43 protein-coding genes and 3 pseudogenes (1 of these 46 cut by a window edge) are annotated in these 54,825 nt (G+C 70.0%); 23 read left to right on the top strand and 23 right to left on the bottom strand.

Annotated elements, in window-relative coordinates; all coding sequences use genetic code 11:
* From IE275_RS33900 to IE275_RS33910, 3 genes and pseudogenes are all read left to right on the top strand, one after another.
* Nucleotides 1-29 (top strand): annotated as a pseudogene (locus tag IE275_RS33900) (ATP-grasp domain-containing protein) (its annotated part extends 925 nt beyond the left edge of the window); the annotation flags it as partial.
* Nucleotides 30-56: 27 nt separating this feature from the next.
* Nucleotides 57-1,316, top strand: coding sequence for a pyridoxal-phosphate dependent enzyme (locus tag IE275_RS33905; RefSeq protein ID WP_373299343.1), 1,260 nt, complete (start codon nucleotides 57-59; stop codon nucleotides 1,314-1,316).
* Nucleotides 1,313-2,587 carry an ATP-grasp domain-containing protein gene (locus IE275_RS33910; protein WP_189716322.1) on the top strand — a complete coding sequence of 425 codons (1,275 nt, stop codon included), beginning with the start codon at nucleotides 1,313-1,315 and terminating at the stop codon, nucleotides 2,585-2,587. Before IE275_RS33905 ends, IE275_RS33910 begins: the two co-directional genes overlap by 4 nt.
* Nucleotides 2,588-2,600: 13 nt before the next feature.
* Here the strand turns inward: IE275_RS33910 and IE275_RS33915 are convergent, their stop codons facing one another.
* Complete coding sequence (locus IE275_RS33915; RefSeq protein ID WP_189716324.1) at nucleotides 2,601-3,809, bottom strand: RNA-guided endonuclease InsQ/TnpB family protein; 1,209 nt, start codon at nucleotides 3,807-3,809, stop codon at nucleotides 2,601-2,603.
* A gap of 243 nt (nucleotides 3,810-4,052) precedes the next feature.
* On the opposite strand from IE275_RS33915, the gene IE275_RS33920 reads away from it, so the two are divergent.
* The 3 genes from IE275_RS33920 to IE275_RS33930 all read left to right on the top strand — a co-directional run bounded on the left by IE275_RS33920 (nucleotide 4,053) and on the right by IE275_RS33930 (nucleotide 7,099).
* Nucleotides 4,053-5,309 carry an ATP-grasp domain-containing protein gene (locus IE275_RS33920; RefSeq protein WP_189716326.1) on the top strand — a complete coding sequence of 419 codons (1,257 nt, stop codon included), beginning with the start codon at nucleotides 4,053-4,055 and terminating at the stop codon, nucleotides 5,307-5,309.
* Between the two features lie 49 nt (nucleotides 5,310-5,358).
* Nucleotides 5,359-6,582 carry an MFS transporter gene (locus IE275_RS33925; protein ID WP_189716328.1) on the top strand — a complete coding sequence of 408 codons (1,224 nt, stop codon included), beginning with the start codon at nucleotides 5,359-5,361 and terminating at the stop codon, nucleotides 6,580-6,582.
* Nucleotides 6,583-6,646: 64 nt separating this feature from the next.
* The gene (locus tag IE275_RS33930) at nucleotides 6,647-7,099 is read left to right on the top strand and encodes a cupin domain-containing protein (protein ID WP_189716330.1); all 453 of its coding nucleotides are present in this window, start codon (nucleotides 6,647-6,649) and stop codon (nucleotides 7,097-7,099) included.
* Between the two features lie 79 nt (nucleotides 7,100-7,178).
* On the opposite strand, the gene IE275_RS33935 is transcribed toward IE275_RS33930, so the two are convergent.
* The 4 genes from IE275_RS33935 to IE275_RS33950 all read right to left on the bottom strand — a co-directional run bounded on the left by IE275_RS33935 (nucleotide 7,179) and on the right by IE275_RS33950 (nucleotide 11,273).
* On the bottom strand, nucleotides 7,179-7,658 hold the full coding sequence (locus IE275_RS33935; RefSeq protein ID WP_229870874.1) for a nucleoside deaminase: 480 nt from the start codon (nucleotides 7,656-7,658) through the stop codon (nucleotides 7,179-7,181).
* Between the two features lie 146 nt (nucleotides 7,659-7,804).
* Complete coding sequence (locus tag IE275_RS33940; protein WP_189716334.1) at nucleotides 7,805-8,644, bottom strand: LLM class flavin-dependent oxidoreductase; 840 nt, start codon at nucleotides 8,642-8,644, stop codon at nucleotides 7,805-7,807.
* Nucleotides 8,645-8,742: 98 nt separating this feature from the next.
* Nucleotides 8,743-9,900: an MFS transporter gene (locus IE275_RS33945; protein WP_189716336.1), complete on the bottom strand. Its 1,158-nt coding sequence runs from the start codon at nucleotides 9,898-9,900 to the stop codon at nucleotides 8,743-8,745.
* Between the two features lie 347 nt (nucleotides 9,901-10,247).
* Complete coding sequence (locus IE275_RS33950; RefSeq protein ID WP_189716338.1) at nucleotides 10,248-11,273, bottom strand: transporter substrate-binding domain-containing protein; 1,026 nt, start codon at nucleotides 11,271-11,273, stop codon at nucleotides 10,248-10,250.
* Between the two features lie 613 nt (nucleotides 11,274-11,886).
* Here IE275_RS33950 and IE275_RS33955 point away from each other — a divergent pair.
* The gene (locus IE275_RS33955) at nucleotides 11,887-12,225 is read left to right on the top strand and encodes a CU044_2847 family protein (protein WP_189716340.1); all 339 of its coding nucleotides are present in this window, start codon (nucleotides 11,887-11,889) and stop codon (nucleotides 12,223-12,225) included.
* Nucleotides 12,226-12,241: 16 nt separating this feature from the next.
* Nucleotides 12,242-16,444 (top strand): nSTAND1 domain-containing NTPase, encoded by a 4,203-nt coding sequence (locus IE275_RS33960; protein ID WP_189716341.1) that lies wholly within the window; start codon nucleotides 12,242-12,244, stop codon nucleotides 16,442-16,444.
* A gap of 17 nt (nucleotides 16,445-16,461) precedes the next feature.
* On the opposite strand, the gene IE275_RS33965 is transcribed toward IE275_RS33960, so the two are convergent.
* Complete coding sequence (locus IE275_RS33965) at nucleotides 16,462-17,454, bottom strand: LacI family DNA-binding transcriptional regulator (protein WP_189716342.1); 993 nt, start codon at nucleotides 17,452-17,454, stop codon at nucleotides 16,462-16,464.
* Between the two features lie 500 nt (nucleotides 17,455-17,954).
* Between IE275_RS33965 and IE275_RS33970 the strand changes: the two genes are divergently transcribed.
* Both IE275_RS33970 and IE275_RS33975 read left to right on the top strand, forming a co-directional pair.
* A complete protein-coding gene (locus IE275_RS33970) occupies nucleotides 17,955-19,325 on the top strand; it encodes a DUF1996 domain-containing protein (RefSeq protein WP_189716343.1) in 1,371 nt (456 codons plus the stop codon).
* A 26-nt stretch (nucleotides 19,326-19,351) separates the two neighbouring features.
* Nucleotides 19,352-19,903 carry a DUF305 domain-containing protein gene (locus IE275_RS33975; protein ID WP_189716344.1) on the top strand — a complete coding sequence of 184 codons (552 nt, stop codon included), beginning with the start codon at nucleotides 19,352-19,354 and terminating at the stop codon, nucleotides 19,901-19,903.
* 468 nt (nucleotides 19,904-20,371) lie between these two features.
* On the opposite strand, the gene IE275_RS33980 is transcribed toward IE275_RS33975, so the two are convergent.
* Together IE275_RS33980 and IE275_RS33985 are read right to left on the bottom strand one after the other, a co-directional pair.
* Nucleotides 20,372-20,833 (bottom strand): ALF repeat-containing protein, encoded by a 462-nt coding sequence (locus IE275_RS33980; protein WP_189716345.1) that lies wholly within the window; start codon nucleotides 20,831-20,833, stop codon nucleotides 20,372-20,374.
* Nucleotides 20,834-21,107: 274 nt separating this feature from the next.
* Nucleotides 21,108-21,974, bottom strand: coding sequence for a helix-turn-helix transcriptional regulator (locus IE275_RS33985; protein WP_189716346.1), 867 nt, complete (start codon nucleotides 21,972-21,974; stop codon nucleotides 21,108-21,110).
* Nucleotides 21,975-22,238: 264 nt separating this feature from the next.
* Between IE275_RS33985 and IE275_RS33990 the strand changes: the two genes are divergently transcribed.
* Complete coding sequence (locus IE275_RS33990; RefSeq protein WP_189716348.1) at nucleotides 22,239-23,255, top strand: zinc-dependent alcohol dehydrogenase family protein; 1,017 nt, start codon at nucleotides 22,239-22,241, stop codon at nucleotides 23,253-23,255.
* Nucleotides 23,256-23,413: 158 nt separating this feature from the next.
* Here the strand turns inward: IE275_RS33990 and IE275_RS33995 are convergent, their stop codons facing one another.
* Nucleotides 23,414-23,794, bottom strand: a complete 381-nt coding sequence (locus IE275_RS33995) for an antibiotic biosynthesis monooxygenase family protein (protein WP_189716350.1) — start codon at nucleotides 23,792-23,794, stop codon at nucleotides 23,414-23,416.
* A 544-nt stretch (nucleotides 23,795-24,338) separates the two neighbouring features.
* On the opposite strand from IE275_RS33995, the gene IE275_RS34000 reads away from it, so the two are divergent.
* On the top strand, nucleotides 24,339-25,079 hold the full coding sequence (locus IE275_RS34000) for a class I SAM-dependent DNA methyltransferase (RefSeq protein ID WP_189716352.1): 741 nt from the start codon (nucleotides 24,339-24,341) through the stop codon (nucleotides 25,077-25,079).
* A gap of 61 nt (nucleotides 25,080-25,140) precedes the next feature.
* On the opposite strand, the gene IE275_RS34005 is transcribed toward IE275_RS34000, so the two are convergent.
* From IE275_RS34005 to IE275_RS34025, 6 genes and pseudogenes are all read right to left on the bottom strand, one after another.
* Entirely contained in the window at nucleotides 25,141-27,123 is a 1,983-nt protein-coding gene (locus IE275_RS34005) for an AMP-dependent synthetase/ligase (RefSeq protein ID WP_189716354.1), read from the bottom strand.
* Between the two features lie 198 nt (nucleotides 27,124-27,321).
* Nucleotides 27,322-29,499: a 3-hydroxyacyl-CoA dehydrogenase NAD-binding domain-containing protein gene (locus IE275_RS34010; RefSeq protein ID WP_189716356.1), complete on the bottom strand. Its 2,178-nt coding sequence runs from the start codon at nucleotides 29,497-29,499 to the stop codon at nucleotides 27,322-27,324.
* A 36-nt stretch (nucleotides 29,500-29,535) separates the two neighbouring features.
* On the bottom strand, nucleotides 29,536-30,750 hold the full coding sequence (locus tag IE275_RS34015) for an acetyl-CoA C-acetyltransferase (protein ID WP_189716359.1): 1,215 nt from the start codon (nucleotides 30,748-30,750) through the stop codon (nucleotides 29,536-29,538).
* A gap of 41 nt (nucleotides 30,751-30,791) precedes the next feature.
* Nucleotides 30,792-31,934, bottom strand: coding sequence for an acyl-CoA dehydrogenase family protein (locus tag IE275_RS34020; RefSeq protein ID WP_189716361.1), 1,143 nt, complete (start codon nucleotides 31,932-31,934; stop codon nucleotides 30,792-30,794).
* A 243-nt stretch (nucleotides 31,935-32,177) separates the two neighbouring features.
* Nucleotides 32,178-32,310: pseudogene (locus IE275_RS47125) on the bottom strand (CoA transferase); the annotation flags it as partial.
* Between the two features lie 61 nt (nucleotides 32,311-32,371).
* Complete coding sequence (locus IE275_RS34025) at nucleotides 32,372-33,184, bottom strand: SDR family oxidoreductase (RefSeq protein WP_189716363.1); 813 nt, start codon at nucleotides 33,182-33,184, stop codon at nucleotides 32,372-32,374.
* A 474-nt stretch (nucleotides 33,185-33,658) separates the two neighbouring features.
* Between IE275_RS34025 and IE275_RS34030 the strand changes: the two genes are divergently transcribed.
* Together IE275_RS34030 and IE275_RS34035 are read left to right on the top strand one after the other, a co-directional pair.
* On the top strand, nucleotides 33,659-34,309 hold the full coding sequence (locus tag IE275_RS34030; protein ID WP_229870859.1) for an NAD(P)H-dependent flavin oxidoreductase: 651 nt from the start codon (nucleotides 33,659-33,661) through the stop codon (nucleotides 34,307-34,309).
* Nucleotides 34,310-34,488: 179 nt separating this feature from the next.
* Nucleotides 34,489-34,632 (top strand): hypothetical protein, encoded by a 144-nt coding sequence (locus IE275_RS34035; RefSeq protein WP_189716365.1) that lies wholly within the window; start codon nucleotides 34,489-34,491, stop codon nucleotides 34,630-34,632.
* An 87-nt stretch (nucleotides 34,633-34,719) separates the two neighbouring features.
* On the opposite strand, the gene IE275_RS34040 is transcribed toward IE275_RS34035, so the two are convergent.
* On the bottom strand, nucleotides 34,720-35,403 hold the full coding sequence (locus IE275_RS34040; protein WP_189716367.1) for a TetR/AcrR family transcriptional regulator: 684 nt from the start codon (nucleotides 35,401-35,403) through the stop codon (nucleotides 34,720-34,722).
* A 346-nt stretch (nucleotides 35,404-35,749) separates the two neighbouring features.
* Here IE275_RS34040 and IE275_RS34045 point away from each other — a divergent pair, with 346 nt between their 5' ends.
* The 6 genes from IE275_RS34045 to IE275_RS34075 all read left to right on the top strand — a co-directional run bounded on the left by IE275_RS34045 (nucleotide 35,750) and on the right by IE275_RS34075 (nucleotide 44,124).
* Entirely contained in the window at nucleotides 35,750-36,214 is a 465-nt protein-coding gene (locus IE275_RS34045; RefSeq protein WP_308435728.1) for a hypothetical protein, read from the top strand.
* A gap of 501 nt (nucleotides 36,215-36,715) precedes the next feature.
* Complete coding sequence (locus tag IE275_RS34050; protein WP_189716371.1) at nucleotides 36,716-36,883, top strand: hypothetical protein; 168 nt, start codon at nucleotides 36,716-36,718, stop codon at nucleotides 36,881-36,883.
* 975 nt (nucleotides 36,884-37,858) lie between these two features.
* Nucleotides 37,859-38,221, top strand: a complete 363-nt coding sequence (locus IE275_RS34055) for a hypothetical protein (protein ID WP_229870862.1) — start codon at nucleotides 37,859-37,861, stop codon at nucleotides 38,219-38,221.
* 210 nt (nucleotides 38,222-38,431) lie between these two features.
* A complete protein-coding gene (locus tag IE275_RS34060) occupies nucleotides 38,432-38,761 on the top strand; it encodes a hypothetical protein (protein ID WP_189716373.1) in 330 nt (109 codons plus the stop codon).
* An 87-nt stretch (nucleotides 38,762-38,848) separates the two neighbouring features.
* Nucleotides 38,849-41,497 (top strand): tetratricopeptide repeat protein, encoded by a 2,649-nt coding sequence (locus tag IE275_RS34065; protein ID WP_189716375.1) that lies wholly within the window; start codon nucleotides 38,849-38,851, stop codon nucleotides 41,495-41,497.
* Between the two features lie 2,165 nt (nucleotides 41,498-43,662).
* Nucleotides 43,663-44,124 (top strand): pyridoxamine 5'-phosphate oxidase family protein, encoded by a 462-nt coding sequence (locus IE275_RS34075; RefSeq protein ID WP_189716377.1) that lies wholly within the window; start codon nucleotides 43,663-43,665, stop codon nucleotides 44,122-44,124.
* 108 nt (nucleotides 44,125-44,232) lie between these two features.
* Here IE275_RS34075 and IE275_RS34080 read toward each other — a convergent pair whose 3' ends face one another.
* The 3 genes from IE275_RS34080 to IE275_RS34090 form a co-directional block, all read right to left on the bottom strand.
* On the bottom strand, nucleotides 44,233-45,069 hold the full coding sequence (locus IE275_RS34080; protein WP_189716379.1) for a maleylpyruvate isomerase family mycothiol-dependent enzyme: 837 nt from the start codon (nucleotides 45,067-45,069) through the stop codon (nucleotides 44,233-44,235).
* A 191-nt stretch (nucleotides 45,070-45,260) separates the two neighbouring features.
* Nucleotides 45,261-48,074, bottom strand: a complete 2,814-nt coding sequence (locus tag IE275_RS34085) for an FtsX-like permease family protein (RefSeq protein ID WP_189716381.1) — start codon at nucleotides 48,072-48,074, stop codon at nucleotides 45,261-45,263.
* 5 nt (nucleotides 48,075-48,079) lie between these two features.
* Entirely contained in the window at nucleotides 48,080-48,757 is a 678-nt protein-coding gene (locus IE275_RS34090) for an ABC transporter ATP-binding protein (protein WP_229870865.1), read from the bottom strand.
* 85 nt (nucleotides 48,758-48,842) lie between these two features.
* Here IE275_RS34090 and IE275_RS34095 point away from each other — a divergent pair, with 85 nt between their 5' ends.
* The gene (locus tag IE275_RS34095; protein WP_189716418.1) at nucleotides 48,843-49,451 is read left to right on the top strand and encodes a PadR family transcriptional regulator; all 609 of its coding nucleotides are present in this window, start codon (nucleotides 48,843-48,845) and stop codon (nucleotides 49,449-49,451) included.
* Nucleotides 49,452-49,610: 159 nt separating this feature from the next.
* Here the strand turns inward: IE275_RS34095 and IE275_RS34100 are convergent, their stop codons facing one another.
* Entirely contained in the window at nucleotides 49,611-50,417 is an 807-nt protein-coding gene (locus IE275_RS34100; RefSeq protein WP_189716386.1) for an SDR family NAD(P)-dependent oxidoreductase, read from the bottom strand.
* A gap of 262 nt (nucleotides 50,418-50,679) precedes the next feature.
* Nucleotides 50,680-51,528 carry a helix-turn-helix domain-containing protein gene (locus IE275_RS34105; protein ID WP_189716388.1) on the bottom strand — a complete coding sequence of 283 codons (849 nt, stop codon included), beginning with the start codon at nucleotides 51,526-51,528 and terminating at the stop codon, nucleotides 50,680-50,682.
* A 152-nt stretch (nucleotides 51,529-51,680) separates the two neighbouring features.
* Here IE275_RS34105 and IE275_RS34110 point away from each other — a divergent pair, with 152 nt between their 5' ends.
* A complete protein-coding gene (locus IE275_RS34110; RefSeq protein WP_189716390.1) occupies nucleotides 51,681-52,286 on the top strand; it encodes an NADPH-dependent FMN reductase in 606 nt (201 codons plus the stop codon).
* Nucleotides 52,287-52,413: 127 nt separating this feature from the next.
* Here IE275_RS34110 and IE275_RS34115 read toward each other — a convergent pair whose 3' ends face one another.
* A complete protein-coding gene (locus IE275_RS34115) occupies nucleotides 52,414-52,803 on the bottom strand; it encodes a hypothetical protein (protein ID WP_229870867.1) in 390 nt (129 codons plus the stop codon).
* Nucleotides 52,804-53,111: 308 nt separating this feature from the next.
* Entirely contained in the window at nucleotides 53,112-54,119 is a 1,008-nt protein-coding gene (locus IE275_RS34120) for an endonuclease/exonuclease/phosphatase family protein (RefSeq protein ID WP_189716392.1), read from the bottom strand.
* Nucleotides 54,120-54,667: 548 nt separating this feature from the next.
* Here IE275_RS34120 and IE275_RS34125 point away from each other — a divergent pair.
* Nucleotides 54,668-54,825 (top strand): annotated as a pseudogene (locus tag IE275_RS34125) (lytic transglycosylase domain-containing protein); the annotation flags it as partial.

Below are 54,825 nucleotides of genomic sequence, written 5' to 3' on the forward strand. Positions count from 1 at the left end.
TCCGGTCCCTGGAGCTGGTGGCCCGGCAGTATCTCGGGCAGCCGCTGCCGGCCCGGGTGCTGCCCGAGCGCCCGGTCGGCGGTGCGGCCATCCGCTATCTGACCGCGCGGCCCGGGCGAGTCGTGTCGGTCAGCGGCCGGCAGCGCGCTGCCGCCCTGCCCGGCGTCGAGGAGGTCGTCGTCAAGCCCAAACCGGGTTCCGTGGTACGGGAGTTGCGCCGCAACGGCGACCGCGCCGGTCATGTACTCGTGGTGGCCGAGACCGCCGAGCTGGCGGCGCGCACCGCGGAGGCCGCCGCGCAGGAGATCGGCATCCGTACCGAGCCGGTCGTCCGTCGCCCGGTCGCGGAGTCCCTGGTCGACCTGATCGGCGGTACGCCGCTGCTCCGACTGCCGGTTCACCGCATCGTGGACGGAGTCCCGGGCGATGCCGAGGTGCTGGCGAAGCTGGAGCTGTTCAACCCCTGGTCCAGCAGCAAGGACCGGGCCGCGCTGTCGATGCTGCGCGGCGCCGAGGAGCGGGGGCTGCTCACCCCGGGCGACGGCACCGTGATCGAGGCGACCTCGGGCAACACCGGTATCTCGCTGGCCGCGCTGGCGGCGGCACGCGGGTACCGCTGCGTCATCGTGCTGCCGGACAACGCCACCCAGGAGCGGGTGGCCATGCTCCGCTCGCTCGGCGCCGAGGTCGTACGGACCCCGCACACGGGCGGCTACCAGGCGGCGGTCGACAAGGCCGGGGAACTCCACCGGCAGACCCCCGGGTCGTGGTTCTGCTGCCAGCACGACAACCCGGACAACACACGGGCGCACTACGAGACGACCGGCCCGGAGATCTGGAGCGACGCCGACGGACGGATCGACGTGTTCGTCTGCGGAGTGGGCACCGGTGGCACGCTCAGCGGCGCGGGGCGGTACCTGCGCGAGAGTCATCCCGCGGTCCGGATCGTCGCGGTGGAACCGGCGGGCTCGCCGCTGCTGTCCGGCGGCGAACCCGGCACGCACACCATTCCGGGCTTCAACGGCGGTTTCATCGCGCCCACCACGGAACGCAACCTCATCGACGAGGTCATCGCGGTGTCCGACGTGGACGCCCTGGAGACCACCCGGCGGCTCGCGCTGCGCGCCGGCCTGATGGTCGGTGTCTCGGCCGGCGCCGTCGTCCACGCGTCCGGTGTCCTGGCCGCCCGTCCGGAGTACCGGGGCCGGCGCATCGTGACCCTGCTGCCCGACACCGGCGAGCGGTATCTGAGCCTGCTCGGTAGCGAGGCCGAGTCGGTTCCGGCCGGGCCTGCCCTCAGCGGCGGTGCCCGGTGACGGCGCCCGGACCCACCGACGACCGGCCCCGCCTGCTGATGGTGATGCCCTACCGCCAGTTCGTGCGGAAAGCACGGGCCGAGGGGTTCTGGGTCGGTGCGATCTGGGACCCCCGGCTGGAGTCGCCGGAATACCTCGACGACGTGCGCGCACTGGCGGACCTGTTCGTGTCGGTCGACTTCCAGGACCCGGAGCTGCTGCGCCGCACCCTTCGCGAGGTGGCCCGCGAGCACCGCGCGACGGTGATCTACCACATCGGCAGGGAGGAGACGATGGTCACCGCCCACGAGGTGGCCGAGGAGCTGCACGCCGAGCTGAACCCGGCCGCGGCGATCCGCTTCCTCGCCGACAAGCACGCGATGCGGGACCTGCTCGCCCGGCGCGGGATCTCCCCGGTGTCCTTCGAGGCCACACCGACGCGGCGGGAGGTGCCGGAGGCGGTCGAGCGGATCGGCTACCCGGCCGTGGTCAAGCCGACCGCGCTCGCCGGCAGCCGAGGCGTGTTCCTGTGGCAGGACGCGCGGGACCGGACGGCCTGGACCGCACTCGTCGACCAGTACGGCTACGACGGCCCGTTCCTCGTCGAGGAGTACCTGCGGGGTCCCGAATACAGCGTGGAGACGCTGAGCAGAGACGGCCGGCACCAAGTCGTCGGCATCACCGAGAAGCTGCTGGGCCCCCCGCCGCTGTTCGTGGAGGTGGGGCACGTCCATCCGGCGCCGCTGCCCCAGGACCGCCGGCGGGCCGTCGAGGAACTCACCACGGAGTTCCTCACGGCATGCGGGTACCGGTTCGGCCCCGCGCACACCGAGGTGATCTGGACAGCGCGCGGCCCGCGCGTCGTCGAGTCGCAGGCCCGGCTCGGCGGTGACCGCATACCGCGACTCGTCGAGTTGGCCACCGGACTCGACATCGAGCGGGCGATCTTCGCCGCCCTGGCGGACAGGCCGGCCGAGCCCGTCGAGCCGACGGCGACCGCGATCGTGCGGTTCTTCACCTTCCCGCCCGGCCGTGTCGGCGAGATCCATGGCCTGGAGAGGGCCGCTCGGCTCGGACACGTCGACGAGCTGAGCCTCCGGCTGCGCCCGGGCGACACCGTGCCCGAGGTCCGGGACTCCAAGAGCCGCCACGGGCACGTCATCGTCCTCGGCTCCTCTCCCAAGGAGGCCCAGGCCCGGTGTGCGGAGGTGCTCGCCGCCATCGAGGTCGTCATCGACGACAGGCCCGTACGAGCGGACGGTCGCGCCGAGGCGCTCGGGACGCCCGTTTGACTTCCTCCCCCGCCTAAAGGCGGTGGATTCCAGCGGTCACCCGCTGGGCTTCCTGCTTCACCGACGACCGCCCCGTCCGGGAGGACTCCCGTTGAGGTCTTACACCGTCTCCACAGGCAGACGCCGCCAGCCCGGCGGCCAGGATGTTGCGTGCCGCGTTCACGTCACGGTCATGCACACTGCCGCAGTCACACGTCCACTCACGGACGTTCAGCGGCAGCTTCCCGCAGATCGTGCCGCACGCCCCGCACAGCTTCGAGCTGGCAAACCAGCGGTCGACCACCACGAGTTCGCGCCCGTACCAGGCGCACTTGTACTCCAGCATGGAGCGCAGTTCCGTCCAGGCCGCGTCGGAGATGGCACGCGCCAGGGTGTGGTTCTTGATCAGGTTGCGGACGGTGAGATCCTCGATCACGACCGTTTGGTTCTCACGGACGAGCCGAGTGGTGAGTTTGTGCAGAAAGTCACGGCGGCGGTCGGCGATCCGAGCGTGGACCCTGGCGACCTTCCGGCGTGCCCTTTCCCGGTTGTTAGAGCCCTTGGCCTTGCGGGACAGCTCCCGCTGAGCCTTCGCCATCCGGCCCCGGTCGCGGCGCTCGTGCCGGGGGTTGGTGATCTTCTCTCCGGTGGACAGGGTCACCAGCGAGGTGATCCCGGCGTCGATGCCGACGGCTGTGCCCGTGGCCGGGGCAGGAGCGATGGTGTCTTCGCACAGCAGGGACACGAACCAGCGCCCCGCGCTGTCGCGGGAGACGGTCACCGTGGTCGGCTCCGCCCCCTCCGGGAGTGGGCGCGACCAGCAAATCTCCAGCGGCGTCGTCATCTTCGCCAGCGTCAGGCGTCCATCACGCCACGTGAAAGCGGAGCGGGTGTACTCCGCGCTCGCGCGGGACTTCTTCCGGCTCTTGTACCGCGGATACTTGGACCGCTTGGCGAAGAAGCTCCCGAACGCCGTCTGAAGGTGGCGCAGTGCCTGCTGCAGCGGGACGGAGGACACCTCGGCGAGGAAGGCGAGTTCTTCGGTCTTCTTCCACTCGGTCAGCGCGGCGGAGGACTGGAGGTAGGAGACACGGCGCTGCTCGCCGTACCAGGCATGGGTGCGCTCCTCCAGGGCCAGGTTGTAGACCAGGCGAACACAGCCGAACGTACGCGACAGCGCCGCTGCCTGCTCGTCCGTCGGATAGAAGCGGTACTTGAACGCCCGCTTCACGTGCTGCGCCATACCTCACATCCTCTCACTTCCTGTGCAAGCGCAGGGGTACGACCGCCGGTCGACAAACGCCGAACCGCCCTGCTGGCGACTCGGCCTTCCCTGCCCTGCTCCGCAGGAGTCCGTTCCCGCCTCGGCCCGAAGGCCGGGGTATCCACGGAGGAATTCCGATGAGCGCCGTCGGTCACCAGTCCCCCCACCCCGAAGAAAGGCAGTGACCATGCAGTGGTCCAACCCGACGACCAGGAGGTCGCCATGACCACCTACGCCAGCGACGCACAGGTGGTGTTCGTCGGCTACAACGCGGCCTACCTGCGCGCGATCGACGGGAGCGTCCCCGGCGGGTCGGTCGTGGTGATCGAGGAACCCGACATCATCCGCAAGCGGGAACTGCGGGACGCGGCGGCACGCTTCGACTGCCTGGACCGGATCGTCCCGGCGAGCTACCAGCAGTCGGCCGAGGCCCTCGACCTGGCGGCCGAACTGACAGCCGCGCGCCCGGTGGCCGCCGTCGTCCCGGGTCTGGAGTACGCGGTGCCGGCCACGGCCGCGCTGGCCGAGAAGCTCGGGCTGCCGGGCGCGACCGAAACGGCCGCGCGGGCGCTGCGGGACAAGGTCCGGCTGCGCGAGGTCTCCGGCGCGGGCGGCGTCCGCAATCCGCGGTGGCGCGAGGTGCACGGCCCCGCGGACATCCTCGCGTTCGCCGGCGACGGTCCGGTGGTGGTGAAGCCGGCGAACCGGCAGGCGAGTGTCGGCGTGCAGCTGCTGGACTCGGTCGACGCCACCACCGCGGCGCGGGCGTGGGAGCGGACGTCGTCGGCGGCCGAGTACGAGCAGGTGCCCGACCGGCAGCTGGCGTGGCGCTTCCTCGCCGAGGAACGCCTGCGAGGTCCCGAGTACAGCGTGGAGGCGCTGGTACGGGAGGGCGAGATCGTCTTCGAGAACGTCACGGCCAAGACGGTCGTCCCGGGGCCGTATCCCGTCGAACTCGGTCATCTGCTGCCCGCTCCGCTCGACCGGGACACGCAGACCGCGTTCGCGACGGCCATGCGGGCGCTGGTCGCCGCGATCGGCTTCGGGACGGGCATCCTGCACGCGGAGTGGATCCTGACCGAGTCGGGCCCGACGCTGGTCGAATGCGCCGGCCGCTGCCCCGGTGACTACCTGATCGATCTCATCGACCTGGCCTACGACACACGGATCAGGCTGACTCTCATCGACCTGTTGGCCGGCCGTCCGGTCACGCTGCCCCCGTCCGCGCGGCAGACCTCGGCGATCCGGTTCCTGGCCGCCGAGCCGGGCACCGTGACAGGGGTGGCCGGGGTGGACACAGCACAGGGGTTGCCCGGCGTGCAGGTCGCGGAGGTGGATGTCGAGCCAGGCCAGGAGGTCAGGCCGTGGGCGTCCTCCTGGGACCGCGCCGGGCATGTCATCGCGACCGGGCCGGACGCGGACACCACCCGTCAACGCGTCCTGGACGCGGACGCCGCCATCCGCATCGCTACCGATTGAGGAGAACATGTCTGTTCTGTGGCAACGCGTCCGCGGATGGCGCGGGTCCATGCCCGGAGGGTCGGTCGGAGTACGGCTGGCCGTGATGGCGATGATCGACGCGGTGGGCACCGGTGCCTTCCTGGCCGTCTCCGTGCCGTTCATCACCAGGTCGGTCCACCTGTCGGAGGGCGACCTCGGTCTCGGCCTGGCCCTGTCCGCCGCCATCGCCCTGGGCACGGCCATCCCGATCGGCGTCCTGGCCGACCGGATCGGCCCGAAGAAGGTGCTGGTCGGGGTGAGCCTGTGGCGCTGCGCCTGCTTCGTCGTCTACCCGCTCGTGCAGAACCTGTGGCAGTTCCTGACCGTGGTGTGCCTGCTCGGCCTGGTCGACAAGGCCGCGGCACCGATGGAACAGGCCCTGGTCGGGCAGGCCACGGCGACCGACGACCGGGTCAGGGTGGTCGCGATCCTCCGGTCGCTGCGCAACGTCGGCTTCACCGTCGGCGCCCTCCTGGGCGCCATCGGGCTGCTGATCGACACCCGCGCGGGGTACAGCGCGATTCTGCTGGTCAACGCCGCCTCCTTCGCCGTGCTCGCGAGTCTGGCCTCCCGGCTGCCGGTGCTCAGTGCGCCGGCGAAGAGCCTGCGCCGGCGTTTCTCGGTCAGTGTGCTGCGCGACGGATCGTTCCTGTCGTTCACCGGCATCAACGCCGTGCTCACCATGCACATGACCCTGCTGAGCATCGGCATCCCGCTCTGGATCGTCGGACACACCGACGTCTCCGCAGCGCTGATCTCGCCCCTGGTGGCGGTCAACACCGTGCTCGCCGTCGCCCTGCAAGTGCGGGCCAGCCGGGGAACCGACACCATCGCCGGCGCAGCCCGGGCCCTGGTACGGGCCGGCATCTCCCTCGCGGTCTGCTGCCTGCTGCTTGTCGCGGCGCCGAAGCTGCCGGTCGTCCTGGCCGTCGGCGTGCTGCTGCTGGCCATGGTCGCGCTGACCGGCGGCGAGTTGTTCCAGTCCGCCGGTGGCTGGGGCGGCTCCTATCTGCTCGCGGTGCCCGGCCAGGAGGGCGTCTACCTCTCGGTCTTCTGGCTCGGCGTGGCCGTCCAGCAGATCGCGGCACCGGTCCTGGTCAGCCTGGTCGTCACATCCGGCACCACGGGATGGGTCGTGCTGGCGGCGCTGTTCGCCGTCTGCGGCTTCGCCGCGCCCGTCATCGGCCGATGGGCACAGGCGCAGGCGGACAGCAGACCTCGACCGGACCCGAGCCTGGCCGTGGCCCCGTAACCACCCATGCATGCCGGCCCTGTGGCCGTGTTTCGGCACAGTTGAACAACAACCAAGGAGAGACATGTCCGTTCCGCTGTATGTTCCGTCCGGCGAAGGCGAGTTCGTCAACATACGGGACACCAAGAGGACGTACCTCAAGCTCACCACGGCGGACTCCGACGGCGAGTTCGGCTTCTTCGAGCACCACATGGCTCCGGAGGCGAGCGGCGCCAGCCCGCACATCCACAAGAACTCCACCGAGATGTTCTACGTGGTGAAGGGCGAGATCGAGTTCACCATCGGCGACCGCAAGGTCGTGGGTGAGCCCGGCGCGTTCGCGTACATCCCCAAGGGCGAGCCGCACGGCTTCACGAACCGGGGCAACGAGGACGCCACTCTGCTGATCATGTTCTACCCGATCTACAACCGCGAGGACTACTTCCGCGGCCTGGGGCGTCTCACGGCCAACGGGCGCAACCCCAGCCTGGAGGAGCTGCAGGAGCACATGGCGAAGTACGACCAGTTCATGGTCTGACCCGCGCACCCGCGCACCCGCGCCGACGAACGGGGCCTGGCAGCGATTCCGCCGCCAGGCCCCGTTGCTCGTACCGTCGTCAGTCGCTCGCGCTGTCCCTGTTGCGGAAGCGCCACTGCAACTCCCGCACCTGAGCCGCGAGTTCCGGCACGGGACCCGCCACCGCGAGACCCGGGACGACGTCCTGGACGGAGAGCGGACTCAGGGGCGAGGTGACGGGCACGCCCCACTCGGCCTTCCAGTCCCGAGCCTGCTGGGACGAGCTCGCGTAGACGATGCGGCCCAGTCCGGCCCACCCGTGCGCGGCCGCACACATCGGGCAGTGCTCACCCGAGGTGTACACGGTCGCCGTCGCCCGCTCCTCGGGGCTCAGGTGGGTCGCGGCCCAGCGGGCGAGCTCGAATTCGGGGTGGCGGGTCGGGTCGCCCGTGGTGGACTCGCGGTTGCGGTCCTCGGCAAGGATCTTGCCGTCCGCGTCGACGAGTACGGATCCGAACGGCCAGTCGCCGGCCTCCACCGCCTCGGCCGCCAGCTCGATGCAGCGGCGCAGATAGGGCAGTTCGGCCTCGGCGACGGTGGTGGAGCGGTCGGTGCCGCGGGCGGTGGCGGGGTCGGTGCCGCGGGTGGTGCCGCGGGTGGTGCCGTTCTCGGGAAGGTCGTGGTCGTTGAGGGCCACTGTGACTCCGTCTCTCGGGGAAGTGTCGGCTACGGCCGGTGCGCGGCGACGGTCGCCAGTGCCTGCCACGCCGCCTCGGGCCGCAAGGTCTCGTTCGGATCGCCGTGGTAGGGATCGAGCAGCACGGTTTCGGCACCGGCTCGGCGCAACTCCTCGATGTCCTCGAGAACCTGCTCGAGGGTGCCCTCGCCGGCCCGGCGATCCGGGCCGGGCTCGACCGGCTTTTCCGTGAGCCGGAGAAAGATACGCGGCGCCAACTCCGGCACCGGCCGATCGAGCTCGGCGGAAATGTCCTTCAGCCGCTCCACGGCCTCCCTGAACCAGGGCATCGTGAACCGCAGTGGATGCCATGGAGAACCAAGACGCACGGCCCGCCGTTTTGCGGCATCGCTGTTGCCGCCGACCCAGATCGGAATCTGTCCGCAGCGATAGTCGGCGTCGTTCTCCCAAGCAGTGCGGATGATCCGCAGGTGTTCGTCGGTCAGAGCACCGCGCCGTTCGAACGGGATGCCCAGCGCCTCGAACTCTTCTCGGGCCCAGCCGACCCCGACGCCGAGGATCAGTCGCCCGCCGCTGAGTTGCTGGAGGTTGGCCGCCATGCGGGCGACCAGCAGGGGGTGCCGGTACGGCGCGATGAGAACCGTCGTACCCAGGCCGATCCTGGTCGTGATTCCGGCCAGCCAGGAGAGAGTTGTGACAGGTTCATAAAATGGAGCGGGATATTGTTTGGCGACATCCGAGGTGATCGCCACATGGTCGGAGAGCATCAACAGGTCGAAACCGAGGCCCTCCAGGGTTTTGGCCCATCGGGCCAGGTTATCCGGGTTCGCGCCCGGACCGAAGTTGGGGACATTCACACCGATCCGCATGACCCCCACACTAGCAACTACGCATCAACTGGGTGCAGTTGTCGTGCGGTTGTCGGCGAAGCTTCCGGTGAAACGAATGCACGCGAAGTGGCGGCAATTCACTTGTCCTGCACTGCACCGCAATTCCGGGAATCCGGCCGGCGTGCTGTGCGGAGGTCCAGGAGGAGAAATGCGGCCAGGACGGCCGCCGTCGCCGGGTAGAGGGCGGACGGGCCTCCGAGGGCGAGCAGGGGACCGCCCGCGAGCGAGCCGATTCCGGTACCGCCGTCGAAGGCGACGTTCCACGCGACCCCCGCCACGCCGAGACCGCCGGGGCGATCGCCGACCGCCTGCATGGCGAGCACCAGGGTGGCGCTCTGGACCGCGCCGAAGCCCGCTCCGAACAAGGCGGTACCGGACAGCAGGAGAGCCGGCTCGTGATCGGCCGCGCACGCGGCAGTGCCGAGCGTCGTGACCAGAACGGCGGGTACCAGCACCTGGCGGCCTCCGTACCGGTCGATGAGCCACCCGGCGCCGAGCCGGGAGAGCACGGTGGAAGCCTGCGTGGCGAGCAGCGCCTCGGGTGCCGCCGAGGCGGTCAGCGGCAGAAAGGTGAAGACGACGCCGTAGGCGGTGGTGGAGGCGGTCTCCACCAAAAGCGGGCCGGTCATGGGGCGCAGCGACCGCCATGTTCCGTGCAGGGTCCGCGGCCGGCCGGAGCGAGGTCCGGCCGGGCGGGCGGGCGCTCCGGCACGGGGGAAGCCGAACGAGCCGACCAGGACCAGAGCGGCCGTGCCCGCCGCCAGGGCGAAGGCGAGCGTGTACGCCTCCCGCCGGGCCAGGGCGATGCCCAGCGGAGCCCCGAGGACGCCGGCGACACCGACCACCGCGCCGTACCAGCCGATGGCTCGCCCCCGGTTGCCCGACGGGAACAGCTCGGCGGTGAAGGTGACACCGGCGACGACGAACAGGCCGAAGCCCAGCCCGCGTACCACCGCGAGGGCGGACAGGGTGGGCAGCGTGGAGGCAGCCGGCAGCGCCAGGCACGGCAGCCCGAGCAGCGCACCGCTCAGGGCGAGTGAATGCCTCCGTCCGAGGCGGGCGAAGAGCCACGGCGTGAAGGGCTGGACGACCAGGGTGGCCGCCATCAGGGTGGCGGTGAGCGCTCCGGCACCCGACGGCCCGGCGCCGGAGCGGACGGCGTACGCGGGCATGGCGGAGAGCATCAGGTTGAAGCCGGCGAAGCCACCGAACGCGGCGAGCAGTGCGCCGGCCATCGCTGCCCGCCTCCGCCCGGCGGCGGGTGCCGGGCAGCGATCGGTCGACGGTGACGACTCTGCCGGCGTGATCATCGCAGCCCGGCTGTGCGAAGGAGCCTGGTGCGCATCGAGGGCCGGTACGGGTTACGGAAGCCGTACCGCACGTCCAGGCGTGGCGGGACAGGCACGTCGCCGATGTCGTACAACCCGCCCTCCTCCCTCTTGCAGGATCGCGACGCCACGATGGGCGATGCCGCCGGACACGGGGGTTCGGCGTCTCCGTGGCGAGGACAGGGCCAGGTTCGGCCGAACTCGCTCCGGGGCCCCGGCAGGTGGCATCGGCAGGGCCCGGAGACGGCAGCGGATCAGGAGTTGTCGAGCGGCAGCCCGGGCGGGTTGACCTCGGACTTGGCGACGGCCTCGTTGGAGAGGTTCCAGGCGGCCAGCCACTTGGCGTACTGACCGTTCTCGATCAGGTGGTTGATCGCGTCGGCGACCGGCTTGGCGAGGCCGCTGTCCTTCTTGGAGGTGGCCGCGATCAGGCCCTGGAGGGAAGCGCCGGCGCCGGAGAAGGTGCCCGCGTTGGCCGTGGGCTTGTTCGTCTTCGCGGTCTGGGTGATGTGGTACGAGATACTCGGGTTGGGGCCGAAGTGGGCGTCGATTCGACCGCTGTTGAGCGCCAGGTAGACGCCGTTGTTGTCCGGGAAGTGCTTGATGGTGAGCTTCTTGCCCTCACTCTGCAGCTTTCTCTGCCATTCGATGAGGATGCGCTCCTGGTTGGTGCCCGAGCCGACCGAGACGGTCTTGCCGGCAAGGTTCTCGTAGTCGCCGTCGAACTTCCAGTTGCTGGACTTCAGCACCTCGAAGGCGAGGTTGTCCTGCCGGTAGGAGGCGAACTCGTACTTCTGCTTGCGCTCCTCGGTGTCGGTGACGTTCGAGAAGGCGACGTCCACCTTGCCGCTGTCGATGCCGATGAAGAGGTTCTCCCAGGTGAAGTTCTTGCTCTCCGGTTCGAGGCCCAGGACGGCGGCGACGAGGCGGCCGATGTCGGTCTCCGAGCCGGTGAGGGTCTTCTGGTCGTCCCCCACGTAGTCGAGCGGGGCGGAGCCGGACGGCAGTGCGCCGTGCCCGATCACCAGCTTGCCGCTCTTCCTGATGGCATCGGGCAGCTCGGCGCTGATGGACTTGACCTCGGACACCTTGAGGGTGGTCTCCTTGGCGGCACCGTTCGAGAACTGACCGATGGTCACACTCCCGGAGGCGGCGCTGTCCGTCTTGGTGACGGCGTCACTGTCACCACCGCAGGCGACGAGCCCCGTGGCGAGGGTGGCGACGGCAGTCGCCGCGGTGATGCCGCGTATCAGGCTGCGCCGGGTGAAGTGGGTAGACATGGCCGTTCCTTGTCGCTCGGGAGAAGGTGGTGGCGTGGGGGGAAATTCGTGGCTGCGCCGTGGGGTCGCAGTGGAAGGGCATGGGTCGGACGACCTTGTTCAGGACGACCTTGCACAGGACGCCGCTGATGGCGCCGGTCGAGTGCGGGTGACGCGAAGTCCTCGATGACGGCGAGGACCTCACCGTCCCTGGTCAGGCCATGGGCTGCCGCACCGGCTCCACGCCGATGACCTTGCGGTAGGCGCGGTCGCCGTAGTCGTAGTCGTCCACGGCATGGTGTCAGGTCGCCCGGCTGTCCCGGAGGGCGAAGTCACCCGTCGCCGGGGTCGCCTCCTGCCGGGCAGGTGAGGGCGACGTCAGACAGGGCGACACGTCGATGTGTCGACGCGCGCCAGGTCCACGTACAACCTGCGGTACAGCAGCACTGGGATGCTCACCCGTCATGTCTACCAGGCAAGTTCGAGGCGGATCATTGCAGGGACATGAATCTTCCGGGCCGATGGATGGAGTTGTGACGGTTCTGGGCGGAGCACCGGTGGTGGGGGTGGGCGTGAGGGGAGGAAGTGATATGACTGCATGAGCTGTTAACTTACGTGCATTTAGGGGGAGTTGATGGTGAGCGTGGGGCATATTCCGCTGGAGGGCGGCGGGAGGATCCTGTTCGAGGCGGAGTCGCTGCCGGAGGCTGCGGGGCCTGTGAAGGCCGGGCGGGTGGCGGATGCGGTGCGGGAGTTGCCTGGGACGCTTCAGGATTCCCTGGCACCTGTGCGGGAGCTGGCGCAGGCGGTGGTGGCGCAATTGCGCGAAGCCGGTCCGGCCGAGGTCGAGGTGGAGTTCGGCGTGAGTCTCTCCGCGCAGGCGGGTGCCGTCATCAGCAAGGGGGAGGCAGCGGCTCATCTGAAGGTCCGGGTGCTGTGGCAGCGCGGGACGGACTCGGGCGACGCGGCGTGAGCGGGGGAATGTGACGATGGGGGGCGGACTTCCCTCAGGGCGTGGCGCGCGCCCGGGTCGCGGCGAAGGTCCCGCAGTCGACGGTCATGCTCCGGGCTCCTGGGTGCCCTTGGCGGTTGTGCAGGTCCTGGCCGGGGACGGTCGGGTGGTCGGGGCCGGGTTCCTGGCCGGTGACGGCGTCGTCGTCACCTGTGCGCACGTCGTGCGCGCCGCCGACGGTGGTCCGGGTGGCCGTGTGGAGGTGCGTTTTCCCCATCTGCCGCAGGCGCCCGTGGCGGCGGGCACGGTGCTGACCGCCGGAGCGTGGCGGGCCCCGGAGGCGGAGGACGTGGCAGCCGTGCGGCTGGAGAGCGTGCCGTTGCCGGCTCGTCCCGCACCGTTGGGCTCGGCAGCGGGTTGCCGGGGGCACCGGGTGTTCTCGTTCGGATTTCCCGCCCAGGCCCCGGAGCGGGGGCATTTCGGCTACGGCGCCGCCGGTGATCTGCTGCCCGCGGACGGGGCGGGCACGATGTTGCAGCTGACGCAGGCCAACGACCTGACGACGGGCTTCAGCGGCGGACCGGTGGTGGACGAGGTGACCGGCCTGGTGGTGGGCATGGTCACCGCGATCACCGCCCCGGACGCGCACCACAGAGGGCTGGGCATTGCCTACGCAACTCCGGCCGAGGTGCTGCGCGAGGTGGTGCCGGGACTGGCCGAGCAGCAGGTGTTCCCGTATCGGGGTCTGGAGCCGTTCAGTGTGCGGGATGCCGCCTGGTTCCACGGCCGCGGCGCGGCGGTGGACAGTGTTCTGGAGGCGCTGCGCCGTCACCGGCTGGTGCTGCTGCTGGGCCCCTCCGGTGCGGGTAAGTCCTCCCTGGTCCAGGCCGGGGTGCTGCCCGCGTTGACCGACGGCCGGCTGCCGGGCAGCGATCGCTGGCTGCCTCTGGTGGCCCGCCCGGGCCAGGACCTGCCGGCCGGACTGGAGCACGCCGGCCTGCTCGACGCCGGGGCCGACGGCATCGGGCCGGCGGTGGAGCGCCGTCTGGCCGCCGAGCCTGACCGTGATCGTCTGGTGGTGGTCATCGACCAGTTCGAGGAGCTGCTCACCCGGCCGCCCGCCCCTGACGGCCGGCCCGACCCGCGCCCTGACGCCGTGCGCCAGCTGACGGAAGTGGCCGCACAGGCCCCGGTCAGCGTGGTCATGGTCATGCGCGACGACTTCTACCCCCGCCTGGCCGCCCTCTTCCCCCAGCTGCTGGAGGCGGCCACACCCGGACTGGTCAACATTCCCGCCGCCCTCGGTGTCGGCGAGTTGCACGACATCATCACCCGCCCGGCCCAGGATGCCGGTGCGCGTATCGAGGACGGGCTGCCCGAGCGTGTCATCGAAGACCTCCGCGCCGCGGACCCCGACCGCAACGCCCCGGCCACCCTTCTTCCTCCCCTCCAACTGGCGCTGCACCAACTGTGGGAGCGTCGAGTCGACGGCCGCCTCACTCATCAGGCCTACCAGCAGATCGGCGAGGTCACCGGCATCCTGGCCGCCTGGTGCAACAACGCCCTCGACCGACTGCCCGCCGAGCACCGGCCGACCGCACGACGCCTCCTCACCGCCCTGGTCCGTCCGGCCGACGAGGCCCACGCCATCCCGGCGACCCGCCAGCAAGTCCCTCTCGACCGGCTGCGCGCACTCGCCGCAGACCCTCAGCTCGCCGGCCACTCGGCCGACGCGGCGTTCACCGGCGTCCTGGCGGCCCTGACCCGCGACCGCATCATCATCACCGGCACCGCGTCGCGGCCGGACAGACCGGGTGAACCCATGGCGGAGCTCATCCACGACGCGCTGCTCCGCGACTGGGGAGACCTGCGGGAGTGGATCGCCCGTGACCACCGCTTTCAGACCTGGCTGCACCGCGTCACCGATCAGAACGTTCGCCACATCGCCAGCGGACTGCCCGCGGACCTGCTGGCCGGAACCGACCTCGCCGAAGGACTGGAGTGGGCCCGACAACGCCCGCTCCCCACCGACATCGCCGCGTTCCTGACCGCGAGCAGCAAGCGGGAGCAGGCCACCGTCCGCCGTACGCGGCGCCTGAACGCGGTCCTCGCCGGCATGCTCGCTCTCGCCCTGGTCGCCGCGGGCCTGGCACTCTGGCAACGTGGTCAGGCCATCGACGCCCGAGAAGCCGCTGTGGTGACACAACATCAGGCGGAATCCCGGCAGTTGGCCGCCCAGTCCCGGGCGCTGCTCAAGACCGACCCGGATCTCGCCTCGTTGCTGGCCGTGCAGGCTTACCGAATCAGCCACACCGACGAGGCTGCCGTCAGCCTCTTCGACGCCGGCGCCACCGGCCTCAAGGGCCTCTTCACCGGCGTTGCCGGCGTGGGGAAACGGGTGGCGTTCGCACCGGACGGCCGCACCCTGGCGATCGTCGCGAACCACACGGTTCGGCTCTGGGACACCGCGACCGGTGAAAGGCGCGCCGACTTCAGCGACCGGATCGACTGGGCGACCGGGGTGACGTTCTCACCGGACGGCAAGACCCTCGTCACCACCGGGGGGAACCTGCCGCAGCTGTGGAACGCGGCCACGGGCGAACAACGCGACATCCCGACCGGCCACATGGGCTTCGCGGACAGCGCCGTGTACTCGCCCGACGGCAAGGTCCTCGCCACCGTCGGCCTCTCGGACGTACGGCTGTGGGACATGCCGAGTGGCAGGAAGCGCCACACACTCAACGGCAATGACGGCTCGACGGAGACGCCGGCGTTCTCACCGGACGGCAAGACCCTCGCCACCACCGGCGAGAACGGCACGGTCACGCTCTGGGACACCGCCACCGGCAGACAACGCGACGTCCTCACGGGGCACAAGGGCCGGGTCAACTCCGTGGCGTTCTCACCGGACGGCAGGACCCTCGCCACCGCGGGCCTGGACAGCACCCTGCGCATGTGGGACCCGGCCACCGGCAGACATCTCGGCACCCTCTCCCTCGGTACGTGGGCGACCTCCGCGGTGTTCTCCCCGGACGGGCGGACCCTGGCGACCGCCGGCCGCGACGAGGTGGTGCGGCTGTGGGACACCGCCACCTACGTGGAACGCGGCACCCTCACCGGCCACGAGGGCGAGGTGGACGTGCTGGCGTTCTCCGCGGACGGGCGGACCCTCGCCAGCGCGGGCAGGGACAAGACGGTCCGGCTCTGGGACACCACCACCGGCGCGCCACGTCTCGCCTTCACCGCCTACGACGGCCACACGGTGCACTCGGCGGCATACTCCCCGGACGGCAAGAGCCTGGCCACCGCCGGCTACGACGGGGTGGTGCAGGTGTGGGACACCGCCACCGGCGTGGAACGCGGCACCCTCACCGACGAGGATCTCTCCGTGAACTCGGTGGCGTACTCCCCGAACGGAAAAACCCTGGCCACCGCCGGCAGCGACGGGGTCGTGCGGGTGTGGGACACCGCCACCGGCGAGGAACGCGACACTCTTTCCCACGAGGACCATTCCGTGAGGTCGGTGGCGTACTCACCGGACGGCGGAACCCTCGCGACCGGCGACGACGACGGCACGGTACGCCTGTGGGACACCGCCACGGGCACCGAACGCGACACCCTCACCGGCCACAAGGGGTCGGTGACGTCGGTGGTGTTCTCGCCGGACGGCAAAACCCTCGCCACGTCGGGCGAAGACGGCACAGCCCGGCTGTGGGACACCGCCACCGGCACCGAACGCCACGTCCTCAAGGGCCACGACGGCAGCGTGGAGGCGGTGGCGTTCTCCCCCGACGGCCGGACCCTCGCCGGCGCGGGGAGCGATGAGGCGGTACGACTGTGGGACGCAACCACCGGCGCCGAACGCTCCACCCTCACCGGCCACAACGGCGTGGTGAGTTCCGTGGCGTTCTCCCCGGACGGCAAGACCCTTGCCAGCACCGGTGAGGACAAGACCGTGCGGCTGTGGGACACGGCCACCGGCGCGCAGCGTTACGCCCTCCTCGGCCACAGAGGCTTTCCGAGCCTGGTGGTCTTCTCTCCGGACGGCCGGACCCTCGCCAGCGCCGGTGACGGCGGGGAGGTGCGGGTGTGGAACGTGGCACTGCCCGACGCGGACGACGACGTGCGGAAGATCTGCCAGGCCCTCGGCCGGGACTTCACACGGGCCGAACGTTCCCAGTACCTGAAGGGACTGCCGATGGACCCGGTCTGCCCGGCAGCCGCTTCACGAGGACGGTGACGCTCGGCCGGCAGAGGTCAGGTCGACTCCCGGATCACGAGTTCGTTCGGCATGATCACTGGGTCCGTGGGGCCGCCGTCGATGAGGCCGAGGAGCAGGTGGACGGCGGCGGTGGCCTGATCGGCCATCGGGCTGCGCACCGACGTGAGTGAGGGGCTGGTGTAGGAGGCGGCTTCTATGTCGTCGAAGCCGACGACGGCGACGTCTTCGGGGACTCGTCGTCCCGCCTGGTGGAGGACGCGCAGGGCGCCGATCGCCATCAGGTCGTTCGATGCGAACACGGCGTCGAGCTGGGGCTCGTCCTCGAGGAGTTGGCGCATGGCCTCGGCGCCGGAGATCCTGGTGAAGTCGCCGAGCGCCACGATGGAGCGGCGGCCGGTGTCACGCATGGCCTGGCGGTAGCCGTCGAGGCGTTCGCGTGCTTCGTACAGTTCGAGTGGTCCGGTGATGGCGGCGATCCTGCGTCGGCCCCGTTCCAGGAGATGGTGCACGGCGGTTGCCGCTCCGCCGGCGTTGTCCAGGGCCACGTAAGGGATGTCCGGTGCGTTGGTGCGGTTGAAGGAGACGACGGGCAGGTGTTGCCGGACCAGTGCGGCCGGCAGTGGGTCTGTGCCGTGCAGGGCGATGAGCAGGGCTCCGTCCACGTGGCCGCCGGCGATGTACTGCTCCACCCTGGTGCGGCTCTGGTCCGATTCGGCGAGCATGAGCACGAGGCGTTTTCCGGCGGTCTCGAGTTCTCTGCTGATGGCGCGGACCACGGTGGAGAAGAGGGGGTCGTCGGAGACCACTCCTTGAGGGGGGTCGCAGACGACGACCGCGAGGGTGTCCGTGCGGCGGGTGACGAGGTTGCGGGCCGCGCCGTTGGGCACGTAACCCAGTTCGTGGACCGCGCGCATGACGACATCTCGGATCTGTGGGGCGACCGTCGTCTCGCCGTTGATGACGCGGGAGACGCTTGATTTGGATACGCCCGCCCGGGCGGCGACTACTTCGAGAGTGGGCCGTTTCACCCTTGTTCGTCCCTCTTTTCGCCACCGGGGATCGTTTTCATGGAGCGTCTTGTCATAAGGGCGACCTCCGGCTCTGCGTCGTGGCGATGCATGCAGCGTATCCGCAGGCCTGGGCGCGTGGCTGCGCTTGCGTTCTCCTGCACCTTTGCGCCATGGCGATGCCGACGCCCTCCCCGCGCACAAGATCAGGAAGCGTTCCCTCCGAACGACAGGCTCGGCAGGGCGCCGTTTTTTCAAGGTGAACAAGGCTATTGACAGCTTCTGACAGCCCCCTCATTCTCCCTTGAGGGAGCGCTCCCCCACTCCCACTCGAGGAGTCGCCCCTGCAAACGCCGCTGCGCCGCGACGACTTGCTCATGGCCGTCACGGCCTCACCCCTGCCTCCCGCAACCTCCCGCACCCCCTGCTCCACCCTGCTCTCCGGGAACGGTCCTCACCCAGAGGTCCGCTCGTCACGGGACGAGCCCTTCACCCGGATCCGACGCTCGTGAGGAAGTGAGATGCGCAGACAACCCGCCCATCCGTACACGTTGTTAGTGGGCACTCTGGTGGTCCTGCTGGCCGCCGCCCTGAGCTTGACGGCCTCGCCGCAGCAGGCGCGGGCCGCCACGGTCACCGTCCAGGCCGAGTCCTACGCGGCCCAGTCCGGCGTCGCCGTGGAGGCGACCGCGGACTCCGGCGGCGGTCAGAACGCGGCCTATCTCGCCGACGGCGACTGGATGCGCTTCGACAACGTCGACCTCGGCGCCGCCGGCCGCCTGACGGTCTCGGCCCGCGTCGCGTCCGCCACCGGCTCGGGCACGGTGGAGTTGCGCACCGCGAGCCTGAACGGTCCACTGCTCGCGGTCGTGCAGACCTCCCCGACCGGCGGCTGGCAGAACTGGGTGACCCGCACCACCGACGTCACCAGCCACCCCACGGGCCCGCAGACGGTGTTCGCCGTGCTGCGCAGTGCGACACCGGGCGACTTCGTCAACATCAACTGGTTCTCCTTCGTCGGCGGCGGGGACAGCCCGACGGCCGGATGGATCCCCGTCGACCAGGCCCAGTGGAACGCCCAGTTGGCGCAGTTCCGTGCGATGACCCCGGCCGCGGTGCCCTCCGGCGTGGTCCGGGTCCCGGAGTTCAACGCCACCTGCGCCTACAGCCACTCCAAGCCGGACGACCCCATCGTCCTGCCGGGCCTTCCCGGCGCGTCCCACATGCACAGTTTCTTCGGCAACAAGAGCACCGACGCGTTCTCCACCACGCAGTCCCTGCTGGCCAACACGCCCACCAGCTGCACTCCTGCCAAGGACCTCTCGGCCTACTGGATCCCCACCCTGTACGAGGGCGACAGGGCCGTCGAAGCCGAGGGCATGATCGTCTACTACGGTTCCCGGCTCCCCGACCCCACGGCGACCGTGCCCTTCCCTCAGGGATTCCGCATGATCGCGGGCGACGCCAAAGCACAGGCGCCCACGCCGGCGGGATCGCCCGGCCAGTTCTGGTGCGCCGGTGAGGGCGGCGAGATCGGCCGCAGCGCCGACGGCAACTGGCCGGTCTGCGCCCCGAAGGCCCACCTCACCCACCAACTCGTCTTCCCCGACTGCTGGGACGGCAAGAACCTGGACAGTCCCGACCACAAGTCACACGTCGCGTTCACCTACGACGGCAAGTGCAGCGGCGCCTACCCGGTCGCCATCCCCAACCTCTCCTTCGTCGTCAGCTATCCGACCAGCGGCAGCACCGCGGGCTTCCGGCTGGCCTCGGGCATGGCGTCGTCGATCCACGGCGACTTCTTCAACGCCTGGGACAACGCCGCTCTCGGGCAGCGCGTGAAGGACTGCATCACCCAGAAGGCCAAGTGCAACTCCGCCGGCACGTTCTGACCCTGTGGTCGGCATGCGCCGTCGCCATGGCGCTGCTGGCTGTCGGCTGCACCTCGCAGCCGGCAGCCGGCACGTCGCCGGCAGCGGCGTTCAGCGCCACCGACACCGCGTGGATCCAGCTGATGGTGCCCATGAACGAGCGCGCGCAGCTCCTGACCGATCTGGCTCCCTCACGCGAGGGAGATCCGGCTCTGACGGCGCTGGCGGCCAAGACCGGATCGACCTTGCGCCAAGACCTGCGACGTCTGCACGCGCTGCTGGAACTCTCCGGAGTCCCTGACACCCGCCCCCACGAGGGGCACACCATGCCGGGCATGGTCAGCCTCGACACCCTCAAGAGCGCGGGCTCCGCAAGCGGCGGGGCGTTCGACCGCATCCTCGCCGACGCCCTGCGCGCCCACTTCACGCAGACCCGGATGCTCTGCGCAAGCGAGCGAACCCAGGGCAAGGCCGGGAAGGCGAAGGAACTGGCCGCGGCCATCGCGCGGAGCACGGCCGAACAGACCTCATGGCTCGACACACTCCGTCCGGCCGAGCCCGCGAGGCCGGACGGCACAACGGCGGCGACGCGGCCGTAGGAACGCAACGCCAGGCAGCGGCGGCCGAGCAGCGGTGCCGCGCGTGACCGACCGGCTCGCTGTGGACGCGGCATCGACGAGCTGCCGCGTACGTCTTCGGCTGCCGCCCCGGGCTCGCCGGGGCGGTGGCCGGAGACCTGAGCCGCTTCCGCGTCGGCCCGACGACGCGCCTCAGCCGACGAGCGAGCGGCGCCCGGCGGACCTCATCGTCGCTGTGAAGCTCTCCGGCCTTGTGACTCGCGCACCTGGTGCCGAGCCGGCCCGAGGGTTGCGCCCCTGCGCGGACGTGCTGTGGTCGAGCTTGGGTCCCGACCGCGTCGGGTACGGCTCTGACTGGCCGGCCCGCGTACTTGCTGCCGCTGAGCCGCTGCCTTGGGGGCAGACCGCCCCCATCGGGATACGCATGCCCCCGGGACGCACCCCCCTGCGCGACCACCGTCACCCTTGGCTGGGAGTGCCGGGGATGCCTCAGGCGTCCACCTCGTACCGGCCGTGCTCCAGGAAGTACCGCAACGCCTCCGGAGTGCCGTTCTCGAGGGCCTGCTCCGCCGCCGCGCGGAGCGCGCCGCTGATGGTCGGATCGGCGAGGACACGGAAGACGGCGACGCGGTCGTCCTCGAACTGGGCTGTCCGGCGGCCGGTCTCCAGGAAGTACCGCTGGTCGTCGATGGTTCCGTCCATGGCCGCCTGTGCGGCGGCGTGGACCGCCTTGCCGGTGCCGGGGTCGGCGATGATGCGCATGATCGCGACCCGGACGTCGTCGTCGGACATCTCGTCCACCGGCGGGGTCGAACCCTCCGTGCCCGCCGTCGCCGCCGGACCGGTGGTCGAGGCACCGGTCGAGCCGGCGGCGAAGGCGGGACCAGCGAGCAGGAGTGCCGGCGTCAGAGCGGCGGCCGCGACGGTCAGGGCGGCACGGGTCAGTCTCACGGGTATACCTTCCTTGCGGACGTCGAGAACAGGGGCTTCACGCGCAACGGTCGGATGACGCAGCGGCTCGGGCCGATGCTGCCGTCATCGGGAAGCAGCGGTACGCGACCCTCCCGGGCCCTTGCCTCATCCGCCGGTGCGACCATCTTCGCTTCGACCGCGCCGGAGATCATTGCCGGAACCGGGCAGTCTTCACGGGTTCGTTGTTGCCGTTCGACAGAACCCGCGACAAGCCGATCGGCATCCCGGACGTCGGCGACTGATCGCGCACCGATCAGCGAGGCTCCAGCAGGCGCGCCGCGGCCTCCCGCGCCAGGACGGCGGCGCCTGTGTCGCCGAGGCTGACGCGGGCGCAGGCCGCTCCGTCGGCCGGCGTGAGCACGGTGGCCGCGGTCTTCTCGGCGTCGGTCTCGTCCGCTGCCGCGGCGAGTTCTCCCAGGTAGCGGAGGATTTCGCGTTTGTGGTGGCGGACGTTGTGCGCGCCCCAGCGGGTGCGGAAGGCGTCGCCGCGGGTCGACAGCTCGCCGACGAGGTCGTGCAGGTCCTTGTCGTGGGGGTCGCGGCCGGCTTCGGTGCGCAGTATGGCCACGGCGACGTCGGCGGCCTGGTCCCAGTCGGGGTAGAAGCGGCGGGAGGCAGGGTCGAGGAAGGTGAAGCGGGCAAGGTTCGCCTGGTTGTGCGGTGAGGCGTAGACCTCGGCGTAGAAGGCGCGGGCCAGCCGGTTGGCGGCGAGGATGTCCATCCGGCCGTTGCGGACGAAGGCGGGTCCGGCGGTGATGGCGTCCAAGGTCCATTGCAGGCTGCGGTGCGGCCGCCACTGCCGGGTGGTGCGGCGCCGGGGGCGGGTGAGGGCGTCGGAGCCGTCGGCGGCCCGGGCCAGGTTCAGCAGGTGGGCGCGTTCGGCGTCGTCGAGGTGGAGGGCGCGGGCGACGGCTTCGAGGACGGCCGGGGAGACGCCGGCGAGGCTGCCGCGTTCGAGTTTGGCGTAGTACTCGACGCTCATGTCGGCGAGTGCGGCGACCTCGCTCCTGCGCAGGCCGGTGACGCGTCGGCGGCTGCCGGGCGGGAGTCCAGCCTGCTCCGGGGTGATCTTTGCGCGCCGCGAGGTGAGGAACTCGCGGACCTCTTCACGGTTGTCCACACCTCGACCGTACGTCCGGCACGGGGCCGTAAGGGTGTACCGCCGGTACACCTCTTGACGGTGACTCCCAGAGCGCGCCGAGAACGGGTTACCTGGATGACGTGGTGCTTCCCTCCGGCCGTGAACACGGCCGGCGGTTACGCCCGCATCCGGCTCGTAGGCGGCCCGCCGCCCGTGCCGGCCCAGCAGTTGCACCCACCCCCCGCACCAGGCGACGCCAGCACTCCCCGTTGGCGCACGCCCCGGCACGCAAAGGAACTCCTCATGCGCGGAGCAGTGATCCACGCCCCCGGCGATGTGCGCTTCGAGACGCTCGTCGACCCGAAGATCCTCCACCCGACCGACGCGATCATCCGCACAGCTGTCACCTGCGTGTGCGGCTCGGACCTGTGGCCCTACCGCGGCCTGGAACCCATCGGCGACCCGCACCCGATGGGGCACGAGTACGTCGGTGTCGTCGAGGAAGTCGGATCCGAGGTCACTTCGGTCAAGCCCGGCCAGTTCGTCGTCGGTTCGTTCGCCACCTCCGACAACACCTGTCCGAACTGCCGCAACGGCTTTCAGTCCAACTGCCTGCACCGTGAGTTCATGAGCACCTGCCAGGCCGACCATGTGCGTATCCCCAACGCCCAGGGCACCCTGGTCGCCACCGACGAGCGCCCGGACGAGGCGTTCTGGCCCGGCCTGCTGGCCGTCTCGGACGTCATGGGCACCGGTTGGTGGGCCGCCGACGCGGCCGAGGTGAAGCCCGGCTCGACCGTCGTGGTGGTCGGCGACGGAGCGGTCGGCCTGTGCGGGGTGATCGCCGCCAAGGAGATGGGCGCGGAGCGGATCATCGCCATGAGCCGACACGCCTCCCGGCAGAGACTCGCCCGGGAGTTCGGTGCCACCGAGATCGTCACCGAGCGCGGCGACGAAGGAATCGAGCGGATCAACGAGCTCACCGGCGGCATCGGCGCCGACGCGGTCCTGGAGTGCGTCGGCACCGCACAGGGCATGCAGCAGGCCCTGCGCTCGGCCCGCCCGGGCGGCACCGTCGGCTTCGTCGGCGTACCCCACGAGGTCGCCGTCGACGGGCAGGAGCTGTTCTTCTCCCACGTCGGCCTGCGCGGCGGCCCCGCCCCGGTGCGCCGCTACCTGCCCGATCTCATCGGCCGGGTCCTCGACGGCCGGATCGACCCGGGCAAGGTCTTCGACCTCACCCTGCCGCTGGAGCAGGTCGCCGAGGGCTACCGGGCGATGGACGAGCGCCGTGCCGTCAAGGCCCTCCTCACCCCCTGACCCACCCTCCCGTCGCCGGGGGCGGGCACGCTCCGCCCGGCCCCCCGGCCACCCTGTGAGGGACTCACCGCGACCACGTTCAGTACGGCAGGTCGGTGGCACAGATGGTCCCGTGCCGGCTCACCCAGTGCGGCGTCGCCGCCGTCCCCAAGTCCGCGTCAGCCTGCTGCCGGGCTCTGCGGGGCGCTCGCCAGTACGAACCCGTGGCTCCGCTCCACCTTCGCCACGTGCAGCGTGTAGCTCTGATACCACTCGGCTCGCCCGCGCTGCTGCGCCGCGCGGTGCTCGGCGTTGCCCCGCCACTGCGTGAGCGCCTCGGCGTCGCGGAAGTACGCGACGGTGATGCCCAGTCCGCCCGGAGTCTGCGCGTGATCCATCCCCAGGAACCCGGGGATGTCCTTCACCAGGTCTTCCATGCGGGCGTTGGTCTCGCTGAACCCGCTCTGGTCCGGGGTTCGCACGGCGGTGAAGACAGCCGCGTAGTAAGGGGGTTCATAGGCTTCGACGGGCACGACAGGTGCTTCGGAATGATCACTCATGACGCCAATGTAGGGCAGGGGTCGTCCACCGGTCCGGTGTCTTTCCTGAACGGGATCCATAAGGGATCCAGTTCTTGACCAAAGGCCTCGGCCGCAGGCGGCTCCCCCGAGGGCCAGAAGGGTCAGGGCGGCCCGGCTCCCGGCGCACGGTGGCCGGCCGGCCTCGTGCGGGACATGACTCGCGCCGGGAACCGTGCCACCGCCGGAGCCGACATCTTCGCTGTCGCAGTCATGTCGCCGTGCTCGACCTCCGGTCGCTCACCGCGCTGCCCGAGGGAGGCCATCCATGCCGTGTCGGTCCTCGCCATGCTCTTCCTGGTGATCGGCCTGGCGCTGTGGGCCGATTCCGGCTGCGGCGCCGACTGCCAGCCGGTGGTGACGCCCGTGTTCCCCTGACCCGTGTTCCCCTGACCCGGGTGCTCGCCCCCTTGGCGCGGGCCCCGAAGGCGGAGCCGGAGGAACCGGGCGTGATCGGGACCGATGGAAGGTAAGGGAAGGTAAATGCCTCGACAGCGCCGGGCGGTACCCGGCAAAGTGGCCGCCCGTGACGAGCAGTGAGCTGTGGACACGTGCGACCGCCGAACGCTACGACGCCGAGGAGTCCGAGACGTCCTCGGCCGCCTTTCTCGGACCGACTCTCACCTTCCTGGCCGCACTCGCCGGAGACGGGCGGGCCCTGGAGTTCGCCATCGGAACCGGACGCGTGGGTGTCCCGCTGCGGGAACGCGGCGTGCCGGTGGTGGGCATCGAACTGTCCGAGCACATGGCGGCGGTCCTGCGGCGCAAGGTCGACGAGGACACGCTCCCGGTGGCCCTCGGAGACATGGCCACCACCGTCGTACCCGGCGAGTTCACCCTGGTCTATCTCGTCTACAACACCATCACGAACCTGCTCACGCAGGACGAGCAGGTCGAGTGCTTCCGCAACGCCGCACGTCATCTGGGGCCCGGCGGCCGATTCGTGATCGAACTGGGCGTGCCACCGCTGCGGTTCCTGCCGCCCGGTCAGGTCGCGGTGCCGTTCGATGTCTCCGAGCGGCATCTCGGCTTCGACACCTTCGACCTGGTCGAGCAGATTCTCGTCTCGCACCACTTCACCCGCGACGGCGACGACGGCCGCTACCGCCGCGCCGACTCCCGGCACCGGTACGCCTGGCCGGCGGAGCTCGACCTGATGGCACGGATCGCCGGGCTCGAGCTGGAACGTCGCGTCGCGGACTGGGACGGGGCCGCGTTCACCCAGGACTCCACGAAGCACGTCTCCGTGTGGCGCAAGCCGGCCTGAGGTCGGCCTCTCCCGCCGGCCCCGTGAGCCAGGGACCGGCGGCCCTTCGGCGGTACGGACGTCAGGCCTCGTTGACTCCCTCGTACATCTCGTCGACCGATGCGGCGTAGGTCCGCTCGACCACCGGGCGTTTGATCTTCAGGCTCGGGGTGAGTTCGCCGTGCTCGATGTCCAGGTCGCGCGGGAGCAGCGTGAACTTCTTGATGGTCTGCCAGCGTTGCAGGTCGCCGTTGAGGCGTCGGACGAAGCCGTCGATCAGCTGCCGGACCTCGGGCGTGGCGACCACGTCGGCGTACGGCCTGTCCGCCAGGCCGTGCTGGGCGGCCCACGGCATGATCATGGTCTCGTCCAGAGCGATCAGGGCCGTGCAGTAGTTCCGGCCGGCGCCGATCACCAGGATGTTGCTGACGAACGGGCAGATCGCCTTGAACCCGCCTTCGACCTCGCTGGGCGCGACGTACTTGCCGCCGGAGGTCTTGAACAGGTCCTTCTTCCGGTCGGTGATCCGCAGGGAGCCGTCCTCGCCGAGTGCGCCGATGTCACCCGTGCGGAACCAGCCGTCCGCGTCCAGGGCCTCGGAGGTCTTCTCCGGAAGGTGGTGGTAGCCGTGCATGACGCCGGGGCCGCGGAGCAGGACCTCGCCGTCCTCGGCGATCCGGATGCCGCAGCCTGGCAGCGCGGTGCCGACCGTGCCGATCCGCATGTCCGCTTCGCGGTTGACGGCGACCGGGCCCGTCGTCTCGGTCAGGCCGTAGCCCTCCAGGACGGGTATGCCGACGCCGGCGAAGAAGTAGGCGATCTCCGGGGCGAGGGGGGCGCTGCCGGAGACCGCGCGGCGCAGCCGGCCGCCGAACGCTGCGCGGATCTTGGCGTAGACGAGCTTGTCGGCGAGTGCGTGCCGGAGCCTGAGGGACAGCGGTGCGCCGGCCCGACCGGTGGCGACGAGGTTCGCCTGGGTGGCACGCGCGTACGCGCGTGCCACCGCGGCGGCCCACATGAAGGTCCTGTAGGTGGCGCCGCCGTCGGCGCGGGCCTTGCCGGCGATGCCGTTGTAGACCTTCTCGAAGATCCGGGGCACAGCGGCCATGAGGGTCGGCCGGATCAGGGGCAGGTTGTGGACGATCCGGTCCACGCGGCCGTCGACGGCCATGACGTGACCGGTGTGGATCTGGCCGGAGATCAGGGCCTTGCCGAAGACGTGCGCCAGCGGCAGCCACAGGTACTGCACGTCGTCCGGACCCATGTGCACCGCCTCGGCCTGTGCCGGGCCCTGGTATGCCAGGCCGTCGTGCGACAGGCGCACTCCTTTGGGGCGGCCGGTGGTGCCGGAGGTGTAGACGAGGGTGGCGAGCCCGCTGCGGTCGAGGGCGGCGACTGCCGCCTCCACCGCGTCCGGGTGCTCGGCCAGGTGGCGGCTGCCGCGCTCTTCCAGTTCTGTCAGGGTGACGACGGTCAGCCCGGCGGTCACGGCGGCGGAGTCGGTGGCCGGGGTGTCGAAGAGGATCACGTGGGTCAGCTCGGGCAGCCGGGCCGCGGCCTTGACGGCCTTGGCGAGCTGCGCGTCGTCCTCGGCGAACAGCGCACGGCTGCCGGAGTCGGCAAGGATGAAGGCCGTCTCGTCGGTGTTGGTGGTGGGGTAGACGGTGGTGGTGGCGGCCCCGGCGCACAGGATGCCGAGGTCGGCGAGGATCCATTCGATCCGGGTGGCTGAAGAGATGGCGACCCGGTCCTCGGGGCGGATGCCGAGCGCCATCAGCCCCGCGGCGACCGCCGTGACCCGCCGCGCGGTCTGCGCCCAGGTGAGCGAGCGCCATTGCTCGGCGCCGACGTGGCCCTCGCCTGCATGGCCGGTCAGCCGGGTCAGCCGGGTCAGCTCGGTCAGCTCGGTCGGCTCGGTCGGCTCGGTCGGCTCGGTCGGCTCGGTCGGCTCGGTCGGCTCGGGATATCGGTAGGCCTCATGCTCCGGGGTGGCCTGCGCCCTGCTGAAGAACAGGTGAGGCACAGAGGGCGGACGGTTCTCGATCGAGGACTGCGCGGAACTCAACGGTGATCTCCAAAAGCGGGTGGCCGAACGCGGAGAACGCGTGGACGAGGCGGCTTCCGCCCCCTGGTCGACCAGCGACGAACCGCAGGGGACGGGCAGCCGCGTACAGCAACAGGTGCTTGCGGGAGAGAGCGGCCGATGCCGCGGGGTGGTGCGCGAGGGCGGACGGGTGATCACCTACAACGGGTGCCCTGGCCGCTAGGGCGCGTCGGTGAAGACCTCGCCGCGCTCGGCCTTCTCGACGAGAAGGGCAGGCGGGGTGAAGCGCTCACCGTACGTCTCCGCCAGTTCGCGCGCGCGGGCCGCGAAGCCGGCGACCCCGCCCTCGTACCCGTTGATGTACTGGAGGACGCCGCCGGTCCAGGCGGGGAAGCCGATGCCCATGATGGAGCCGATGTTGGCGTCGGCGACGGAGGTCAGGACGCCCTCCTCGAGGAGGCGGACGGTGTCGAGGGCCTCGGAGAACAGCATCCGCTCCTGCATGTCGCGGAAGGGGATGTCGTACCCGGGCCGGGTGAAGTGCTCGCGCAGGCCGGGCCAGAGTCTGCCGCGCCTGCCGTCCTCGCCGTACTTGTAGAAGCCGGCGCCGCCGCTGCGGCCCGGGCGGGCGAACTCGTCGACCATCCGGTCGACGACCGCGTCCGCGGGGTGTCCGGTCCACGTGCCACCGGCTTCCTCGATCGCCCGCCTGGTCTCGTCGCGGATCCTGCGGGGCAGGGTGAGGGTCAACTCGTCCATGAGGGAAAGGACTTTGGCCGGGTAGCCGGCCTGGGCGGCGGCCTGCTCGACCGAGGCGGGCTCGACGCCCTCGCCGACCATCGCCACACCTTCGCTGATGAAGTGGCCGATCACGCGGGAGGTGAAGAAGCCGCGGGAGTCGTTGACGACGATCGGCGTCTTGTCGATCCGGCGGACCAGGTCGAAGGCGCGGGCAAGGGCCTCGTCGCCGGTGCGCTCGCCCTTGATGATCTCGACCAGGGGCATCTTGTCGACGGGCGAGAAGAAGTGCAGCCCGATGAAGTCCTCCTGCCGCTCCACACCCTCGGCGAGCGCGGTGATCGGCAGCGTCGAGGTGTTGGAGCAGAGCAGGGCGCCGGGCTCGACGATGTGCTGGATCTCCTGGAACACCTTGTGCTTGAGCGCGGTGTCCTCGAAGACGGCCTCGATCACCGCGTCGCAGCCGGCCAGGTCCGCCGCATCACCCGTCGGGGTGATCAGCGCGAGCAGCGCGTCCGCCTTCTCCCGAGTGGTGCGCCCCTTGGCGACGGCCTTGGCGCAGAGCTTCTCGGAGTACGCCTTGCCCTTGGCCGCGGCCTCGGTGGAGACATCCTTGAGGACGACCTGGATCCCGGCACGGGCACAGGAGTACGCGATGCCGGCGCCCATCATGCCGGCGCCGAGGACGGCCGCCTTCCGCACCTGGCGTCGCTCGATGCCGCGGGGACGGTTGGCACCGGAGTTCACGGCCTGGAGGTCGAAGAAGAACGCCTGCATCATGTTCTTCGCCGTCTGCCCCGTGACCAGCTCGGCGAAGTACCGCGACTCGATGGCCTGTGCCGTCTCGAAGTCGACCTGGGAGCCCTCGACCGCCGCGGCCATGATGTTCCGCGGCGCCGGGTACGAGGCGCCGTTCAGCTGCTTTCTCAGGTTCGCCGGGAAGGCCGGCAGGTTGGCGGCGAACTTCGGGTCGGCCGGGGTGCCGCCCGGGATCCGGTGGCCTGGCACGTCCCAGGGCTGCCGCGACTCGGGGTGCGCGTCGATGAACGCGCGGGCCCTGGCGAGCATCTCCGCCGGCGTGGTGGCCAGTTCATGGACCAGGCCGTTCTCCAGTGCGCGCCTCGGGGTGTACCGGGTGCCCTGGAGGAGCACCTTGAGCAGGGCGTCGGCGATGCCCAGCTGCCGGACCGTACGGGTGACTCCGCCGGCGGCAGGCAGGAGGCCGAGGGTGACCTCGGGCAGGCCGATCCTGGTGCCTGGGGCGTCCAGCGCGATCCGGTGGTGGCAGGCGAGCGCGATCTCCCAGCCGCCGCCGAGTGCGGAGCCGTTGATCGCGGCGACGACCGGCTTGCCGAGCGTCTCGATCCGGCGCAGGGCCCGCTTGATGTGCATGGTGGTGTCGAAGGCGGCCCGGCCCTCGTCCGGGCGCAGCCCGCTCATGACGCCCAGGTCACCGCCGGCGAAGAACGACTTCTTCGCGGAGGTGATGACGATGCCGCGGATGCCGTCCTTCTCGGCCTCGGCACGGTCGGCGACGGCCGCGATGGAGTCGTTGAAGGCCAGGTTCATGGTGTTGGCGGACTGGCTGGGGTCGTCGAGGACGAGGGTGACGACACCGGTCTCGTCCTGTTCCCAGCGAATGGTGCTGGACTCGGTCATCAGGAGTGCTCCACAACGGGGGTTCGGACGGGACGGTCAGACGCGCTCGACGACGGTGGCGATGCCCATGCCGCCGCCCACGCAGAGGGTGGCCAGGCCGTAGCGCTTGTCCTGGCGCTCCAGTTCGTCGACGAGCGAGCCGAGGATCATCGCGCCGGTGGCGCCGAGCGGGTGCCCGAGCGCGATCGCGCCGCCGTTGACGTTGACCTTGTCCAGGGGGACGCCCATGTCGCGCGCGAAGCGCAGGACGACCGCCGCGAACGCCTCGTTGATCTCGACGAGGTCGATGTCGTCGATGGTCAGACCGGCCTTGGCGAGCGCCTTGCGGGTGGCGGGCGCGGGGCCGGTGAGCATGATGGTCGGCTCGGAACCGGAGACGGCGGCCGACACGATCCGGGCGCGCGGGGTGAGACCGTACCGCTCGCCGACCTCCCGGGAGCCGATCGCGACGAGCGAGGCGCCGTCGACGATGCCGGAGGAATTGCCGGCGTGGTGGACGTGGTCGATCTCCTCGACCCAGTGGTACTTCTGGAGCGCCACCGCGTCGAAGCCGCCGAGCTCGCCGATGTCCGCGAAGGACGGCTTGAGCTTCGCCAGCGAGTCGGCGGTGGTCCCGGGGCGCAGGTGCTCGTCGTGATCCAGGACGGTGAGCCCGGTCCGGTCCTTCACCGGGACGACCGAGCGGGCGAAACGGCCGCTCTTCCAGGCCTCCGCGGCGCGCTCCTGCGACAGTGCCGCGTACTCGTCGACGTCACGGCGGGTGAAGCCCTCGATGGTGGCGATGAGGTCCGCGCCGATGCCCTGCGGGACGAAATCGGTGGTGAGGTTCGTCATCGGGTCGCAGAACCAGGCGCCGCCGTCGGAGCCCAGCGGGACACGGGACATGGATTCGACGCCACCGGCGAGGACGAGGTCCTCCCAGCCGGAACGGACCTTCGCCGCGGCCATGTTGACCGCTTCGAGACCGGAGGCACAGAAGCGGTTCTCCTGGACGCCGGCGACGCTGTCGGGCAGTCCGGCGGAGATCGCGGCGATCCGCGCGATGTCGGAGCCCTGGTCCCCCACGGGTCCGACGACACCGAGGACGATGTCGTCGATCGCCGCCGGGTCGAGCCCGGGGTGACGGGCCTGTATCTCCCGGATGAGGCCGACGACCAGATCGATCGGCTTGGTGCCGTGCAGGGCGCCGGTGGTCTTGCCGCGTCCGCGCGGGGTGCGGATCGCGTCGTACACGTACGCTTCGGTACTCACGTCAGGCCGCCTTTCAAGGGTCCTGTGAGGGGAGGAGGGATTCAGGCGAGCAGCGAGCGGCCGATGATCTCCTTCATGATCTCGGTCGTCCCGCCGTAGATGGTCTGGATACGGCCGTCGGTGAAGGCCTTGGCGATCGGGTACTCGGTCATGTAGCCGTAGCCGCCGTGCAGTTGCAGGCAGCGGTCGGCGACGCGCTTCTGGAGCTCGGTGGCCCACCACTTGGCCATCGAGGCGTGGACCGCGTCGAGCGTCCCGTTCGTGTGCTCCTCGATGCACCGGTCGAGGAACGTCCGGGTGACGGCGCACTCGGTCGCCATCTCCGCGATCTCGAAGCGCACGTGCTGGAGCTTGGCGAGCGGCCGCCCGAACGCCTCGCGCTCCTTCACGTACGAGGTGGTGATCTCCAGCAGGCGTTCCGCGCCGGCGATGGCGGCCGTCGCGATCGTGATCCGCTCCTGGGCCAGGTTCGTCATCAGATGGATGAACGCCCCGTTGAGCTCGCCGAGCAGGTTCTCCTTGGGAACGCGGACGTCGTGGAAGAACAGCTCGGCGGTGTCCTGGGACTTCTGCCCGATCTTGTCGAGGTTGCGGCCGCGCTCGAAGCCCTCCATGCCCCGTTCGACCACGAGCAGCGACATCCCGTGCGCGCCGCCCTGCGGGGTGGTGCGGGCGACCACGATCACCAGGTCGGCGTTGATGCCGTTGGAGATGAAGGTCTTGGAGCCGTTGAGCACCCAGTGGTCGCCGCGGTCCTCGGCGGTGGTCCGGATGCCCTGGAGGTCGGATCCGGCGCCGGGTTCGGTCATGGCGATGGCGGTGACGGTCTCACCCGTGCAGAAGGCGGGCAGCCAGCGCCGCTTCTGCCGCTCGGTCGCCAGCGAGGTCAGATAGGGCCCGATCATGTCGTTGTGCAGCCCGATGGCGAAGCCCGCCGTGTACGCGCGGCCGAACTCCTCAGCCAGGACGGCGCTGTAGCGGAAGTCGCTGTTCCCGCCGCCTCCGTACGCCTCGTCGACGGCGAGACCGAGCAGGCCCTGCCGGCCGGCGGCGCGCCACACCTCGCGGGAGACGATCCCGTCCTTCTCCCACTGTTCGTAGTGGGGCAGCACCTCCTTCTCCAGGAAGGTGCGGACGGTCGCGCGGAACGCCTCGTGATCGGCGGTGTAGATCTGACGTTTCACAGGGAAGGCTCCTGGATCTCGAGGTGCGGGGAGGGAACGGCCCGGTCGTGGGCCACCGGCAGCGTGTCGGCGCCGGGCAGGGGGTACGGGGTGTGGCCCCGGAAGCGGTGCTACGACCCCGGAAGCGGTGGGCGACGGCCTGGCGCGGCTCGGGCCGGCGGCCTTGCGCGGCTCGGGCCGACCGGCGAAGTCGCGGCGGGCGGCGGCGACTTCCGCAATGCCGAGGCGGCGGGCGAACCCGCCGTTGCCGAGGTCGGCGGCGGGACCGACGCCGAGGCCGAGGCCCGCCGGGGCGGACGGCGCCGGCGCCGAGGTCGGCCAGGAGCACTGCGGCGAAGGGGCCGGGCCCGGTGCCCGCGAGTTCGACCACCCGCACCCCGGCCGGCGGGCCGGTACCGGCGGATGCCGCCCCTCCCCCACGGGCGGCCGTACGTCACTCATCGTCCGGCCGACGCAAGGAAGCGGCCGGCCTCCTCGATCGCACGGACACTCTCCATGGAGCCACCCCCGTCACAGGGAATGACCGCCCCGGAGATGTAGCAGGCCGCGGACGACGACAGGAACATCGCGAGGTCGGCGACCTCCTCCCGGGTGCCGAAACGCCCCAGCGGCACGCTCTTCACCGACCTGTCGCCGTTCGGGTCGTCGCCCGGCGAGAGCCTCGAGAGGCCCTCGGTCCCGGCGATCGGCCCCGGCGCGATCGCGTTGACCCGGATCCCCCTGCCACCCCATTCGAGGGCCAGCACCCGGGTCAGCTGGTCCACCCCGGCCTTCGCCGCGCACACATGCGCCTGGTACCGCACCGGGATCCACGCCTGCGGCGCGGTGACGTTGATGACCGAGGCGCCGGGAGCCAGGTGCTCGAGGCCGGCACGCATCACATGGAACGTGCCGTTCAGATCGATGTCCACGACGACCTTGAACCCGTTCGAGGACAGGTCGTGCGCCTCGGCAAGGAAGTTGCCGGCCGCCCCGGAAACCAGGACGTCGACGGCACCCCACTGCGAGCGCACGCCGTCGAAGACCGCTGCGACCGACTCCATGTCGCGTACGTCGGCCACGAAGCCGCGGACCGGGCCCCCGTGTGCGCCGAGCTGCTTCACCGCGGCATCGACGTTGGCCTGCTTGCGACTGGCCACCGCCACCCGGGCACCCCGTGCGGCGAAGGCCTCGGCGACGGCGAGGTTGATCCCGGTCGTTCCTCCGAAGACCACGGCCGTCCTGCCGCTGAAATCGAACTGTATGTCCATGCGCATGACTCCCTGGGCGAGCGCTCCGACGTGACCCACTCCGCCGCTCATCGGCGCGGTGCGGTGCGGTGACGGCAGATTCAATCAACCTGACAAAATAGTCAAGTGCAGGATCGCGCCGGTTGAGGCCTTGCCCAGCAGGGAAAGCGAGCCCCAAGGGGGGCGAAGGTCCGTTGTGACCAGTGCCTCATTCGACAAAATTGTCAGTCCGTTTCGCGTACGTCAGGGCCCTGACCTGGGGATGCGGCGCGCCGGCGCCCGCCGACAGCCGCACGAGGGGGGAAGCGTCCCGCGAGGGCCCCTTGAGCGATCGTGCAACTAGTTGCACAATCGGCCCGGCATGCCCGTCGAGGGCACCGCACCTCCGCCGGCTTCATGCCGTCACCGAGGCCCGACCGAGGACCGACTGAAGAGACCCGACCGACGACCCGGCCTACGACCGCCGAAGGATCCGCCGTGCCATTGCCTCCCGCCTTGTCCCGCCCTCTGACGCTCCCCGTCGTGGGCTCGCCGCTGTTCATCGCCTCGGGGCCCGACCTGGTCGTCGCCCAGTGCCGGTCCGGCGTGATCGGCTCGTTCCCCGCGCTCAACGCCCGGCCCGCGTCGCTCCTGTCCGACTGGCTGGACCGCATCACGGAGAAGAACGCCTCCTACGCGGCCGCTCACCCCGACGCCGTCGTCGCCCCGTTCGCGGTGAACCAGATCGTGCACCGCTCCAACGACCGCCTGGAGCACGACATGGAAGTGATCGTGCGGCACCGGGTGCCGCTCGTGATCACGTCACTCGGGGCACGGCCCGAGATCAACGAAGCCGTGCGCTCCTACGGCGGCATCGTTCTGCACGACGTCACCACCGACGAGTTCGCCCGCAAGGCCGTCGACAAGGGCGCCGACGGCATCATCGCCGTGGCCGCCGGTGCCGGCGGCCACGGGTACGCAGTCACCCTTCGCGCTCGTCCAGGAGATCCGGGAGTGGTTCGACGGCCCGCTGCTGATGTCCGGTGCCATCGCCCACGGCCGCGTGATCCTCGCGGCCCTTGGCCGCCGGCGCGGACCTCGCGTACGTCGGGTCGGCCTTCCTGTCGACCATCGAGGCCAACATATCGGAGGCCTACAAGCAGATGATCGTCGACAGCACCGCGAAGGACATCGTCCACAACTCTCGGAGGGCGGCGTCCGGACGATCCGGATCAACCGCCCCGCCCGGTTGAACAGCCTCGACCGGCACACCAGGACCCACCTGCTCCGCCTTCGCCGGCCTCGCCGCGGGGCCGACCCAGGCACTCGCGGCCCTCAAGGCCTCGGTGAACCTCGCATCGGAGTCGTCCCTCGATGCCGCCCTCGAACACGAGGCGACACGGATCGCGCTCACCGGAGGGACCCACGACCATCAGAACGCGCTGCTCGCCTTCCTCGGCAAGCGGCAGCCCTGCTTCGAAGGCCGATGACGCCACGGGCGGGACGGGGCCTGCCCGGCAGACCCGTTCCGCCACCCGAGCGCGGTGCCCTGCTCGTCAGCCCGGACGTCCCGCTCGTCAGCCCGCCGCCGCGCTGCCGGAGCCGCGAGGATCGGCTGTCCATCCCTCGTCCGGTGCGCCCCGGAGCCCGATCGCGGCGGCCCACAGACGGGACAGGTGGTCGACGACCGCGTCCTCGTCGTAGGCCTCGGCCAGGGTGTCGATCACATGGCCGACCTGTTCGACCATCGACCCCAGCGCGATGGCCGTCAGCCTGGGTTCCAGCCCCGGATTCGCCAGGCCCGCCTCCTGCAGTCGCCTGATGCCCTCCGTACTACGGCTGACGTAGAGCTCACGGATCTCCAGGACCATCTGGCGCAGCCCCTCGTCCGCGACCGCTCCCTGCTCCACGATCCGCACCACCTTCGCCGCCCGGTCCCAGGCGCGCAGATAACGACGGTTCGACTCCACGAGCCGGGTGTAGGGGTCGTCGGTCGTGTCCGGCGGCACCAGGCTCGACGTGAACATCTCACCGGCGACCGACCGGAGAACGCTGTGCAGCAGGTCTTCCTTCGACTCGAAGTACGTATAGAACGTCCCGTACGAAACGCCTGCCACCTGTGCCACGGCCTCGGGGGTGAAGCCCGGCCACCCCTGACGTTCCAGGATCTCCCGCCCGGCGACGATCAGCCCTTCGCGCGTACGACGACCGCGCGTGGTGGTCGGCAGCTTCGGGGCCGACTTCGTTCTGGGACGTCCCATACGAACAATCATGGCATGTCCCGAACCAGCCCCTGACGTGGCGCTCTGCCGCGACCGCTCGGGGGTGGCGCGGTGGCCGTACCCGCCGAGCCGACCGAGAGCGTGGCGGTTCACCACCGCCCGCCGCCGTCTCGCCCCCCGGAACATGGCTCCGGCCACCCGCTCGTGGTTGCCGGTTTCGGGTCACGGCCCGATGCATGCTGGTGCCCGTGACCGTGGCGCCGCACCCCGCGCGCCGCGACGGACGGGCAAGGACGCCGACCGGTGTCCCGTGACAGCTGAGGGGCACCAGGTGGCGGACGACCGACGCTCAGATCTGCCGCCTGGCACCGATGCCGGTGTTCTGGTGGACCGCCTGAAGGAGCGCATTTACGCGACCATCACGATGATCGCCGTGGTGGTGGGCCTGTCCCTCGGCGAGGTGAGTTCCCTCGGCGCCGTCGCCACGGTGCTGACGACCGCTCTGGGGCTGTGGCTCGCGGCGTTCGTCGCCGACCAGCAGGCGCACCGCACGATCCACGGCCACCTCGCCACCGGTCACGAACTGCGCCGCATGCTGTACGTCAGCAGCCCCCTGCTGTCGTGCGCCGCGGGCCCGGCCGTACTGATCGGCCTGGCAGCGCTGGACGTCCTGTCCTTGGACACCGCGCTGACCGTGGCCGCGGGCGTCAGCGTCATCTCTCTCTTCCTGTGGGGCTGTCTGGGCGGGCTGCGCATGGGAGGCGGCGCCCTGGGGGCGGTACTGGCCGGCCTCGCGGACGCCGCGATCGGTGTGGCGGTGGCCCTGGTGAAGGCGGCTGCCGGACATTGACCCGGCGGGGCCTCCACCAGCGCCCGCCACGACGTCGTCGAACCATGTAACCGTCCGGACCGCCGGCTTCGGCATGTCGGCTTCGGCCGTACGCGGCACGATGCGACGTCAGGCACCCGACGGACGGGGCGGGCGAGCCTCGTCGTGGCCCACCGGCACAGGCGCTCGGTCGGCTACCGGCGGTGAATCACCGCGGCGAGGCGTGCGCCGGCCGACGGCGCCCGACAGGTGCGGCCCACCGTGACCCGGGCGACAGCGCCTATCCGGAGCGCAGCGAAGATCCGAAGCCAGGTGGATCGGTCCCGGCGCGCATCCATCACCGTTGCCGGTTTCCGGTGCATGGTGTGCGGGCGGGTACCGATCCGATCCCCCGAGGTGCGGTTCCCTTTGCCGGGCCCCCCGGCCCGCGTATCGCCCGAGCATGTCCGCCCGTGCCGGCTCGGAGCAGCCCGACTCCTGACACCCCTGCCCGCCTGTCGGACTGGCCGCAAGCCCCCGGTGGTGCACACACCGGCAGAGGCCGCCGTCCACGGCTATGCATGGGCCACCAGAGTCCTGGCACTGGCCTCACCGTACGCCTTCACCCTCATCAACGGTGGAGGGCGGGCCAGGGCGGCGGGCTCCCAGGACACCCGGAAGCAGGCCGAAGTCCCGGTCTCCGCCCACTGATTCGCATGGAGGATCCGCTCCCCGGCGGGTACAGCGCCCCCTGTCGGGCAAGGCCGAGACGCGGGGAGGCTCGAAGCCACTCCCGCCCGGCTCGCATTCGTCTGAGAGCTCACACAGGGTGATTACGTGGTTCTCGGCGCGCAGCTCATCGAGCTCTCCCAACGCAAACGTCGTAGGCGAGGCTGCCGAGCAGGAGCCGCTGGGTTGTCGGCAGTGACCGCGGTGACGATCGCTGCGGCGGCACGGGCCGGGTCGCCGGGCTCGCTCCCGGTGTTCTCACGGAACGAGGCACGGGCGGCGCCCACCGTAGTGGCGTGGTCGGCGATCTCGCGGGCGGACAGGGTCTCGTGCGCGGAGCGGCCGGCCCACTCGATACGGAACGGCCCTGATCGGCCGACAGGACCTTGATGCCAACGGGTTCGACCTCGTGCCATAGGGCCTCGGAGAGTCCTACGACGGCCGACTTGCTGGCGTTGTCGTAGCCGACGGCCGGGAAGAAACGCAGCCGCCGATGGAGGAGAAGCTGACGATGGCGCCCCTGCGGCAGGCGCGCGTGCGGGGCAGGCCCGGCCCGAGAGCCCGGTCGGGGGCTGTGTCGACGAGGTCCTTGACGTCCTCGGGGCGGCGGGCGGTGACGACGGCCTGGTTGCGACAGGCCGGCACGGTGGCTGCCGGCTGGCGGCCGAAGCCCGTGGAACAGCCGGCGATCGGCCAAGTGGTCACTCGGCGCGCGGGAGTCGATGCCGGGGTGCGTGGCCAGGACAGCAAGAGCAGGTTCGAGGAGTTGCAGCACCCGGTAGACGTGCGACCCGAACCGATGACAAGCCGCAAATATGTTCCAGTGTGCAAGGCGTTGCCGGGGCCGGATACTGGACGGGCCGCGCCTGGGCGTCGTTTCAACCAATGGGCGATTCCGCAGTCAGACGTGTTGTCACTTCACTGAACGGGCGGAGACCCGCAAGGCAGGGGGTAGTAGTGGCGTTGCAGGGGTGGAAGAAAGTCGTAGTCATCGGCGTGGCGCTTGTGGTTGTTGTATCCACGCCATTCCTCTGGTTGCTGGACGGCCCTGAGACGGGACAGTTTGTGGGCGCCTCGGTGCAGGCGGCTGCGGGGGTCTTGGCTCTGCTGTGGGCTATTCTCCGGCGTCCCGAACACGGCCCCACAGACACCGTGAATTTCACGGGGGATGCGCAGACCGAGGACGGAGGTGCCGCCATCACGGGCATCCGGCGCCCCGGTGGGGATGGCGAGGGCGCCGCCACCGCAGAGACCACGGGCAAGTCGACGGCCAAGGGCGGCGGTAGCCGTTCGGTGAGCGGCATCGATTACAGCGAGTGAGACACCGGCCTCGTGTTTGACGGGTACCCCCTCAGCCATGGGGGCTGCCTTGCAGTGCTGGCACCATGGAGGCGCTCTGTGGGGTGTAAGTGGTTGGGGTGCAGTGCGACACAGGGCTATTTGCCACTCAAAGGGGTTCGAGCGCCGATGCGATGAGAACATGAAGATATATAGGTCCTGTCTGGTGCGGCGTGCGAGAGGAGGGTAGCCATGTCATCTTTTGCGCGGGTTGCGGTGCTGCTCACCGCATTCCTACTGGTCATCTCCGCCCCCATCATCTGGCTGCTGGCGAGTGTGAGCAGTGTCAGACTGCTCGCCGCCGGCGGACAAGCCTCCCTGGGGATCACGCTGTTGGTCTGGGCCCTGTTCAATCGTGCGTCCATGACGCAGGCGGCCCCGCTTCACCATGGAACAGGTGTTGCATCTACAGGTTCTGCCCGCGGGGGACTGCATCGAGCATCAGTGAAGTCCGAGAGCACTGAACGAGTCACGGCCACCGCAGAAGGCAGCAGTACTGTCAGCGGCATCGACTACACCTGATGGCAACAGCCGACCAGGACGAAACGTGTGCACGAAGCGGGAAAGCGACACGTGATCCCAAGAAGAAAGCGTCAGTCCAGGCCTCAGATGAACCTGGAAGCCAGGGCATCTGGCACCGCACTAGTTCCTTCAGGAGAAGGCGCGCCAACTAATTCCCTCCGTAGTGCTTCACAGCAAGGTGACACCGCTGCGGTCCGCACGGTTCTGGTGGTCGGCACAGGCGAATCAAACGCGTCCGAAGGCGCATTCTCCAACACAGGCTATGTTCACCATGTCAGCGCAAGCACGCTCAACATCATTCAGCAGAGAACTCCCCGGGAACCCGCCCCATGGCCTCACCAAGTGGGTGTCATCCCCCCGCGTGCACAAGCCTTCCAAGAGCGTCCGGAAGCAGCCCTCCTCCGCTCGGCAGTGGAGGGCGGAGGAACTGCTGTCCTTCATCAGAGCGAGCAGTCCGGAGACATTCCTGGCAAGGTACTCGCTGGCATGGGCGGTGTGGGCAAGACTCAGCTGGCCGCTGACTATGCCCGTGCAGCCTGGGACACCGGCGATCTGGACGTCCTTGTATGGATCACCGCCAGCACCCGCTTGAGCGTGGTGTCGAGCTACGCTCGAGCCGGTCGGGACCTGTGCCGGGCAGACCGCGATGATTCCGAGGAAGCGGCACGCGCCTTCGTCGCGTGGCTGACACCGAAGGCCGGAGGGCAGGCGTGCAGATGGCTTGTCGTCCTGGACGACCTGGTTGATCCTGACGACTTGCAAGGCCTATGGCCACCTGCAAGCCCACACGGCCAAACCTTGGTCACGACCCGTCGACGCGACGCTGCCCTCTTGGGTGGTGGACGTCACCTCATCAAAGTCGGCGTCTACACCGATACCGAAGCGGCCGAATATCTCCGCGCTTCCCTGGCCGACCACAACCGAAGTGAAACGACCCGGGAACTACAGGCGCTCGCCCATGATCTGGGGCACCTTCCTCTGGCCCTGGCCCAAGCCGCCGCCTACCTGGCCGACTCCGGCAAGGATACGGAAGCGTACCGTTCTCTACTGGCAGACCGGGGCACGCTGCTCGCAGACACCGTCCCGGAGCGGCTGCCCGATGGTCAGGATGATCCCTGGGCCGCGGCGTGGTCGTTGTCCGTCGACCGCGCCGACTCCATCCGGCCCGTAGGTCTTGCCCGGCCCGTGCTCAACCTTGCCGCCGTGTTGGATGCCAACGGAATTCCTCAGTGCGTACTCACCAGTCAACCTGTTCTCGACTACTTGACCGACTATCGAACCCGGCGCCATTCGAGGGCCAGGCGGTGGCTGGCGCTGCTGGTCAAGTGGTGCACTCCCGTACGGCAACTGACGACACCGGATGAGGTGATCGGCGCGCTGAGGGCCCTGCATCGCCTCAGTCTCATCGATCACGTTCGCGCTGGCGACATCGAAGAAGTGCGCGTTCATCAGCTCATTCAACGGGCAGTCCGGTCGCCCTTTGCGTCGCACGAGCTCACACGGGTTGCCCGCGTCGCTGCTGACGCCCTGTTGGCTGTGTGGCCCGAGTTCGGACGTCATGCGACCTCTGTCCAAGATCTACGTGCGAATGTGGAAACTCTTACTCATTGTGCGGATGAGGCGCTGTACCAACCCGATGCCCATGAAGTGCTCTATCGCGCCGGTAGGAGCCTTGGAGACGCCGGGCAAGTCACAGCAGCCGTGCAGCACTTCGAACGTCTGGTGGACACTACCACTCACCGATTCGGCATCGATGGACCCGACACTCTTGCCGCACGAGGCAATCTGGCTTACTGGCGAGGCCGATCCGGCAACGTGAGAGGCGCGATCGTTGCATTCGAGCAGTTGTGCATCGACCGAGCCAGGGTGCTTGGCGAATACCATCCGAACACCCTCGCTGCTCGAGGAAACCTGTCGCGCTGGACAGGGGAGGCCGGCGACGTGGCAGGCGCGGTGTCTGCCTACGAGGACTTGTTGCTGGACCAGGAGCGTGAACTTGGCCCGGATCATCCCGAAACACTGACCACCCGCCACAACCTGGCCTATTGGCGTGGGCAGTCCGGTGACATCGCCGGAGCAGTGGAGGCATGCCAGGAACTACTTGCAGACGAAGCACGAGTGTTCGGCAAGGATCATCCTGAGACTCTCTCTGCGCGAGCCAACCTTGCCCGCTGGAAGGGAGAGGCGGGAGACAGCGCCGGTGCCGCAGCCGCGTTCGAGCAACTGCTGGCTGACAGGCAACGAGTCCTGGGCAACAATCACCCGGAAACCCTGGTGACCAGGGGGGACCTTGCGCGCTGGCAAGGGGAGGCGGGAGAACTGTCGCGTGCAGTGGGCGGCTTCGAAGCGCTACTCGCCGACGCCATCAAAGTGCTGGGGGAAGACCATCCCGAAACCCTGGCAACCCGCGGCAACCTCGCCCGCTGGCAGGGAGAGAACGGAGATCCCGCTGGCGCCGCCGCTGCGACCGATAAGCTCCTGCCCGACATGACCAGAATTCTGGGCAAAGATCACCCACACACTCTCACTGCCCGACACAACTTGGCCCGCTGGCAGGGAGAAGCGGGAGACCCTGTGGGCGCCTGGAAGGCGCTTCAGCAACTTCTTGCCGATCGGCAACGGGTACTCGGTGGCAACCACCCCCAAACTCACGCTACTGCGCACAGCCTGACTGAGTGGAGACAACGCGCGAATGTACCTGACAGGTCAGACCGCGACTCCGGGGACCGTACATGACAGCTCACGCAGAGCCGGGTCGTCGACGAATGATCGCACTAGTCCCTTGAGCATGGTCGTGTGGTGGAGAACGCGGCTGGCCGTGTTCTAGACGTCATCTCAATGGGTGATGGTCAAAGAGACAGTCGCTGGCAGGCGGGTTGCGATGGTGGTTGTATGCCCTGGGGAATGACTACTGGGCACCCGCCCATCACCATGTCGAGCACGACGATGCGGAGACCTGGCCCGGTTGCCGGCCAACGGCGCCGATCCCGACGAGGTCGCCGGCCCGTTGGACGGTCCAACGGTGACGCCTCAACCCCTGCACTCAACTCCCCCGCGGGCGAGACGGTGCCCCATTCCCCGCTTGCGCAACCATCGCCGCAGGTGAGCGAGTCGTAGCCTTGTGGCCGGGCACACCCCCTGCCGTTGTTGCGGGCAGGCCAGGGCCCCGCCCGTCGCGCGGATACCCGCCGGACGAAGTTCTCGTCCCTCCAAAGACCGTCACGGTGGTCGCGTCCCCACATCGTCGTCGAACCAACGGGGTTACCGGCCCGCGCGGTTCGACACCGGGACCTCGACTCCTGGGCGGGGACGGACCGACAGCTTGCGCTCCTCGGGAATCTCACGGTCACATACGCCCGCGACACTGGTCCACCTCCGTGATGACAAGCAACCGAAAGCCGAGCGGCCCCACAGAGCCAAGCTCAGGCTCTGGCGTGCAGGTAAGCAGCCCACAGCAGAGGTGTCGTGCGCCAGTTGGAACCCGCTCGTAGGCCGTGGCCGTCACGCACCCGCCGTACGGCCTGGTGAAGTGCAAAGGGCGCCCGGGCGGGGTCCACTCCCGCGGAGTCACTCCGCAGTCCGGCGTAGGCCACCGACCTGGTCCTGCACAGGCTGTGGCCCCTCGCCGGACGCGCCCGCGTGATCACCAGCGACGTCCTCGTCGCGGTCCTCGCCGTCCTCATCGCGATGCCCTTCGCTCAGAACTCCTCCGAGCGGTTGGTCGTGGCAATGCTTGCGATGACGGCCGGACTATGTGCTGTCCCGGGCCGCCCGGCCCCGACGCATGAAGTATCGGTTCTGGACCACTCGGACAGGCAGAATCCTCACTGCCACTGCCACAGCCACAGCCGCAGCCGCAGCCGCAGCCGCAGCCGGGATCGGCATCGGAACCAGGTTCCCTGCCGTGACATCGGCCTTGATCGCATTCGGGATCAAGGCCGGGCTCGCGCTCGGCGTCATGGCCGGGATCGCGTCCGGCTGATGGGCTTCGCGCCGCTATACGGTGTTCCTGATCTGGTCGCGCGGTCGTCTGCCTTTTCGTCTCGGTGTGTTCCTGGACTGGGCGGTGGCCGCAGGGCTGCTTCGGTACAGCGGGCCCGCGTACCAGTACCGGCACCGGGAACTACAGCGATGGTTCCGCCGACACCCCCACCCCCCGAACTTGCCCTGGCGCCGCCCGTGCCGTGCCACCACAGCCCGGCTACCCGCACGGCGCGGTTGCCCGGATGATCACTCGGCAGTCGGAATCCGGGCGAGAACCACTTCCCTGGCTTCGACCAGGGCCCGGCGCAACTGTGCCGCCTGGGCGGGCCGTTCGACCGCGGGCAGCGCTGTCACGGCCTCGAGCAGGATCCGGGCGCGCCGACGGACCCCGGCGTCCTACCGGGGTTGGGGCAGGGGTTGCAAGGGTTGCGGGAACGCGAACGCCCAGGACTCAGAGAAGTGGATCAATTGTTGGGGGCTACCGAGGACTGCTCCATCAACACCACGTGGCCTCAGGTCAGAGCCGGGCTCGTCGTCAAGAGCGGCTGAGCCGAGGGGAGAGCGCGATCAGCGTAACCATCGGCGGACTTCCCATGGCTCGTGCCCTTGCCGCCTGCCGGGGTGGTGTCAATGACGCCGGCAGACCTGGATTGCCACGCAGCCGACCATCATGGTCGCAAGGCCTCGACGATCTGGCCTGCTTACTCGCCAGACGGAGTCATGCCTGGCGACCCAGCCACCAGGCGCGACCACGAGCCGGCCGTGACAGGAGACAACTGCGACTGAACACTTCGGCCGGTCACCCTGAGCACCGAAGCCGGTAGCTCCGAGCCAAAATGCCGAGGGCTTCATCGGTCGCTGGGAGTAGGTCCTGCGCCTCATGCGGGCCTCGCACCTGCTTGGCTAGGGTCGTCCGCATGGAGACCACGGGAATCGTTCGTCGCCGGACGGCGGAGCGTATGCGCGACGCGTGGGAGCGGCTCGGTAACGAACGGGATGTGTGGGTGTCGACGGCTCACCCCGATCACGGGCCGCACCAGGTGCCGCTGTGGTTCTTGTGGGACGGGCGAGCGGTGTGGATGTGCACCAGCGCCGCTTCCGTGACTGCGCGGAACGTCCGCGAGGAGCCGCGCGTGTGCCTGGCGCTGCCGGACACCTTCGACGTGGTGCTTCTCCAGGGGGAGGCGGAGTGTTTCCCGGACCGGGAGGTGCCCGCAGACGCAGCGGAGGCGTTCGCCGACAAGTTCGGGTGGGACCCTCGCGTGGAAGAGGGTTCCTTTCTGTATGTACGCGTGGTCCCGAGGACTGTGCGCGCTTGGCGCGGCGAGCCGGAACTACGCGGCAGAGTCATCATGCGTGACGGGATGTGGCTGGGATGACGACCGTCCCTCGCCGGCGCGCCTCTGTCGGATCACGGTCGACAGGTGTGGTGGTCCGCTGGAAATTTCCTCATGGCGGAACGCGCCGACCGCTCGGCAGGGGCGGGATCAGGGCGCGGTGAACAGGGTCGGGAAGCGGGGCGCGAGCCAGGGTTTGCGTCCCCAGGCGAGGACCTGTCCCTGCCCGATGGCCCGCCAGGGATTGCGACGGCCCAGCGCGATGAGGAGGAAGGTCACGGGTTCGATCAGGATGGTGCAGTCCGGACGTTCCATCGGGGTCGGGGACACGTGTACGGCGCCGTCGCCCAGGCTGACGCCGAACGCCGTGCCGCCCCGGAGGCGAATGGCGTAGTGGACGGCCAGATCCGCGATCGCGGCCGTGTCGACGACCCGGGGCATGGCCGAGAGCATGAACGGCATGCACAGCCCGACCCGGTCGCGGTCGATCATGTGCGGGCGCTTCAGTGCGCGCGCGAGGTCGAAGCCGTGGCCCAGCATGTGCGTCAGCAGGTAGGACGCGAGAACGTGCCGGTCCATGGGACCGAGCGGCGTGACGAGTGTCGGGCCGTCGGCGCTCTCGTCCGCCGCGACCCGTTCTGTGGCGTCGAGGAATGCGTCGGCCTGTTCGGTGATCATCGACGCCAGCGGCTGCGCGCCACGCTCCCCGAACGTGGCGAGGGACTGTTCGTTGGCAGCGGCGAGACTCTGCGGCGTGCCGTCGCCGTAGGGGCGTTCGTGCCCGGCCGCGAGGTCGGCCATCAGCTCGTTGGCCAGTGCCAGATGGGCGGCCGCCTCGCCGACCGTCCACTCCGAGTCCGGTACGGGAACGGTCGTGTCGGAGGCGCTGTTCAGCAGCGTGGCGATGTCACCGGCAGTCCCACGTATCGCTCGTACGAGCCCTTCGGGCAGAGGCCCGCGAATGTCCTGCTGCGCCGTAGGCCGCATGCTGCCTGTTCCCTCCCGCCGGCCGCGTCCCTCGCGTGTCCGGCGCGCCGAACCCAATCAGAATCGAGCGCGCGCGACAAGCCCTGGCGCGACGCGCACGGTGTGGTGTCGATCGCGCCGCCTGCGAGAACGCCGTGTTCCCGCAGGCGATGCGCGGCCCATCCGTGGTCCGCGGGCTGGGGTCGCCTCCGTCAGTCCCTGGCCAGCAGGTGGGCAGGGGCCACGCGGTGCAGCGCACGGATGCAGAGGGAGAGCACTCCGCAGACGAGGGCGACGCCGGCCAGGGTCGCCAGGAGCGCGGCACTCGTCATCGTCAAAAGCCGTCCATGCCACAGCCCTTGGCCCACCGCGAGGACCGTGCCGAACCCCACGAAGGCGCCGGTGAGGCCGCCGAGGAGGGCGAGCCCGGCCCCTTCGTACAGGGCGAGGCGGCCGAGTTCGCGTTTCGACCAGCCGGAGGCGCTCAGGACGGCGAGGTCGGCGGCCCGCTCGCGCTGGGAGAGGACCAGGACGTCCACGGCGCCGGCCGCGCCGAGCAGCAGCGACAGGGCGACGCTGAGGTAGTCGGCGGTACGGGCCTGGGCGACGACGGCGTTGCCGAGCAGCGAGCCCGCCACCTCGCCGCGGAAGGCGAGGGTGAGGGAGAGCAGCACGGTGAACGCGGCCACACCGAGCGCGAGCCCGGCCGCGCCGAGCACGGTTCGGCCGGGGGTGCGCAGCAGGTTGTTCAGCGCGAGACCGACGACGGTGCGCACGGTGGCCGTGCGGCGAGTGCCGGTCACCGGGGGCGTGACCGCGTCCAGTGGCTGCACCCGCGTCGCCCGCCACGCGGGCAGCGCACCGGCGGCCGTCGCGAGCAGCAGGGCGACGGGCAGGACGAGGGACGCCTTCGCCGCCGAGGTGGGCAGGCCGAGCAGGGCGCCCAGGCCATAGGCGAGCAGGGCGCCGAGGGTACCCGCGGCGAGTCCGATCAACGCCAGTTCGCCGAGGATGAGGCGCAGGATCTCGGACGCGCTCCAGCCGACGCAGCGCAGGGTGCCGATCTCGGTGCGGCGCGCGCGTACGGAGGCCAGCGCGGCCTGGGCGAGGAAGAGTGCGCAGACCACCAGGACCAGGCCGAAGAGCACGGCGCTCTTGGTGTCGACGGCCCGCAGGATCCTCAGGGCGACGCCCTTGGCGACCCAGTACTCGGTGACCTTGACGTTCCGCGGCAGGGCGACGGTCTGCGGGGCGGGTGAGCTGCCGACCGTGACGTCGACCTGGAGCTTCGGGTAGGCGGCGCGGATCTGTCCGGCGACCGCGTTGACCCGGGCCCGGGAGGCGGTGTCGACCCCGGTCACTCCGGCCACCCGGATCCGGACGGCGCTGACGGGTGCCTTCTCCTGAGCGGTGGGCTTTCTCCGGCTGTGGGTGAGGACGGAGACCGAGTCGAGGGTGGTGAGGAGGGTGGGTGGCGGGCTGAGATAGCCGCCGAGGTTGCGGTCGGGGCGCAGCGGCCGGTCGCCGAGCGCGTCGCGGGAGGTCTGGTCGGCGCCGGTGACCTGGGGGGAACGGTAGGTCTCCAGGGGGACTTGAGACAGGGTGGAGAAGCCGCGCAGGTCGTCGGTGTCGTACCGGCCGACGATGTTCAGGACGGGCGTGGCGCCGCGGCCGGCGTCTTCGCGCTCGCAGAACTGGGTGTTCATGCACGTCGTGGAGGCATGGGCGGTGACGTCGCGGTACTGGGTGCCCTGGTTCTCCTCGGGGACGTACGGCACCAGGTCGTCGTCCCAGTTGGTCTTCCACAGGCCGTCCGGCTGGGCGGGGAGGGTCCGGGCGACGAGGCCGTCTCCGCTGTCCTCGTAGCCGACGGGACCGACGGTCCAGTACACGGGGACCTCGAGGTCGCCGGCGCCGGCGATGGTGCGGAAGCCCGCGCCGAGGTCGGCGGCCGCCCCGCCGATGTCCGTGCCGTTGAGGGCGTTGACGAAGTCGTGCGCCTGGGGACTGCTCAGCTTCGCGGCGAGGCCGCCGGGATCACCGACGTCGAGCCGTTCCACCGTGGCTTTCATCGTGCCGGCGGTGAGTGCGCGGCTGCTGAGCAACACCGGGATCTGCCAGTCGTGCTGGCGTTCGGATTCCACGGGGTTCAGGTCGAAGGCGTCGGGCCCCCAGAACGGCTTGTCCCCGGCGGTGAGCATACGGCCGGAGGTGACCGCGGAACCCAGGCCGACCAGATCGTTCTCCGCGACCGGGTCGATCGCCGAGAGCAGCACCGGGAAGGCGACCGGCACCTGGGCGGTGGCCTTGCCGTCGCCCGGTACGCAGGTCATGTGCGAGCGGGCGTCGGGGGTGAACGCCGTCTTCGGGGTCCGGTTCCACTGGAAGAGGGGCTGGGGCAGGCGCTCTCCGAGGCTGTCGAACGTGTCTCCGCGCTTGTCCTCGTTGTAGAACCAGCAGACCGCGTACGTGTCGTCGCCCGCGATCTCGTGCTGGAGGTCCGGCCAGGTGTTGTCCTCCTCGTTCCACTCCTTGTAGGTGACGATCGGGTTGCGGGTCAGGTAGATGTACTGGTCGGCGACCGGGTAGGTGCCGAGCCCCGCCTTCAACGTCGGGGTGAGACGCAGGAGTTGGGCGGGGGCGTCACTGTCGCGGAAGGCGGAGACGTCGACGGGCACCGTGCTCTGCACCATGAGGTAGCCGACGTTGGCGACCGGTGCGGCGGTCTCCACGCCCGCGAGGTTCTTGATCCGCTCGTACTGGGCGAGGGTGATGCCGCCGAAGATCCCGGACAGGAAGTTGGCCTCGACCAGGCCGCGGTCGCGTTCCACGGCGGTGCCGGTGCCGGGTGGGCGGACGAGGATGTCGTAGGCGGAACGGGAGGTGTTCTCGACCAGGCCGGTGGTGTGGGCCTGGCTGGTGGTGACCGTCGAGGTGAGCAGGGTGAAACTGGTGGCGGCGACCAGGATGCCGGCGGCGAGGCCGAGGGCGCGGGAACGGCGGCGCCACAGTTGCGAGAGGATCATGCCGATCACGGGCGCAGGCCTCCGAGACGGTCGAACACGTCGGTCGCGGGGGTCAGTTGTTCGTCGGCGACGACACGGCCGTCACGCAGCCGTACGATCCGGTCGCAGCTCACGGCGACCTCGGGGTCGTGCGTGGTGACCAGCAGCGTCATTCCGTAGCGCTCCCTGAGCGAGAGCAGCAGGTCGATGATCTCCCGGCCGGTCGCGCTGTCCAGGTTGCCGGTCGGCTCGTCCGCGAGGAGCAGGCCCGGCCGGTTGACCAGTGCGCGGGAGATGGCGACGCGCTGCTGCTGGCCGCCGGAGAGTTCGGAGGGCAGTGCGTCGGCGCGGGCCGCGAGACCCACCGCCTCCAGCAGTTCCATGGCCCTGGCCCTGCGGTCGAAGTCCACCCGGCGGGGCAGCACCGGCGCGAGCACGTTGTCCAGCACCGTGAGCGCGGGCAGCAGGTGAAAGCGCTGGAAGACGAATCCGATACGGCGCCGGTGCGCGTCCAGCCGGCGGGGTGCCAGCTCCTCTCCGTCGACTTCGACGGTTCCCTCGTCGGGCCGGTCCATGCCGCCGATGAGGTGCAGCACGGTGGACTTCCCGGAACCCGAGGGGCCGGTGACCGCGACCGCCTCGCCGTCGTCGATCGTCAGATCGACGGCGTCCAGGGCGACCAGCCCCGGATATCGGCGGGTCACACCCGTCAACCTCACGCCCACTGATCACTCCTCCTGCATTGCGACAATGCAGCGGTACATTGTCACAATCCAGGAGGTGTGTAAATTGCCGCTGCACCACGCCGTGCTCGCCCTGCTGACCGAGGGCGAGAGTCACGGCTACGAGCTCAAGGGCCGCTTCGAGGAAGCCATCGGTCCACAGTGGGGCGGCCTCAACATCGGCCACCTGTACCAGATCCTGGACCGGCTGGTCCGCGACGGTTGCGTGACCCGGTCCCAGGTGGCCCAGCCGGACCGGCCGGACAAGACGCTCTACCGGCTCACCTCCGCCGGGCAGGAGGAGGTGCGGCAGTGGGCGACCAGCGCGTGGGTACGCACGGGCGGGTTCCGCGACGAACTGTTCCTGAAGCTGTTCGGCGCCTCCGTGCTCGGCTCCGACGCCCTGGAGGACTTCGTCACGGCGCAGCGCACGACCTATCTCTCCGAACTCGCCGGACTGTCACGGCTACGGCGCACCCACACCGCGGATCCGCTGGTCTGCCTCCTGCTCGACGCGGCCATCGCCCACACCAAGGCCGACCTGGGCCTCGTCGAGGGTGCCGTCGAACGGCTCGCGCCGCTCACCGAGCCGAAGCCGGGAGCGTCGGGCCGCGAGGTTCCCCTCGAACATCCTGAACGACTCCCGGAGCAAGCACCGCGCGAACAGAGCGGCTGACGGCATCCGGATGCCGTCGGAGCGTGCCGGCCGAGCCCCATGGCCGGCGTCACGGGACGGATCGGGGCACCGCGACACCGACGGACGCCTCGCCGGCGACCCCCCTTCTGGGCATGAAGCGGCGTCCGTTCCGGCGGCGTGCGGGCCGAGAAACAGTTCCTAGCCGCGTCGGGTGATGCGGAAGTCGAACCCGAGGGTCCCGGGATCGAGGGCCGTCGCGCCGCCGTCGACGGTGAGGACCGAACCGTTGACGTACGACGCCGCCGGGGACAGCAACCAGTCGATCACCTCGGCGACTTCACGCGGTTCGCCCGGCCGGCCCATGGGCACGAGCGCGGTCGCCGCTTCGTAGGCGGCATCGACACCACCCTCAAGGCCCGCTTCCTCCACGAAACGCGTCATACGCCGGTCGGCCATCTCGGTGCGTACCCAGCCGGGGCACACGACGTTGGCCCGCACGCCCTGACGCCCGTAGTCGACGGCGACGGAGCGGCAGAGCTGGAGCAGGGCCGCCTTGGAAGTGGCGTACGGGGCATTGCTCGTGCCGTTGCGCAGCGCGGACACCGAAGCCACACCGACCACGGCCCCGCCCGCCTCCAACAGGTGCGGGAGAGCCGCCCGCAGCAGCATCAACGGGCCGGTGAGGTTGGTGCGCATCACCTCGTCCCAGTCCTCCAACGACAGGTCGCCCACGGCTCCACCGCGCCCGATGCCCGCGTTGAGCACCAGTCCGTCGAGTCGTCCATGGGCGGACAGCGCCGCCCGGACGAGACCGTCGGCCGCCTCGGGGTCCCCCACGTCGGACGGATGGGCCAGTACCCCGGTCTCGGCTTCGAGGCGCCGCAGGGGCTCGCCCCGCCGGCCGGACACGACCACGTGGTGGCCGCCCTCGCTCAGCAGCCGGGCCGTCGCCTCCCCGATCCCCGAACCTCCACCGGTCACGATGACCACTCGCTTGTCCATCACCGCTGTTCAGCACCCTCCTCCGGGATCACGAAGCACAACCGAGCCTAGATCCCGGCGAACCGTCCCCGACGACTTCGAGACAGGGCATGTTTCTTCCGCGGCCGTCTCGGGGCCGGCTCCGTGGCTGGTCAGCGGGTCAGGAGCAGCCAGGACAGCGAGCGTGCGCGCCCGCTCGCCGTGCCGGGACCCGTCGCCCTCCCTTTCCGGACCGCTCAACGGGCGGCTGGAAAAGGCTCGTTGACGCAGGTGTCGGCGGTACCGCTCAGACCGCCCGCAGGGCTCCGGGGCGGCGGCCGGTGAGGCGGTCGAGTACGGCGGCGCTCGCGTCGTCGGCCGGCAGGTGGACGACGAGCTGCTGGTCGTCGTCGGTGGGCAGGTCGAGCGTTTCGTACGCCAGCCGCATCTCCCCCGCCTCCGGGTGGACCATGCGCACCACCCCGTTCGCCCGCGGCAGCCCCGGCAGCGTCCGCAGCCGGCCGGCGAACGGTTCCCCGGAGGACACCGTCAACTCGTCCATCAGAGCGCCGACATGAACGTCGGCCTGCCCCGGCCCCTGCTTGAGGGCCGCGACCTGCTCGTCGGCGACCGTGTTCCAGTCCGGGTAGACCGAGCGTGCCCGCGGGTCGGTGAAGACGAAGCGGGCGAGGCTGGGCCGGGCGCCGTCCAGCAGGCCGAGCGGTTCGGCGAGCCGACGGTATCCGTCCGTGCAGGCCAGGATCTCGCTCAGCCGGTTCACCAGTACCGCGGGCGCCGGTTCCAGCCCCTCCAGCAGGGCCCGCACCGTGGGCCTGACCGACCTGTTCGGCCCCGCCCCGCCCCTGCAACTGAAGCCGGGGTCGGCACCCTTGACGAGCCGGTGCAGATGGACCCGTTCACCGGGGCTGAGCAGCAGCGCGTCCGCGAGGGCCGCCAGCACTTGCGCCGAGGGCCTGCGGTCCCGCCCCTGCTCCAGCCTGGTGACGTACTCGACGCTCACCCCGGCGAGCGTCGCCAGTTCCGCGCGGCGCAGTCCCGGCGTACGGCGGCGCGGCCCTGTGGGGAGTCCCACCTCGGCCGGTGTGACGGCTTCCCGGCGCAGCCGCAGGAAGAGGCCGAGCTCGTTGTCGCTCATTCCACGAACCTAACACCGGCCTCCTCGGCAATCGTGGCCCTGCCGCTACCACCCTCCGCCCGGCCTCCCTCGTCCGCGGCCCGTCCGGCACCGTGAAGCTCACGCCCCGGCCTTGGGGCAGCACCGATCCCTCCGTAGGAGAAGGCACAACCATGTCCAACGCACGACTGAATCTCGTAGTGATCGTCGGCAGTGTCCGGGAGGGCCGCTTCGGCCCGGTGGTGGCCGACTGGTTCGTCGAACAGGCCAAGCGGCACGACGAGTTCACGATCGACCTGATCGATCTGGCGGACGTCGACCTCCCGCTCGCGCTGCCGTCCACACCGCCGGCCCTGCAGCCCGACCTACCGCGCCCCGAGGGCATGGCCGAACTGACCCGGCGGCTCGACGCCGCCGACGCGGTTGTCATCGTGACGCCCGACTACAACCGCAGCTTCCCGGCATCCCTCAAGGCTGCCATCGACTGGCACTACACCCAGTGGAACGCCAAGCCGATCGGCTTCGTCGGCTACAGCGGCCTCAGCGGTGGTCTGCTGGCGATCGAGCAACTGCGCCAGGTCTTCAACGAGTTGCACGCCCACACCGTGCGCGACTATGTCGCCTTCCCCAGCTACTACCTCCTCTTCTCCCCCGACGGCACGCTCCGGGACCCGCACGGCCCCGAGGAAGCCGCCGGAGCCATGCTCGATCAGCTGCTCTGGTGGGGCTCGGTCCTCCACGACGCCCGCCGCGACCGCCCGCAGCTCGCGGACCGGTAGCCCTCCTCGGCAGCCCGCTCCCGTCCCGGTTCGGGCCGACACCGGTCTCCTGATGAAGGGTGTCCGCGCGGCCGGGGCCCCGCGCCCCGCCCGGAGTCGCAGGTCGCAGGTCGCCGTCTATCGTCCGCTATGCAAGGAACGGCCACAGGTAGGCCACTGCCGCGACGCAACCCGTGGCCGATCCAACCATCCAGTACAAGGAAAAAGCATTGAGCGGCACCTTGTCCCAGGGTTTCTGTTCCTGTTCCGCAATGTCGGCAGCGACCTTTTTCGCGACCGGCACCAGCATCACGATGAACATCACCAGGACACCACTGTAGATAAACAGGGTGTGCGAGACGGAATAGCCCTTTATCGCGGCGTTGGGCAACAGAAATATCCAGCCGGCCAGCGGGGCGACAAACATGCTCCGCCTTGCCTTCGGCGTCGGCATGCACCAGTGCATCGCACCCATGTAGACGACGGTGACGCCGGCCGCGATCGACCACCAGCCTTCTGTGGTCAGATGGGCAGACATGATCGCAGCTCCTCCTCAGGCGAAACACGACGTGATCTTCTGATATGCATGAGCTTGGCGGCGCATCACGAACTCCCCAGGCCGCTGCCATCTCGAGTCGACGCGCTTCTGAATTGACTGGCCCGTCAATCGGCGAAGACTGCTCGAGTGATCGTATACACCTGGCCGCCTGACGTGAGCGGCAACTTCCGGCAGCAAAACTCGGCCGAACTCTGCCGCCTTCCGGCAACTTCTGGCCAACGTGGCATCACCGGGCCCTCGACGCGCGCGGGACGTACGGGACGGCCTCAGCTCCTCAGAGAATTCCCTCAGCCCAGGGTGATCCCGGCGATGACCGGAAGGTGGTCGCTGGCCGTAGGGGCCAAGGTACGCATGCGACCGACGGTCGCCGAGCGGGCCATGATCTGGTCGATCCGGGCCAGCGGGAACGCGGCGGGGTAGCTGAAGGCGAAGCCCCGCGCCGATACGTTCAACTGTGAGGTCAGCGGGGCCAGTCCACGGTCGTCGACCGTGCCGTTGAGGTCGCCGAGGAGTATCACCGTGTGCGATGTGTCGGCGGCGAGGGCCTTGCCCAGCAAGCCGCCGCTTTCGTCGCGCCAGGACGAGGCGAGGCCGGACACCTGAACGCGGACAGAGGGCAGGTGCACGACGTACACCGCGATCTCACGGTGCGGTGTGTCGACCACGGCCCGCAGTCCGCGACTCCAGGGCTCGGTGATCCCAGCGGGTTTGATGTCCACCTTCTGTACGTCGGTGAGCGGGTGTTTCGACCAGAGCCCGACGGTGCCCATCACCGCGTGGTACCGGTAGCGCGGGGCGAGGGTCGTTTCGTAGACGGGCAGCGCGGCGGGCACCAGCTCCTCCAGGGCGATGAGGTCGGGCTCGGCATCGGCCAGGGCGCGGGCCGTGCCCGCAGGGTCGGTGTTCTCGTCGCTCACGTTGTGCTGCACCACGACGAGATCGTGCGCCTCGGGCTCCGCCCCCGGCAGCAGCAGCCCCCCGAAGAGGTACGTCCACGCCGCCACCGGCAGGAGCAGGGCCACCAGCGCGAGCGCCGAGCGGCGCAGCAGCGCCAGGCCGAGCAGCACCACGATCACCAGGCCGGACCAGGGCAGGAACGATTCCAGCAGACTGCCCAGGTGCCCCGGGGCATTCGGAACGAGCCGATGAAACGCCAGGAGCACCGCTGTCAGCACCGCCAGCGCGGCAAGCACCCGCCCCCGCGTCCGGGACGACCAGCCCTGAACGTGCCCGCCCGCGGAGCACCACCTCACCCTCGGTGGTGTCGCCGCCTTCACCGCACTCCGCTCACTCATCCGCACGCCCTTCGCCCTTGCTCCTGCCCTCCAGGACGAGCAACCTCGCGCATCAGGTTCTTTCGTCACGCCATGAACACCGAGCAGCACTCTCCCGAAGACCCTGGGCCGGGTCGTCCTCACCTCACCGTCGGTCCGGCCGTGCTCAAGGCACTACGCAGAGCCACCCGGCGGGCCGCGTTCGAGACCGCGGTCACCTTCGACGACCGCCGGCCGGTGAAGCACCGCACATGACCCACCTCACCTACTACCCACCCTCGTAGGGCATATCGGACGCCATGCCCATGCCATAACCACCTCTGACCTGCGCATTGAGAGCCAGCTCACACGGACGGCCCGGTTCGCGAATACGACCACAACTAGCAAAAGGGGTCTTTGCGGACGCCCTCCCGGGCTGCTTGTCTGGATGACGTCGCACGGCGCCGACGAGCCCCCGGGCCCCGGCGCCGAGGCATGCAGCCACCCACCGCACACCACGCGGCGCGGCCACGCACCGCGTGACTTCCGCATGCAAGCGACTGTCCTGTTCCCAAAGAAAGAGGTTCTGCGTGTCCGTCTCGATCATCCGCCGCATCGCCAGCCCGAAGAAGGCCGTCACCGCCGTCGCCCTGGCCGCCGCCTCCGCCGGCATCGCCATGACCGCCGCCCCGGCCCACGCGGCGACCACGTCGTCCGCCTCCCAGGCCCAGGCCATCGCGCACAAGAT

Source organism: Streptomyces phaeofaciens (assembly GCF_014648915.1).
Lineage (GTDB): Bacteria > Actinomycetota > Actinomycetes > Streptomycetales > Streptomycetaceae > Streptomyces > Streptomyces phaeofaciens.

What these genes read in the sequence shown, in the direction of transcription:
- IE275_RS33915 (WP_189716324.1), bottom strand. Translation starts at nt 3,809, where the DNA reads ATGGCGCAGCACGTGAAGCGGGCGTTCAAGTACCGCTTCTATCCGACG.
- IE275_RS33920 (WP_189716326.1), top strand. Translation starts at nt 4,053, where the DNA reads ATGACCACCTACGCCAGCGACGCACAGGTGGTGTTCGTCGGCTACAAC.
- IE275_RS33925 (WP_189716328.1), top strand. Translation starts at nt 5,359, where the DNA reads ATGCCCGGAGGGTCGGTCGGAGTACGGCTGGCCGTGATGGCGATGATC.
- IE275_RS33930 (WP_189716330.1), top strand. Translation starts at nt 6,647, where the DNA reads ATGTCCGTTCCGCTGTATGTTCCGTCCGGCGAAGGCGAGTTCGTCAAC.
- IE275_RS33940 (WP_189716334.1), bottom strand. Translation starts at nt 8,644, where the DNA reads ATGCGGATCGGTGTGAATGTCCCCAACTTCGGTCCGGGCGCGAACCCG.
- IE275_RS33945 (WP_189716336.1), bottom strand. Translation starts at nt 9,900, where the DNA reads ATGGCCGGCGCACTGCTCGCCGCGTTCGGTGGCTTCGCCGGCTTCAAC.
- IE275_RS33950 (WP_189716338.1), bottom strand. Translation starts at nt 11,273, where the DNA reads ATGTCTACCCACTTCACCCGGCGCAGCCTGATACGCGGCATCACCGCG.
- IE275_RS33955 (WP_189716340.1), top strand. Translation starts at nt 11,887, where the DNA reads ATGGTGAGCGTGGGGCATATTCCGCTGGAGGGCGGCGGGAGGATCCTG.
- IE275_RS33960 (WP_189716341.1), top strand. Translation starts at nt 12,242, where the DNA reads ATGGGGGGCGGACTTCCCTCAGGGCGTGGCGCGCGCCCGGGTCGCGGC.
- IE275_RS33970 (WP_189716343.1), top strand. Translation starts at nt 17,955, where the DNA reads ATGCGCAGACAACCCGCCCATCCGTACACGTTGTTAGTGGGCACTCTG.
- IE275_RS33975 (WP_189716344.1), top strand. Translation starts at nt 19,352, where the DNA reads ATGGCGCTGCTGGCTGTCGGCTGCACCTCGCAGCCGGCAGCCGGCACG.
- IE275_RS33990 (WP_189716348.1), top strand. Translation starts at nt 22,239, where the DNA reads ATGCGCGGAGCAGTGATCCACGCCCCCGGCGATGTGCGCTTCGAGACG.
- IE275_RS33995 (WP_189716350.1), bottom strand. Translation starts at nt 23,794, where the DNA reads ATGAGTGATCATTCCGAAGCACCTGTCGTGCCCGTCGAAGCCTATGAA.
- IE275_RS34010 (WP_189716356.1), bottom strand. Translation starts at nt 29,499, where the DNA reads ATGACCGAGTCCAGCACCATTCGCTGGGAACAGGACGAGACCGGTGTC.
- IE275_RS34025 (WP_189716363.1), bottom strand. Translation starts at nt 33,184, where the DNA reads ATGGACATACAGTTCGATTTCAGCGGCAGGACGGCCGTGGTCTTCGGA.
- IE275_RS34040 (WP_189716367.1), bottom strand. Translation starts at nt 35,403, where the DNA reads ATGGGACGTCCCAGAACGAAGTCGGCCCCGAAGCTGCCGACCACCACG.
- IE275_RS34060 (WP_189716373.1), top strand. Translation starts at nt 38,432, where the DNA reads ATGTCATCTTTTGCGCGGGTTGCGGTGCTGCTCACCGCATTCCTACTG.
- IE275_RS34065 (WP_189716375.1), top strand. Translation starts at nt 38,849, where the DNA reads ATGAACCTGGAAGCCAGGGCATCTGGCACCGCACTAGTTCCTTCAGGA.
- IE275_RS34075 (WP_189716377.1), top strand. Translation starts at nt 43,663, where the DNA reads ATGGAGACCACGGGAATCGTTCGTCGCCGGACGGCGGAGCGTATGCGC.
- IE275_RS34080 (WP_189716379.1), bottom strand. Translation starts at nt 45,069, where the DNA reads ATGCGGCCTACGGCGCAGCAGGACATTCGCGGGCCTCTGCCCGAAGGG.
- IE275_RS34085 (WP_189716381.1), bottom strand. Translation starts at nt 48,074, where the DNA reads ATGATCCTCTCGCAACTGTGGCGCCGCCGTTCCCGCGCCCTCGGCCTC.
- IE275_RS34105 (WP_189716388.1), bottom strand. Translation starts at nt 51,528, where the DNA reads ATGAGCGACAACGAGCTCGGCCTCTTCCTGCGGCTGCGCCGGGAAGCC.
- IE275_RS34110 (WP_189716390.1), top strand. Translation starts at nt 51,681, where the DNA reads ATGTCCAACGCACGACTGAATCTCGTAGTGATCGTCGGCAGTGTCCGG.
- IE275_RS34115 (WP_229870867.1), bottom strand. Translation starts at nt 52,803, where the DNA reads ATGTCTGCCCATCTGACCACAGAAGGCTGGTGGTCGATCGCGGCCGGC.
- IE275_RS34120 (WP_189716392.1), bottom strand. Translation starts at nt 54,119, where the DNA reads ATGAGTGAGCGGAGTGCGGTGAAGGCGGCGACACCACCGAGGGTGAGG.